33 protein-coding genes and 5 pseudogenes are annotated in these 41,320 nt (G+C 51.1%); 12 read left to right on the forward strand and 26 right to left on the reverse strand.

The window, feature by feature from the left end; genetic code table 11:
- Positions 1–127 precede the first annotated feature (127 nt).
- The 7 genes and pseudogenes from O71_RS13580 (at position 128) to O71_RS13610 (ending at position 4,249) form a co-directional block, all read left to right on the forward strand.
- Positions 128–786: pseudogene (locus O71_RS13580) on the forward strand (NADPH-dependent FMN reductase).
- Positions 787–880: 94 nt separating this feature from the next.
- Positions 881–1,459 carry a Crp/Fnr family transcriptional regulator gene (locus tag O71_RS13585; RefSeq protein ID WP_007657719.1) on the forward strand — a complete coding sequence of 193 codons (579 nt, stop codon included), beginning with the start codon at positions 881–883 and terminating at the stop codon, positions 1,457–1,459.
- Between the two features lie 113 nt (positions 1,460–1,572).
- Entirely contained in the window at positions 1,573–2,235 is a 663-nt protein-coding gene (locus tag O71_RS13590) for an NADPH-dependent F420 reductase (RefSeq protein ID WP_040574289.1), read from the forward strand.
- A 44-nt stretch (positions 2,236–2,279) separates the two neighbouring features.
- Positions 2,280–2,852, forward strand: a complete 573-nt coding sequence (locus O71_RS13595; RefSeq protein ID WP_007657721.1) for a YceI family protein — start codon at positions 2,280–2,282, stop codon at positions 2,850–2,852.
- Between the two features lie 20 nt (positions 2,853–2,872).
- Positions 2,873–3,325, forward strand: a complete 453-nt coding sequence (locus tag O71_RS13600) for a DoxX family protein (RefSeq protein WP_007657722.1) — start codon at positions 2,873–2,875, stop codon at positions 3,323–3,325.
- Between the two features lie 284 nt (positions 3,326–3,609).
- The gene (locus O71_RS23935) at positions 3,610–3,837 is read left to right on the forward strand and encodes a hypothetical protein (protein WP_155800896.1); all 228 of its coding nucleotides are present in this window, start codon (positions 3,610–3,612) and stop codon (positions 3,835–3,837) included.
- Between the two features lie 40 nt (positions 3,838–3,877).
- Positions 3,878–4,249, forward strand: coding sequence for a hypothetical protein (locus O71_RS13610; RefSeq protein ID WP_007657725.1), 372 nt, complete (start codon positions 3,878–3,880; stop codon positions 4,247–4,249).
- A 30-nt stretch (positions 4,250–4,279) separates the two neighbouring features.
- Here the strand turns inward: O71_RS13610 and O71_RS13615 are convergent.
- The 5 genes and pseudogenes from O71_RS13615 to O71_RS21830 form a co-directional block, all read right to left on the reverse strand.
- Positions 4,280–5,580 (reverse strand): annotated as a pseudogene (locus O71_RS13615) (DUF5690 family protein).
- 159 nt (positions 5,581–5,739) lie between these two features.
- The gene (locus O71_RS13620; RefSeq protein ID WP_007657726.1) at positions 5,740–6,150 is read right to left on the reverse strand and encodes a response regulator; all 411 of its coding nucleotides are present in this window, start codon (positions 6,148–6,150) and stop codon (positions 5,740–5,742) included.
- A gap of 69 nt (positions 6,151–6,219) precedes the next feature.
- Positions 6,220–6,675: a hypothetical protein gene (locus O71_RS13625; protein WP_007657727.1), complete on the reverse strand. Its 456-nt coding sequence runs from the start codon at positions 6,673–6,675 to the stop codon at positions 6,220–6,222.
- 352 nt (positions 6,676–7,027) lie between these two features.
- Positions 7,028–7,660, reverse strand: a complete 633-nt coding sequence (locus O71_RS13630; RefSeq protein WP_007657733.1) for a response regulator transcription factor — start codon at positions 7,658–7,660, stop codon at positions 7,028–7,030.
- Positions 7,661–7,699: 39 nt separating this feature from the next.
- On the reverse strand, positions 7,700–10,369 hold the full coding sequence (locus tag O71_RS21830; RefSeq protein ID WP_007657735.1) for a PAS domain-containing protein: 2,670 nt from the start codon (positions 10,367–10,369) through the stop codon (positions 7,700–7,702).
- Positions 10,370–11,108: 739 nt separating this feature from the next.
- Between O71_RS21830 and O71_RS13645 the strand changes: the two genes are divergently transcribed.
- Complete coding sequence (locus O71_RS13645) at positions 11,109–11,603, forward strand: hypothetical protein (protein ID WP_237717842.1); 495 nt, start codon at positions 11,109–11,111, stop codon at positions 11,601–11,603.
- A gap of 202 nt (positions 11,604–11,805) precedes the next feature.
- Here O71_RS13645 and O71_RS13650 read toward each other — a convergent pair whose 3' ends face one another.
- From O71_RS13650 to O71_RS13665, 4 genes are all read right to left on the reverse strand, one after another.
- A complete protein-coding gene (locus O71_RS13650) occupies positions 11,806–15,000 on the reverse strand; it encodes an efflux RND transporter permease subunit (protein ID WP_040574287.1) in 3,195 nt (1,064 codons plus the stop codon).
- Between the two features lie 35 nt (positions 15,001–15,035).
- The gene (locus O71_RS13655; protein WP_007657742.1) at positions 15,036–16,181 is read right to left on the reverse strand and encodes an efflux RND transporter periplasmic adaptor subunit; all 1,146 of its coding nucleotides are present in this window, start codon (positions 16,179–16,181) and stop codon (positions 15,036–15,038) included.
- Positions 16,182–16,199: 18 nt separating this feature from the next.
- Positions 16,200–17,534, reverse strand: a complete 1,335-nt coding sequence (locus O71_RS13660; RefSeq protein WP_007657749.1) for a TolC family protein — start codon at positions 17,532–17,534, stop codon at positions 16,200–16,202.
- Positions 17,535–17,698: 164 nt separating this feature from the next.
- Positions 17,699–18,274: a TetR/AcrR family transcriptional regulator gene (locus O71_RS13665; RefSeq protein WP_007657760.1), complete on the reverse strand. Its 576-nt coding sequence runs from the start codon at positions 18,272–18,274 to the stop codon at positions 17,699–17,701.
- Positions 18,275–18,470: 196 nt separating this feature from the next.
- Between O71_RS13665 and O71_RS13670 the strand changes: the two genes are divergently transcribed.
- Positions 18,471–18,938 (forward strand): DoxX family protein, encoded by a 468-nt coding sequence (locus tag O71_RS13670; RefSeq protein ID WP_007657768.1) that lies wholly within the window; start codon positions 18,471–18,473, stop codon positions 18,936–18,938.
- Positions 18,939–18,949: 11 nt separating this feature from the next.
- Here O71_RS13670 and O71_RS13675 read toward each other — a convergent pair whose 3' ends face one another.
- The 3 genes from O71_RS13675 to O71_RS26545 form a co-directional block, all read right to left on the reverse strand.
- Positions 18,950–19,369, reverse strand: a complete 420-nt coding sequence (locus tag O71_RS13675; RefSeq protein ID WP_007657770.1) for a hypothetical protein — start codon at positions 19,367–19,369, stop codon at positions 18,950–18,952.
- Between the two features lie 222 nt (positions 19,370–19,591).
- Positions 19,592–19,822 (reverse strand): uracil-DNA glycosylase family protein, encoded by a 231-nt coding sequence (locus O71_RS26540; RefSeq protein WP_007657771.1) that lies wholly within the window; start codon positions 19,820–19,822, stop codon positions 19,592–19,594.
- 20 nt (positions 19,823–19,842) lie between these two features.
- Positions 19,843–20,154, reverse strand: a complete 312-nt coding sequence (locus O71_RS26545; protein WP_007657773.1) for a mismatch-specific DNA-glycosylase — start codon at positions 20,152–20,154, stop codon at positions 19,843–19,845.
- Between the two features lie 209 nt (positions 20,155–20,363).
- Here O71_RS26545 and O71_RS13685 point away from each other — a divergent pair, with 209 nt between their 5' ends.
- The 3 genes and pseudogenes from O71_RS13685 (at position 20,364) to purL (ending at position 25,517) form a co-directional block, all read left to right on the forward strand.
- The gene (locus O71_RS13685) at positions 20,364–20,711 is read left to right on the forward strand and encodes a PadR family transcriptional regulator (protein WP_007657775.1); all 348 of its coding nucleotides are present in this window, start codon (positions 20,364–20,366) and stop codon (positions 20,709–20,711) included.
- Positions 20,708–21,373, forward strand: a complete 666-nt coding sequence (locus O71_RS21835) for a hypothetical protein (RefSeq protein ID WP_007657780.1) — start codon at positions 20,708–20,710, stop codon at positions 21,371–21,373. The genes O71_RS13685 and O71_RS21835 overlap by 4 nt, the downstream gene beginning before the upstream one ends.
- Before the next feature lie 462 nt (positions 21,374–21,835).
- Positions 21,836–25,517: pseudogene (gene purL / locus O71_RS13695) on the forward strand (phosphoribosylformylglycinamidine synthase).
- A gap of 94 nt (positions 25,518–25,611) precedes the next feature.
- Here the strand turns inward: purL and O71_RS13700 are convergent.
- The 14 genes and pseudogenes from O71_RS13700 to O71_RS13760 all read right to left on the reverse strand — a co-directional run bounded on the left by O71_RS13700 (position 25,612) and on the right by O71_RS13760 (position 41,116).
- Positions 25,612–26,289, reverse strand: a complete 678-nt coding sequence (locus O71_RS13700) for a LytTR family DNA-binding domain-containing protein (RefSeq protein WP_040574288.1) — start codon at positions 26,287–26,289, stop codon at positions 25,612–25,614.
- Positions 26,290–26,326: 37 nt separating this feature from the next.
- Positions 26,327–27,844: a sensor histidine kinase gene (locus tag O71_RS13705; protein ID WP_007657782.1), complete on the reverse strand. Its 1,518-nt coding sequence runs from the start codon at positions 27,842–27,844 to the stop codon at positions 26,327–26,329.
- A 75-nt stretch (positions 27,845–27,919) separates the two neighbouring features.
- Positions 27,920–31,045, reverse strand: coding sequence for a M1 family aminopeptidase (locus O71_RS13710; protein ID WP_051017768.1), 3,126 nt, complete (start codon positions 31,043–31,045; stop codon positions 27,920–27,922).
- Positions 31,046–31,056: 11 nt separating this feature from the next.
- Positions 31,057–31,566: an ABC transporter permease gene (locus O71_RS21840; protein ID WP_051017769.1), complete on the reverse strand. Its 510-nt coding sequence runs from the start codon at positions 31,564–31,566 to the stop codon at positions 31,057–31,059.
- Positions 31,563–32,473 (reverse strand): annotated as a pseudogene (locus O71_RS13715) (ABC transporter ATP-binding protein). The gene O71_RS21840 and the pseudogene O71_RS13715 overlap by 4 nt, the downstream one beginning before the upstream one ends.
- Before the next feature lie 334 nt (positions 32,474–32,807).
- Complete coding sequence (locus tag O71_RS13720) at positions 32,808–33,425, reverse strand: HAD family phosphatase (protein ID WP_007657783.1); 618 nt, start codon at positions 33,423–33,425, stop codon at positions 32,808–32,810.
- 37 nt (positions 33,426–33,462) lie between these two features.
- Positions 33,463–34,413, reverse strand: coding sequence for a phosphatase PAP2 family protein (locus tag O71_RS13725; RefSeq protein WP_007657784.1), 951 nt, complete (start codon positions 34,411–34,413; stop codon positions 33,463–33,465).
- A 1-nt stretch (position 34,414) separates the two neighbouring features.
- Entirely contained in the window at positions 34,415–35,035 is a 621-nt protein-coding gene (locus O71_RS13730; RefSeq protein ID WP_007657785.1) for a sterol desaturase family protein, read from the reverse strand.
- Between the two features lie 7 nt (positions 35,036–35,042).
- Positions 35,043–35,603: a DUF4833 domain-containing protein gene (locus tag O71_RS13735; protein WP_007657786.1), complete on the reverse strand. Its 561-nt coding sequence runs from the start codon at positions 35,601–35,603 to the stop codon at positions 35,043–35,045.
- A 16-nt stretch (positions 35,604–35,619) separates the two neighbouring features.
- Positions 35,620–36,339 (reverse strand): CDP-alcohol phosphatidyltransferase family protein, encoded by a 720-nt coding sequence (locus tag O71_RS13740; protein ID WP_007657787.1) that lies wholly within the window; start codon positions 36,337–36,339, stop codon positions 35,620–35,622.
- On the reverse strand, positions 36,336–38,804 hold the full coding sequence (locus O71_RS13745; RefSeq protein WP_202800233.1) for a DUF5686 family protein: 2,469 nt from the start codon (positions 38,802–38,804) through the stop codon (positions 36,336–36,338). The genes O71_RS13740 and O71_RS13745 overlap by 4 nt, the downstream gene beginning before the upstream one ends.
- Before the next feature lie 141 nt (positions 38,805–38,945).
- The gene (locus O71_RS13750) at positions 38,946–39,317 is read right to left on the reverse strand and encodes a GtrA family protein (RefSeq protein ID WP_007657789.1); all 372 of its coding nucleotides are present in this window, start codon (positions 39,315–39,317) and stop codon (positions 38,946–38,948) included.
- On the reverse strand, positions 39,318–39,779 hold the full coding sequence (locus O71_RS13755; protein ID WP_007657790.1) for a phosphatidylglycerophosphatase A: 462 nt from the start codon (positions 39,777–39,779) through the stop codon (positions 39,318–39,320).
- A 9-nt stretch (positions 39,780–39,788) separates the two neighbouring features.
- Positions 39,789–41,116, reverse strand: a pseudogene (locus O71_RS13760) (inositol-3-phosphate synthase).
- Positions 41,117–41,320: the final 204 nt, after the last annotated feature.

The following is a 41,320-nucleotide window of genomic DNA, read 5'->3' on the forward strand; positions in this document are numbered from 1 at the left end:
CCAATAACTTTTTGCTGAATTACCGTTAAACAGATGGAGGTTGCGGAAGCAACTGATGTGCTAAACGATCTCGCTTACGCACAGCAATAAGGTATACAGTGTTTTAAAGACTAAACAAAGACAACCAATGGAAGAGCAACAAACCAGCCATCGTGGGCATACCCGTTTCCTCGTTTTCTCTGCCTCACTCCGAAAAGGGTCGCTCAACACCAAACTGGCCAAGCTGGCTGCGAAGGTGATCGAACAGCACGGTGGCACCGTAGATTTTGCCGACATGGAAGCCTTTGACTGCCCTTCGTTTAACCAGGACCTGGAGGTGGACAACTACCATCCGGAAGGGGCCGCGGAATTCAGGAAACGTATCCTGGACAACGATGCTTCATCATCGCCTGCCCTGAATACAATGGGTCTATGCCGGGCGTGATCAAGAATGTGATCGACTGGACCTCGCGTTTCCGACCGCAGCCTTTTCACCAGCACCACGCCCTGCTGCTGTCTGCCTCCCCTTCCATGGCGGGCGGCAACCGGGGGCTTTGGGCGCTGCGTGTACCGCTGGAGCACCTCGGCACCCGTGTGTACCCCGACATGTTCTCGCTCGCCACCGCACACGAGGCCTTTGACGAGAACGGAGGCCTGAAAGACAAAACGCTGGCCAAACGGTTTGAGGACAACCTGGTGTCGTTCATGAACCTGGTGGAAGCCTCCAAGCACTATCCTTGCATCAAAAAGGCCTGGGTGGAGTTCCTGGGCGAGAAACCAACAAAAGAAACAGAGCGGGTGGAATAAAAAAGCTAAATTGGGTACATGTTTCAGATCCGGCTCAGCAGCGATAGCTGGACCGCTTTTTCACTGATCGAACGCACTCCATAACGCCTAGGTGATGTACACGTTATACTTTCAGCACTTTAACAGCAAAGTCCGGCTTACAGAGGAGGAACAAGAGCTCATCAAAAGTTACCTGACTCTGAAGAAGCTCCGCAAAAAGCAATACCTGTTGCAGGAAGGCGATGTGTGCAAAGTGATCGCTTTTGTGGAAAAGGGTGCCTTGCGTGCTTATTCCGTGGACGAGAACAGCAACGAGCACATCATCCAGTTTGGTCTGGAGGGCTGGACGATCTCGGACCTGTACAGCTTCCTGACAGGCGAACCGGCCACCTACAACATCGACGCCCTGGAAGACTCGGAACTGGTGCTCATCAGCAAATCGGCACACGAGGAGCTGCTGCAAACCATGCCCAAGTACGAAACTTTTACCCGGCTCAACATCACGGGAGCCTACCTGGCCATGCAACGCCGGCTCACCTCCATTATCAGTGCCTCTGTGGAGGAGCGCTACCAGGATTTCATCAACCTCTACCCGCATATTGTGCAGCGGKTCTCCCAGCACATGATCGCCTCATACATGGGCCTCACCCCCGAGACCCTGAGCCGCATCAGAAAGCGCATCTCTTCTAAATAAGCCTATAGCTGCTTTTACAAAAGCATTGATTTGAATCAATGTGCTTTCTTGACTGGGCTCAATGCGACGAGGCAGCGCATGGTCGTACCTTTGTATTGTTAATAATGAAAGGTATGAAGACAATGCAAACCATCGCCATTATAGGAGCTTCCGGAAACATGGGATCAGCCATTTCCAGAGGCCTGGCCAAAGGCAACTACCGGCTGCTGCTTTGTGCCAACGACCTGGACAAAGTACAGACCGTAGCCGACGAGATCAAGAGCAGCCACCCAGGCGCCGAAGTAGCGGTGTCGGACTGCTCCCGGGATGCCTCCTGGGAGGCGGACATCATCATCGCGGCGGTACCTTACACTGCTGAGCGAGAGGTAGCCGAAAAGGTAAAAGACGTGGCCAATCAGAAGATCGTGATCAGCATCGCCAATCCGCTGAACGACGCATACGACGGGCTTGTGTCCGCCCCGGATACCAGTGCTGCGGAGGAACTGCAAAAGCTGCTGCCGAACGCCAAAGTGGTCAAGGCTTTTAACACAACCTTTGCCGCAGACTTCGCCACGCCTGTCATTGACGGGAAACAGGCCGACGCCTTCGTTGCCGGAGATGACCAGGAGGCCCTGCAGACCGTGGTTGAACTGGTAGAAACAGTTGGTTTCAACCCGATTGTAGCAGGTGGCCTGGCCGTGAGCGGCACGCTGGAGCGTATGCAGTTGCTGCTGATCCAGCTCAACATGAAGAATGGCTATAACTGGCTGGCTGGAAGATCCTGCATCACTAATTAAATCACCAACAATTATATTCAAACACTATTTAAATCACACATTTTATGAAAAGAGTATTCTTAATCCTGTTAGCTTTTGTATCCCTGACGGCATTTACAACCCTGAGCTCCGTTTGGACAAACGATGACGCCCACTCACAGCTCGGTTTTACAGTGAAACACCTGGGCATTGCCGATGTATCGGGTACTTTCAATGACTTCGATGTGAAGATCACTTCCACCAAACCTGATTTCAGTGACGCCGTGGTAGAATTGACCGCCAAAACTGCCTCAATCGACACCCGTGTTGATGACAGAGACAACCACCTGAAGAGCCCGGATTTCTTTAATGTAGAGAAATACCCGACGATGGATTTTAAGAGCACCTCCATTAAGAAAGCCGGCAAAGACAGCTACAAGCTGACTGGTAACCTGACTCTGAACAGTGTAACCAAACCCGTGACCATGGACATGAAATACAACGGCACAGTAGAGAACGCCATGAACAAAAAGCAGACGGCTGGTTTCCAGGTAACTGGCACGATCAAGCGCTCTGACTTTAACCTGGGCAGCGGTTTCCCGGCCCCAATGATCAGCGACGAAGTGCGCATCAAAGCGGACGGTGAGTTTATCCAGTAAGTTTTAAACAGGAATCAGCCATGAAAAAGCTATTTAACATACACCAGAGCGCCAACAGCATCGATGTGGCGCTGCTGATCACCCGGGTAGGCGTGTCCGCTCTCATGCTCACGCACGGGTGGCCCAAACTGGGGATGCTCTTCTCAGCTGATCCGGTTCAGTTCCCGGCCGTCTTCGGCCTGAGTGCAACAGCTTCACTGGCCCTGGCCGTTTTTGCAGAGGTGCTTTGCTCGCTGCTGATCCTGGTTGGTTTGGGCACGAGGCTCGCCACCATCCCCTTGATCATTACCATGCTGGTGGCCGTGTTCCTGGTACATGGGGCGGATCCGTTCGCGAAGCAGGAACTGGGACTACTATACCTGATGCCCTATATCGCGCTGCTTTTAGCGGGTAGCGGCAGGTACTCCCTGGATCATCTGCTGATGCAAAAGGTGCTTCGCCCGGCTTATGTAAGGCCACTGTCTATCCAGTAAAAATGAGCTTTTAATAGGTGCTTCCGGGATACACCCTTCCTGGAAGCACCTTTACTAATATAAGCTGTTATGAAACGAAAACAGTTTATTAAAGCCCTCTTAACAGGAGTAGCAGGCATGACCACCCTATCCGCTTTCAATCGATTTACTGATAACCTCAGCAAGCAGGAGCAATTGAAGCCAGTGAAAAGCCTTACCTTTGTAGGGGCCCGGTTGAGCGGGTCGGAACCTAAAGTACGGTTGCCCATTTTGACCGATGTGGCATGCCACATACCTGAATATCTATGAGCGCTAGCAAGAAATGTCCTAACTGCGGTAAATGGTCCCGCTGGAACCAAAACCCCACTGACCGATGCGAGCACTGTCACAGTGTGCTTGACCCGGTTGCCGTTGCCCGTCAGGAAGCACGCGAGCAACGCCGGCAGGAGGAAGATGAGCGTTTTTCTATAAAAATGATCGAGATAGACCCTAATGACCCTGGTATATGCGGTTTTTCAAGAGAATCGGGCTAGGCCTGCAAATCGCCTTCGTCTCCATTATCTCCTTTATCCTATGGCTGATCGCATTGCTGGCCGGATAAACTGGAGCACCCTCAGCCCGCTGTTCTGGCTATTGGCAGCCGTATACCTGGTACATGTGGTATGGCGCTGGCTGCAACTGCCGAGAACCTGGTGGGTGCAGCACTACCTGGACGATCTGCTTTGCCTGCCGCTGGTGCTCACCGTCACGCTGTTTATACTGCGCTTCTTTTATGGCCCTTGGTTGCGCCTCTCCTGGTACCAGGTAGCTTTTACAGTAGTTTACTTTTCACTGGCCTTTGAGGTGTTCTTCCCGAAGTTTATGCCCCGCTATACCTCCGATTGGGTGGACGCGGCACTTTACGCGGTAGGTGGTGTGATCTTCTACCGGTTTTTGAACAAGTAACAGCGCTGGTGCATCTTTATAACCAGCAAATCATACTTGTACCGCCTTGGCCTCGCTCACTTCCCTTATCCTCATTTTCTCATACTTCCTTCCAAAATACACCATGGAGAAAGCGGTGAGCAGGATACCGATCGCGGAAAGAGCGATCACACTGTTAGAGAAGAACGTCACCCAGTTCAGCTGTACCTGCAGGATCTCTTTGCTAAACAACACCCCGACACTGCCCACATAGCCAAAGGAATCGGCCAGGTAGATCAAAAAACCTACGTTACCGGTATACCTGAAAGCGGAGATCAGACGGTCGAAAAAGACGGCATTGAACGGGATGTACACCATGTATAAGCCCAGCCCGACCAGCATCATCCACCAAACCGGGTCAAGTGATTGTGCAGCAAAAAGCGCTGTGGAAATACCGGCGATTGCAAACCCCAGCAAGATAAAAACATGCGCTGTCTGCAGTGCTTTGTAATTGTTTTTGATCAACACCATACTGCCGATCAATACCAGAATGATCAGGGTAATCGGCGTCTCTGTTTTTGAGAAAATGGCAGGCTGATCAATATACCCCAGCTCTATCCACATTTCTGCGCCAAAGTTATCGCGTATATCCCGGAAGATCGTCGCAAAGCAGTAGATGATGACGCAAACAACTATACCGGCCAAAAATTCTTTGATAAAGCGTTTCCGGTCATTCTCTGTCATAGGAGCCCGCTCGGTTCTCAGCCTCACATCCTCTTCGCTGGGTGGCGGAATCCTTTCCATCAGGAAAACAAATAGCAAGAGTGGGAGGGCAAACACTAAACCGGTGTAGAACGGCACCCAGAACTCCGATACGCCAAACTGCACCATCAGCCAGGCACCGACCGACTTCACAAAACCGGAGGCGAAGATGAAGCTCACCGCCAGTGTTGCTCCGATAAAGTCGGTGCTTCTCCTCCCCTCGACATAAGAGAAGACGACGCCCCAGAGCATGCCTAACGGGAAACCATTGATAAACAGAAAAGCAATGTTATAGGGTGCCGGCACCAGGCAAATAGCAGCCAGCTGAGCCAGGCGATACCTGTCAGCAGCAGAATCACGGTGCCTCTTCCTGTTCGTCTGAGTTCCGCGATGTACTTAATGCCGTAGAATTTGGCCAGCAAATAACCCAGCATTTGGCTGATGACCAGAATCGTTTTGTAGCTATAGCCGGCAATTTCAATCCCGTCGAAAGTAGCAACCGTAAACGACTTCCTGAAGCCAAAGATCATGGTGTAAGCAAAAAATACCACCACTGCAGCGTAAAGCCCTACTTTAATCTGGCTACTGTTCTTATTTATGAATGCTGCCATGCCTTTTCCATCATTTCCAGAATAGTGATTTTATCTTCTTATTGGGAATGTAGTCAATAGCGATGAAATTATTGCGTAAGTGGTAAGATTTGTTTTGGTTTTCTGATGATCAGACTTATCTCAATTTTTCAGTCACTTGGTCGAGCACTTGATTTCTGCTTACTGTAAATTAGCCAGCTCTTCGAGTTCCTCCCGTTGCAGTGGTTTATTAATAAAGCCCTGCACACCGTACTCATACATTTTCTCCAGATCGTGTGGGTGACTGGAGGTTGTTAGCACGAATACAGTTACTTTATCTTTTATTCTGTCCTCCAAAGAATCAAAAAACTCCATGAATTCCAATCCATCCATGATGGGCATGTTGATGTCAAGCAGCACAATCAGAGGAATATCTGACTTGCATTCGGGGTTACCTGTGCTGAAACGGTTCTGGATAATAGCATGGGCTTGCTGCCCGTTGAGAGCAACCATTATCTCCTCAACAATTCCACTCTTTTTTATGATCAGCGTATTGACATAGTTCGTGGTTTCATCATCGTCCACGAGCAGTATGCAGGGAATCTTATTCATGTTAATTAGTAAGTAATGCTAGTTTCTACTGTTAGTCTGATCAGGCGCTGTATACAACGATATCTGCAGTCAATCAACTGAAATGTTATCTTCCTTATCATGCAGTTTCAACCAGGCGGAAATTTCCTGTTTGGTGCTAAAAAAAAGAAACTCCATCTCGGGGTGCTTCCTCAGCCACAAGTATCGCCCGATTCTTTCTCCGAAGCTGTTGGGCTTGGCTATATGGATGAAGCTACTCACTCCCAGGCGCCTCATTCTCAGAAGCCATACCTGTGAGAACCAGTCAATTGAATCATCCCATACAGAGATGAGAGAACTGCAGTCATTCAGCAGGTTTTCAAAAGGGATTTGCTGTATGAGCGACTCTACCCATATTGCCACTACTTCTATCTGGTGTTTTGTGGTATAGCCATACCACTCCATCACAAGCGCACGCTGTGCTGCGTGTAGGGTAACTTTACTGTAAGTTTTCCCAAATTCATTTACAAAAGTCTTCTCCAGATTGATGGGCAGACCAGTAGGCATTTGATTTAGATTTTCGATAATGTTTTGTTCCGAAAAGCACTAGTTGAAGACAATTGTAGTATATAGCTTAACAATGAAACAGGGGGAACAGCCCGCAAAAGGACTAACAAGGGGTATTGGTTGCGAGCTACACTTACGCGGCAAACAGGCTACCTGTCACTGGCGTTTATAAAGTGAAAAGCTATACTATATACAAAGGTAGTCTAACCTATACCCGGATTGTTGGGCTGAATAGCTAAAGACATGTCACGAAAATGGGGATTGCTTTGTCGCATTTTTCACGACAAAGCTTAAGTGGCGGCAAGGTGCTGCAAATACCTATGAACGGCGCCCTAAAGTTTTTTCAAGCAGACTAAATAAGTTTGTTCTGAATGCAGTAGCGGATAAGGTCCGTATTGGACGAGAACTTCATTTTTTCGTTTATCCGATTTCGGTACGTATTTACCGTACTCAGTGTCAGACTCAGGTTCTCTGAAATAGATTTCAATGATTCTCCTTCCGCTATCTTGCACATGATTTGAAACTCTCTGTCTGAAAGTGTTTCATGAGAAACCAGCAGTTTATTGTCACCTACCAGCGTATCTGCCAATAGTTCAGCAAGGGAGGCTGTGATATACTTACCGCCGTTCCATACCTTCTTTATTGCCATGACCAGTTCTTCTGCAGCGCTCTCTTTGCATAAGTATCCGGAGGCACCAGCTTTCAGAGACCGCAGGGCATAGGTTTTTTCGGGGTACATACTCAGAATGAGCACTGGCAATTGAGGAAACATGCGCTTTAAGTCAAACAACACATCCAAGCCGCTTTTCACGGGCATGTTGATGTCGAGCACGACAAAATTTGCATCACTTTTTTTCAGCTTTTTCAGTACTTCTGCCCCGTTGGTGGCCTCCGCCACCACGGTGATATCGGGCTCGTTTCTAAGAACTTTTTTGAGTCCCTCCCGAATCAGCACATAATCGTCCGCGATTAATAAATTAATCATCCTGTCAGGTAAGTTTAAAATGATGGTTTACAATTCTATTCAGTCAAAGGGCACTTCAAGAGTCAAGCGTGTTCCTTTGTTCTGCTTTGATTCTATGGACAAACTCGCGCCAATTCTTTCGGCTCTCTCCTGCATTCCCAGAAGTCCGAAAGTTCGTGTTCCGGATAGTTTGTCATCTTGCAGCCCTTTGCCATTATCTTCAATCGTAAAACAGAAGTGGCTGTTCGTCTTCGCTATCTGAATGCTAGCCTTGGAGGCTCCGGAGTGCCGCACGATGTTCGTCATAGATTCCTGCATGATCCGGAATACCTCGATGGATTTCTCGTTTTCCAGTTCGACATAGTCCACATAAGAGAGTACATCCATTTGGATGGAGCTACGCTTCTGGAAGTCCTGTGCCTGCGACTCTAGCTCGGATAGCAAGCCAAAGTTATCCAGCACTGCAGGCCGAAGAGTCGCTACAATCTTTCGTACCGATGCAATCGAGCTATTGATGGTTTTCATCATGGACTGCAACTCCTCCTGCAACACCTCCTGCTTCACATGTCCTTTCGCAAGGGTTTTAAGCAGCAATGTTACATCAATTTTGAGAGCTGTAAAAGCCTGCCCAAGTTCATCGTGCAATTCACGTGCAATATACTTGCGCTCCTCTTCCCGCATTACCTGCAAGTGACGGGTAAGTGCCTGTAGTTGCTCATGCGATTTGGAAAGGGACTCACTCGTCTTTTTCCGTTCTTTTATATGCTCTTTCAGCAGCTCATTCGTGTTTTGCAAAGCAGCTGTTCGACTCAGCACACGATTCTCCAAGTCACGGTTGTTGTCTTCAAGTTCTGAGTTGGCCAGGTTCAGTTCATGGTTCGTTACAGCTAGTTTTTCAGCCATCGTCTTAGCCTTCTGCTCACTTTCTTCCAGTGCTTTGCGGGCATTCACCTGCTCTGTTACGTCCGTTACCAAGGTATAGAAACCATGTACCATGCCTCCCCTGCAATCAGGTATATAGCTCACTTGAATGTGCTTCACAAAGTCTTCCCTGTAGGGCATAGTTGCTTCAAAGTCCAACATTTCTCCGGCCAGGGCCCTCTGTATGTTGGCTTTCACATTATGGTAAGATGGCTCCCCTACTACCTCCCGGACTGTTTTCCCCAGTAGCTCCTGCGAGTCCACCAGAAACCATTTTTCATAGGCTTTATTTGCGAAGCGATACCGCTCTTCCCGGTCCAGGTAACCAATCAGAACCGGAAGCGAATCAGTGATCAGTTTCAGTTGCTGCTCACTTGCCTCCACCGCTATCCTGGACTTCACTTGTTCTGTTACTTCAAGCGCGAAAACGACCACACCGTCTACCTGTTTCTGATCGTTAAACTTGGCCTGCAGTATAAACCGAAAGTATCTGTCTTCAATTACGCCATCCGCAGGCCGCACGAAAGGTATAAGCAGTTCAGACTCCTCGTGGGTATTGCCTTGTTCATACACTTCTCTGAAACTCTTATAGACAAGATTATGCTCTATCTCAGGCAGTGCTTCCAGTATAGGCCTACCCAGCAGTTTCCGTTCCGGGAAGAGCCCTTCGTAAACCGGGTTTACTAAGGTATACACCAGTTCTGGTCCTTCGACAATACAAATGGCTGCAGGCGCCTTCATGAATAAGTTTTCAAGCCGCTTACGCTGTCTTTCAGCCTCTGCTTCAGCCCGCTGCAGTTCGCGGGTTCGCGTCTTTACACGTCCTTCCAACTCCCAGTTCAACTCCAGCAGCGATTCGGATTTCTGCTCTAACTCCTGCTTTGTCTGAATAAACTCGGTAACATCCAGCGCAAAAATCAGTATGCCATCTACTTCACCTTTCGTATTGTAAATAGCCTGATAAATAAAATTCCAATAGATATTTTCAACCGGTTGATCTTCATAGCGCGCTACCGGAATCAGTACCTCTTTCCCTTCAAAAGTGACACCTGTCTGGTAAACATTCCGTATGATTTCCGCGATTGGTTGGTTCTCCAGCTCTGGAAGCGCCTCGAATAGTGGCAGCCCTACCAGTTTACGCCCTGGAAACAGCTTTTGGTAACTGTCATTTATCTCTTTGTATACAAAATCAGGGCCTTCCAGTATAGCTAAGGCAGCAGGTGCCTGCTCAAACAAACGCTCCAAACGAAACCGCTGTTGGTCACCCAGCGCAGTGGCCCGTTTCTCCCTCACAAGGCTCTCCGCTAACTTACGTTCCGTAACGATCTGATCTGATACGTTGGTGGTTTCATGAAGTATGTAAGCTACTTTACCTCCTTCATCGAAAATAGGAATGTTGGTTACGTTCCAATAACGCTCCAAAAACTGGCCAGGCTGCTGAGGGTCACTAATATCATATTGCTGCAAATCCATCCGGTGCGGTTTGCCCGTCGCCAGTACCTGATCTAAAGAAGCTCTCAGGTTAATGGTGGCGAAAGCATGAGGGGAGCCGGGATTGTCAGGAAAAGCATCAAACAGATACTTGCCTACAATGTCCTCCCGTGTCATGAAAATCTCTTTTAAGAGCGCGTCAGTAGCGGCCTCTACCACAAACTGCGGAGAGAGCAGTAAGCTGGAGCCACTCTGGGATTGAAAAATATGGAGGAAGGGTATAGCGTGCACACTTGCGCTTTCTGTAGAGGGAGAAAGTACAGCATCGGACTCCGGGCTTGTACTGCCCGGCAGGTTTTCAAATGGCATATTATTCATAAGTTTCAAGCTTGTGCTTTACCTCAGCCCTCGGTTAGGAGAAGTGGGTAAAGCAGTAGGGCATTCGTACTGGTTGCTAAATAGGTAATGACTGAAGCTCAGCTGAACTGAAAGTAAATCAGCTAATAAATTCCCTTTGAGAGTGGAGGTTGTTCAGACCCATGCAGGGGTCGGTAAGCTGCTGTATATGGATGGGCAAAGGCTTGATGCATAGATATTCGCTTGGTAAGTTTTCTAAGGCAAAACCTTAAAAAAACACATTAAAAATTTAAGCACTTCGGCTGGTTTCAAGGCTGAAGAAACTCAGCAGCAAAACCTATCAACAAGTCAGTTTTAGAAAAAGTGCCTTTAAACTATTTAAACCCTCTTTTTACTATGTGTTAACCGGTGTATATCAGACCTGCCAAGTAGTTCAATATTTTATAGGGCTTTAGCTTAATCATTAAAAATAAAAACTTCTCAAAACCTCCCATAACTACTCATACAGAGCTAGATGCCCTATTAGGAGTAAGAAAAAGGAATGGTCTAGTACTATGTAGTAACCAGCATCTGCTTTTCTGGCATGTTGCCTGAAATCCGGTAATTAAGATGTAATTTTTTTTTCAAAAGTGGATCCGGAGTACCATCCGATGTAAAAGAATTCCTGAGTCCGAAGATGGTGGTAAAAGCATAGAATACCACCACTGTCTGAGGGGTGAACGGCTGTAATTTTGCTAACTTGCAGGCTATAACGCACAGCTTGAATAAGCAACAAATCAATTTGAATAAGCAAATCAGAAACCAGATAAAAGCCATTGCGCTTTACCAGATCTTCGGCGGTATTTTAGGTATAGCACTCACTGTTTGGGTGCTATTCAACGGCGAGATGGTGGTAGACCAGATGGCCATGCGTATCGGCCTTTTTGCCGGCGGACTTTACATCTTTTCCATCCTTTGCGGCCGTATGCTATTCCGCAATCACAAGCGCGGATTGGTGCTCTCCATTATTAACCAGGTGCTGCAGGTGGTGTACTTCTCCTTCGGCAGCTACGCCTTCCAGTATGTAGCGGGCTTACGTATCGGGGTTGGGGTGGACATGGTAGAAGGATGGATCTTTAAATTCAGGCTGGCACTCTCCTCTTTCCACTTCAGCATCGGCACCGACCTCGGCCAGAAATTCATCGGCGTAAACCTCGTTGCCCTATTCCTGATCTTCTGGTTAGAAAGGTTGCTGGAGAAGGTAAAGGAAAATTAGACAAGGACCCCTACCCCATAGGTCAAGCTGGCACAACTCGCTACCAGGATACTTTCAGGATGACATTGAGAAGAAAAACAGCCTTCGCTAAGCTGTTCCAGGTATAGGTACAACCTCAGGCAAAAACGAAAAGCCCCGACCAAATGGCCGGGGCTTTTCATTGATACCAGGATCAAAATGCCCTGTATCTTACTACTCAAACTTAAGGATTCACATAAGCCGGATCACCGCCATCGTTATCCGGCAGATCACCGCCTTTAGCACGAAGTTCGGCCAGGCCTTTTTTTCCGTAGGCGATACGGGTGATCACCACATACAGCACCGGCACCACGAATATGGCCAGGAAGGTCGCGGCCAGCATACCGCCGATCACCACCCAACCAATGGTCTGCCGTGACACGGCTCCTGCACCAGCTGCCAGCGCCAGCGGAACCACACCCAAAATGAAGGCCAGCGAAGTCATGATGATCGGACGCAGACGCAGCTTCACCGCTTCGATGGTCGCTTCGATCAGGTCCATACCCCGGTCTACACGCTCCTTGGCAAATTCCACAATCAGAATGGCGTTTTTGGCCGCCAAACCGATCAGCGTGATCATACCGATCTGGGCGTACACGTTGTTGTCCAGCTTAGGCAGTAAGGTGAGTGCCAATATAGCCCCGAACATACCCAGCGGAATCGCGAACAGGATGGAGAACGGCACCGACCAGCTTTCATAAAGCGCAGCCAGCAACAGAAGTACCAGCAGGATCGAGAGCGAGAAGATGTAAATCGTGCTCGCACCCGCTGCACGCTCTTCGCGGCTCAGACCGGTGAACTCGTAGCCATAACCGGCGGGGAGTACCTCGGCAGCTACTTCCTCCAGCGCATCCAGCGCCTGACCACTACTGTAGCCCGGAGCCGCGTTTCCGTTGATATCGACAGAGCGGAACAGGTTGTAGTGTGAGATCACCGCAGCGTTTTCTACTACCCGCGAGGTCACCAGCGCACTGAGCGGCACAGACTGTCCTTGCCTGTTCATCACATAGTACTGCTTCAGGCTTTCGATATCCATGCGGTAGGAAGTGTCGGCCTGGGCCACTACCCTAAAGTTACGGCCGTAGCGTGTGAAGTCGTTCACGTAACGGCTACCCATGTAAGTGGACATAGTCGAATAAATATCAGCGATGTTCACACCCAGTCGCTTCGCTTTTTCACGGTCTACATCTATGTGGTAACCCGGTGTTTTGGCTGTGAAGAAGCTGTAGGCCATCCCAATCTCTGGGCGGGCATTGGCAGCAGCCAGGAACTGCCCCATCACCTGCTCCAGTTCACGCACATCCCCTGCCCGACGCTGCTGCAGCACGAAGGTGAAACCACCCGACTGCCCCAGACCAGGTATAGCCGGAGGCGCTACCAGTCGCACGTTAGCTTCTTTTATACCCGCAATCTTCTGCTGCACTTCAGCCATCACCCCGTTCAGGTGTGAAGCCTCGTCCTTACGCTGGTCCCAGGGCTCCAGCTGCACAAAGAAGGTACCGCTGTTCGACTTAAACGAAAAGTTAATCGCATTCAGACCAGCAATGGAGGTATAGTTTCGAATCGCTTCCACAGAACCCAACTGGTTACCAATCTCCTCAAGTATCTCCGAAGTCCGACTCATCGAAGCGCCTTCCGGCAGCTCCACCGACACGAACATTCGCCCTTCATCTTCTGTAGGTATAAAGCCGGTTGGCTTGGTGGCGAATAGCCCGAATGTGCCCACATAGATACAGATCAGGATGATCAGCACTAGTGGTGTCGCTTTGATACTCTTGCGCACCCCTACCGAATAACGCTCGGTGGTGCGGGCAAACCAGTTGTTGAAGTTGTAGAAAAACTTGTTGATGCCGCGTGAGTCTTTGTTCACGTTCATCGGCTTCAGCATCAGGGAGCAAAGTGCCGGCGTGAGCGTAAGGGCCACGAAGGCAGAGATCAATACAGAGATCGCAATCGTGATCGCGAACTGCTGGTATAGTCTACCCACGATACCAGGTATAAAGCCCACAGGTATAAACACCGCCGCCAGGATCAGACCAATGGCAATAACCGGCGCCGTGATATCTTTCATGGCCTTGCGGGTAGCTTCTCTGGCTGAGAGCTTTTCATGGTCGATGTAGTGCTGTACGGCCTCCACCACCACGATGGCGTCGTCCACCACAATACCGATCGAGAGCACGAACCCGAAGAGTGTGAGCGTGTTGATGGTGAAGCCCAGCGGGATGAAGAACACGAAGGTACCGATGATGGACACAGGTATAGCCAGGATCGGAACCAGCGTTGCGCGCCAGCTCTGCAGGAACAGGAACACCACCAGGATCACCAGAATCAGGGCCTCCACCAGCGTCTTCACCACCTCGTTGATCGACACCTGCACTACTGACACTGTTTCGAAGGATACGATGTAGTCCACATCGGCCGGAAAAGAAGCCTTCAACTCGTCAAGGGCAGCGTAGATGCCTTCGGCGGTCTCCAGGGCGTTACTGCCCGGTGCCTGGTATAGGAGCATCATCGTAGCCGGGTTACCGTTGATCTTGGACTGACGGCCATAGTCGAAGCGGCCGAACTCGATGCGGGCCACATCGCGCAGGTATACTACCGAACCGTCCGTCTGGTTGGTGCGCACGATGATGTCGCCGAACTCCTCCTGCGTCTGCAGTCGGCCGGTTACCGTCACCGGATACTGGAAGGCCTGTGTATCGTACTGCGGCGCACCGCCTACCGTACCAGCTGCTACCTGTAGGTTCTGCTCCTGTATGGCTGCTGTGATTTCGTTTGCCCCAATGTTATACTGCGCCAGCTTGTCTGGCTGCAGCCACAGGCGCATACTGAAATCCTGCCCGATGGAGGTGATATCTCCCACCCCGCTTACACGCATCAGGGCATCCTTGATATAGATGTTGGTGTAGTTGTCGAGGAACTGGATATCATGGGTACGGTTTGGCGAGTAGATACCAATTACCATCATGATACTCGGGTTACGCTTACGCACCGTCACGCCCAGTCGCCTTACCTCTTCCGGCAGGGTCGGCTGCGCGATGCTGGCACGGTTCTGCACGTCAAGTGTCGCAATGTCGATGTCGGTGCCCACCTCAAAGGTAACCGACATGTTCATCTGGCCGGTACTCGTGTTGGTAGAGGTGATGTAAGCCATACCTGGCGTACCGTTGATCTGCGTCTCCACCGGTGTGGCCACCGACTGCTCTACCGTCAGGGCATCAGAGCCGGTATAGTTGGCCGACACCGATACGGTAGGCGGCGAGATATCCGGGTATTGCGTGACAGGCAAATTCATCATGGCCAGCAATCCCACCAGCACGATCACAATCGAGATCACCATGGCGGTGACGGGCCTTCTTATAAATACTTCTGAAATCATCTTGCTTGTTAATCTTCTGAAAGACCTATCTCCAATTATCTTGCAGCACCTGCCTGTGGCTGTCCCTGCTCAGGTCCGCCTAACTGTACCTTGGCTCCCTGGCGCAGACGCTGTATACCTTCGGTCACGATCTGCTGCCCCTGCTGCAGGCCTTCGCGCACCACAATGTTGCCGTTCACGCGGGTGCCCAGCTGCACATTCTGCTGTACCACAGAGTCGCCCTGCACCACATACACGTAGTACTCACCCAACTGCTCTGTCACCGCCTTGAACGGAATCACAATCTGGTCGCCCAGGTCCTGGTTCAGCACGTCCAGGCTCACGGTCATACCTGGTATCAGCCTTTCATCCGGATTCGGGAACTGCACACGTACGGTGGTAGTACCTGACTGTCGGCCAATGGCTCTGTCGATGGCGACCAGCTTGCCATTGTGCTCGTACTGCTCGCCATTGTTAAAACGAATCGTGAAAAGCGAATCCGGCTGGTTGCCTTGACGCAGGTTGCTGAAGCGACCAAGCTCGGCTTCGTTGATCACGAAATCAACCGCGATCGGATCAGAAGACGACACCGTGTTCAGTAATGGCTGACCCGGTGATACCTGCGCTCCTACCCTAACCTGCGAAATACCAATCACGCCGCTGAACGGAGCCGTGATGGTCGAATAACTCAGATCGGTGCCTGCACTGCTCACCTGCGCCTGCGCCGCTGAAACCTGTGCGCGGGCTGTCTGCACCTCAGTGCGGGCGTAGTCTACCTGTTGCCTGGCGATGGCATCGCGTTCGGCCAGGCGTTCGTAGCGCTCCAGGTCCTTCTCTGCGCGGGCCAGGTTGGCTTTGGCGCTCTGAAGACTGGCCTGCGCCTGCTGTATACCTGCCTGGTATTTATTCTGGTCTATTTCGTAGAGTTTCTGCCCCTTTTTGACACGCTGCCCGTCCTGCACAAAAATGTTGGTGATGTAACCTGATACCTGCGGACGCAGCTCTACTTCCTGCAGCGGCACCACCCTGGCCGGGTAAGTATCGCGGCCGGTTACGCTTTGCTGCTTTACCTGAATCGTGTTCACCGGAACGGCCATGGCTGCAGGATTCATTTGCTGCTGTCCGGCATCGTCACCGCCGCAAGACACAAGCATAGTCGGGCTGATGATGGCTGCGAACAGCCAGGTGTATTTATTTTTCATTATCCTGTTTCTCTGATTTTATCGGTTGATGTCTATGTTTCCAAGGGCACGCTGCAGGTCCAGTTTGCTGGAGAGCACGCTGTAAAGAGCATTGTAGTAATTCAGCTGGGTAGTGCGCAGCTCAGTCTCGGCCACGATCAGGTCCACATAGGCTTTCACGCCCTCGTCGTACTGCAGCTTGATGATCTCGTACACTTCTTCGGCCATCTCCAGGTTCGACTGCACTGTCCGCCATTCCGTGTAATCACCTTTGTAATTCGCCAGCGCCGTCTGGTACTCCGTGTTAATGGCCCGTCGAGCGTCTTCGATCTGCACATCCAGGCGGTCTTCCTGCAACTGTGCGATCTTGAGGTTCTGCAGTCTTCTGGTACCCTGGAAAATCGGCAGCGCTACCTGCAGGCCAACCGATGAGTTAGGGAAGTGCTGGTCGTAGAGGTTGGCGAACTCGTTGTTGAAGTACAGGAGGTTGTAGTTGGCAAAAGCCGAAACGGTTGGCAGGAAGCTCCAGCGATTAAAAGCTGTGTTCAGCTTCAGGAGTTCGCGCTGTGTCTGCAACTGCTGCAGTTCCACCCGTTTGTCGAAGGCGATGATCTCAGTCGTGTCTACCTGTACTTCCTGCTCCATGCGGGCATACTGGTAGGTGAGGTTCAGCTGCTGTTCCACCGGGTAGCCCATCAGCTGTTTCAGGTAGGCTACGCTGGCCTTGATGTTCTCCTGCACCCGCTTGCGGTCTGACCGGATGTTGGCCAGTGTAATGGCGGCGCGCTGGTAGTCCGTCTTATCCACCAGTCCCACTTCGTAACGGCTGCGGGCGTCGTTGAACTGCTTTTCCTGGCGGGAGATGTTCTGGTCCAGGATGCGCAGCTGCTCCTGCGTGAGCAGCACATTGTAAAATGCCTTGCTCACCTCTACCACCGTGTTAATGCGGGTATCCGTTACCTGCTGATCCAGCAACAGCTTTCTGGAACGAGACGCCCTGGAGGCGAGGAGCAGGTTATTGTCAAAAATGTTCTGGGTAGCCTGCAGCGCCAGGTTGGAGTTATACTTCTGTCCGAAGGTGATGATCTCCCCTCCGATTGGCTGCTGGGGCCTTTTGATGTTGTAGGTGCTCCCGAAGTTGGCATTGATCTGCGGAAACCAGCCCGAAAGACTGGCTCTGATCTCCCGCTCACCGATCTGCTCGTCGATCAGTGCCTGCTCCATCGCCGCCCGGTTTTCCAGCGCATACCCCACGCATTGCTCCAGGGTCAGGCTATCCGTCGCGGCTGTACCAGTGTTGTCCTGCGCCATCAGGGAGCCCGGAACCAGCAGGCAGGCAATCAGCAGTTGTTTAAAATAAGTAGTTAATTTCATGTATAATTTTGGTGTTCAGCATTTTGATTGAGTATTAAACGTGCAGGTGCAGGAACTGATGGTGATGCAACTGCTTTAGTTTTTTCTTTCTTATTTCATTTCGGGGCTTATTGTTATTGTTTAAACATCAGTGTAACGATAATTTTATTTGCTAAAGTTGGCAGCTAACGGTCAAAGGCTATACCGTCCCAAATAAGCTGCAGTATCTGTTCGAGTTCTTTTCTATCCAGATGGAGTCGGCCGCTGCCTGTCAGTTTGGCCATGGAAAGCACACTGCTGTGGGTGAGCGTAGCCAATATCTTAGGACTTACCTCTTTCAGCAATCCTTCCTGTATGCCACGCTCAAAAAAGGCAAAAAGCAAGGTATAAAACTTGTCTTCTTCAAGCGGTGGCCTTGCTGTGCTGTAAGGAGAGTTGACAAACTGCTCGAAGAACCGGAGCAGGTTCTGATTGTTCTGGTAAAAGGTATAGAGTCCACCCCAGAGGTTGAAAAAGCAATCTTTGAAAGGTATAGCGGCACAGGTTTCCTGCTCCACAACTTCAATAACCTGCTGCTGTGCGTAGTCGAACAGTTCGGTGATGAGCTGCTCTTTACTCTCGAAGTAATGGTAAATGGTACCCGCTGCCACACCGGCGTGCTTGGCGACCATACTCATCGGCGTCCCATGAAAGCCTTTATCGCGGACCAGCTCCATCGTGCTGATGAATATGGCTTTCTTCTTGTCTGCAATCGGCTCCATTCAAATCCCCTTTTAATCCCAATTGAATGTTCATTCGGTCTGCAAAGCTACGTTTGTAGCTACAATTGTGAAAGCTGTTCCGCCAAAAAACTGAATTTTCTGGTCAAACGACTTCAAAAGCATGGCAAATAAACGGGATTGTGGCTGTGAACGTAAATATAGATATAGCGCTTTTTTCACGTAAAAACCTACTGCCATGGCACTTGCACATGAACTTCACCGCACCCCTCGCATCAACAGCGCCAACAACCCTGTCTGGATGGACGCCCTGAGAATTCTCCTCGGACTATTCCTGTTTATCAAAGGCCTGCTCTTCCTGGAGCATACCACCGACGTATTCTACATCTTCAGCTCCAGCCAGGATGTTCTCTCTGCTGGCAAGGCCCATTTCCTCACCAGCATGGTACACATAGTAGGCGGTTTGATGATCGCATTTGGCATGCTTACGCGACTGGCTCTGCTCTGCCAGATTCCGATCCTGATAGGTGCTTTGCTTATCGTGAATCCCCAGCAAGGAGGCATTAGTCTGGGTAACGCCGAACTGGTTTTGTCTCTGACTGTCACAGCGTTGCTCCTCTTCTTCATGGTGAAAGGCCCGGGCCGCTACTCCATCGACAATAAGGTACTGCGGCAGAGGCAGCCAGGGGAAGAACAAGCAGACTAGCCTGAGTTCTGCTACTCAGTACTGAATAGCCACTCCAGGGCGTCGTCTTTGAACATGAAGTCACGGGACTCGCAGGGAAGCGGGGTTTGGGAGGCGATCTGGTAGATGGTTTCAATGGACAGCTGCTGAAAAATATCGGTGCCCATCACATTGGCGACCCGCTTTAACTTACTGTGCTGCAGTATCTCCGCCGAATGTATAGCGATCCAATTCTGGTCCTGCAGGGAAGGTGGCTGCATTTTGGTATAGTCGGCCAGGATCAGCTCTATTTCGTTGGCGACGATAAACTCACAGGCAAAGATCATGGCTTCGCGCAGCGGATCTGAAGGTATACTCCCCCGCCACTGGTTCCAAAGCATTTTATTTTCGGGGCTGTGCCGTATGGTCACGAAATCCTGCTCCAGCGCCTTTTCAAAGTTTTGTAGATTCATGTTCCATGCCAGCTGAGTTTGATTTTGCCTTTGACTTAATGGTATATGTTTTAACGAAAATAGTTTCAAGTAATAATACAAATATTTATACAGCTTGGTTACATAAGGGCATGGGAAAGTAAAGACCAGGTGGCAAGCTGTCTTTACTTAAATAGCTGGTTATACCTTGGGTCCACTGATAAATCCTGCCTTTGCAAGGTATAGCCGAAAGAGCAGGCTTGTCTATTCCAGCATATCGACAAAAATCCGAAGCTCCTGGTATACCCTGGCCAGCTTCTGTGGCGGGAAATGCGCATTCAGACCGCTGGGATTAGGCAACAGCCACAGCCTGGTGTTTCCGATGGTCTGCTCCTGTATACCTATACCTGCATTTGCCTTTCCGAACGCTACGCGGTAGGCGGAGATCCCCAGTAAGGCCAGCACCTGTGGCTGGTACGCCAGCACTTTCTCCACCAGCCTGCCCCCTCCTTCTTTCAGTTCTGCGGCCGAGAGCTCAGCGGCGCTGGCAGTGGCCTGTCTACGATGTTGGTGATCCCAAAACCAAGGTCCAGCAGTCCCCTTTCTTCCTCGGGCAGGTATAGCCGGGGCGTGAAACCCGCCGCATGCAGGGTCGGCCAGAAGCGGTTGCCCGGCCGGGCGAAGTTATGCCCGACCACAGCCGTGTAAAGCCCCGGGTTAATGCCGCAGAAAAGGACTTTGAGGTTGGGCGCGATGATATCAGGCAGCGTTCTGCCGTTAGCCGCCGCCAGCTCTTCTTTGGTGGGTCTTCGTTTTTGAGGTTGCATACCAGTTCTTTACTAATACCAGTTGCTTACAGTTATAATTTGGTTGGCAGTGTAATCAATAAAAGGTGAAGAAGCATCAGCTTAACGATCTAGGTTTTTTGATTTAGTAAAAAGGAATTCTGGCCTTATAGCAATTACCAGATCCAGAATTTTTTGCAAAAAAATAATACATAACTTTCTTATGCAAAACATTCTTATATATTTGCAGTATGAAAAACAGTTCACTCTATAAAGGCAGTCTCTCGACCATCATCCTAAAGCTGTTGGAGGAGAACGACAGGATGTATGGGTACGAAATCACCCAGAAGGTGAAAGAGCTGACAGCCGGAGAACTCAATATTACAGAAGGCGCCCTATACCCTTCGCTTCACAAACTTGAGGCCGAAGGGCTGCTGCAGGCAGAGATGGTACATATTGGTAACCGGATGCGGAAGTACTATAAGTTGACTGAGGCAGGCAAAAAAGAAACAGCGGACAAGCTGGCCGAACTGAAAGGCTTTATAGAGCAAATGCAGTTGATCATGAATACGAACTTAGCTAATCCCTCAAAAGCATGAAAAAGGAACTGACAGCCACAGACATCGAAAAACTGTATGCCTTTCTGCAGAAGAAGTTTGTAGACACCTATGACATTCAGACAGAACTGGTAGACCACCTGGCTTCTGACATTGAGAAGCAATGGGAGGAAAACCCCGACCTGACGCTCGACGAGGCAATTCAAAAGGTATATAAAAGCTTCGGTATTTTCGGTTTTATGGATGTGTATGAAAAGCGAATAGCGGCTATCCAGAAAGAGAACATGTTGCTGTGGCTACGGACATTCTTAGCTTATTTTAAATTGCCTCACCTGCTGCTTTCCCTAGCACTGTTCGTTGGTTTTCAGCTGGCACTCACCTCACTCGATCCAGGTATGGTGAAACTGGTGAGCCTGGGAGGACTCACGGCTGCCATTCTGTATTTTGCAGTAAAGGAGTTTGTTTTCCTGAAAAAGAAATTACACAAAAAGCTGTCAATCATGCAGTATACCTATGGGTTTACGCCGCTGCTGTACTTCCCGATGTACCTCAACTACATGGTACTGGAAAAGCTGATCCCCGAAGCCATCTGGCCATATGCCTTACACATCACCATCTCTTTCATCCTGACCATTGCCTACATCGACACGATAGATAAAATCAAGCAGAGAGCCCAGAAGTTATACCCTGCTGCCTTTGCATAAGCTATACCTCATTCAACAAGCAGGCTTGTAAGCCAGGCGTTATGATTAAAACCTACCAACGCGACGAAGTGAAATGCTTCGCCGCGTTTTCTTTTATGCCTCCTATAACTGAGACTAATCCTAAATAATGCTATTACCCATCTTCCGTGCTGTTGCAACCTTACTTAAACTTCAGCCAGCGCAGGCACGACCTTTTTTAACCACAAAACTTTATACCCCACTCTCCCCTACTCTTCTCAAAAAATTATCCTTAATTTGGCCGAAAATTGGCTTACAGGGCAATTCACATCTAAATGAGCGGTATTCAGAGGGATCTTCTCTCCACATCATTTTCTCGGTTAGTGCATACCTCCTACCAGCACTGGCCATACAATTGCAATAGAATTGCCGCTAATCTTGGCCCTTTCCTGCCCAATTATCTAAATTTGAACCGTATCTTTGCGTATAGAAAAATAACTAAGCATGCTTCACTTCTTTTTTAGTCAGCCCGATACAGTTTACGCCGTGCAATCCGAGCGGGAACTAAGCGCTACAGACATTCAAAAACTGGAATGGTTATTCGGCAACGCCACTCTAAAGCAGGAAACTGTGCTGAGTGGCTTTTTTGTTGGCCCCCGTGCAGCCATGATCACGCCCTGGAGTACCAATGCAGTAGAGATCACCCAGAACATGGGCATCGAGGGAATTATCCGGATCGAAGAGTTTAAAACAGTAGCGGAAGATTTCTCGGATTTCGACCCGATGCTTTCCCAAAGGTATAAGGGCCTGGATCAGGAGATCTACACGATTGACATACAGCCGGAGCTGTGCAGCCTATAGAGGATATCGCTGCCTATAACAAGCAGGAAGGACTGTCGCTGAGCGAAGAGGAAGTGGATTACTTAAACAAGCTTTCCGAAAGGCTGGGCAGACCACTGACTGATTCCGAAGTGTTTGGCTTCTCGCAGGTGAACTCCGAGCACTGCCGTCACAAGATCTTCAATGGCAAGTTTGTGATCGATGGCGAAGAGAAAGAAAGCTCCCTGTTCAAGCTGATCCGCAAAACATCCGAAAAGAACCCGAACGATATTGTTTCGGCTTACAAAGATAACGTAGCCTTTATTAAAGGGCCGGTGGTGCAGCAGTTCGCCCCGAAACGTGCCGACGTGCCGGATTTCTACCAGGTAAGCGATTTTGAATCGGTTATCTCGATCAAAGCAGAAACACACAACTTCCCGACTACAGTAGAGCCATTCAACGGTGCCGCTACCGGTTCAGGTGGCGAGATACGCGACCGTCTGGCTGGTGGTCAGGGCGCCTTGCCGCTGGCAGGTACAGCCGTTTACATGACAGCCTTGTCGCGCCTTGAAAAAGACCGTCCGTGGGAGCAAGCCACGCAGGAACGCCAGTGGCTATACCAGACACCAATGGATATCCTGATCAAGGCCTCTAACGGTGCGACGGACTTTGGTAACAAATTCGGTCAGCCGTTGATTACGGGTTCTGTTCTGACCTTCGAGCACGACGAGATAGCAGATGCAATCGAAGCTCCTCGTAAACTGGGTTACGATAAAGTGATCATGCTGGCAGGTGGCGTTGGCTACGGCAAAGCAAGCCAGGCGCAGAAAGGTCACCCGAAAGCAGGCGACAAGATTGTGATCCTGGGCGGTGAAAACTACCGCATCGGCATGGGCGGCGCTGCCGTTTCCTCTGCCGACACCGGTGAGCACGGCACAGGCATAGAACTGAACGCCATCCAGCGCTCTAACCCGGAAATGCAGAAACGTGCTGCCAATGCCATCCGTGGTATGGTGGAAAGCGAGCACAACCCGATCGTTTCGATCCACGACCACGGTGCCGGCGGCCACCTGAACTGCCTCTCTGAACTGGTGGAAGAAACTGGTGGTAAAATAGATTTAGATAAACTGCCGGTTGGAGACCCTACCCTTTCAGCTAAAGAGATCATCGGCAACGAGTCGCAGGAGCGTATGGGCCTCGTGATTGGTGAGCAGGATATTGAGACGCTTCAGAAAATAGCAGAGCGTGAACGTGCTCCGATGTATACCGTAGGCGACGTGACAGGTGATCACCGCTTTACTTTTGAGTCAGCTTCTACCGGCCAGAAACCAATGGACCTGGAGCTGAGCGACATGTTCGGCAGTTCGCCGAAAGTGGTAATGAACGACCAGACCGTTGCCCGTGAATACCAGCCCGTAACCTACGACAAAGACCAGCTCTATACCTACCTGGAGCAGGTGTTGCAGTTAGAGGCAGTAGCCTGCAAAGACTGGCTTACCAATAAAGTTGACCGCTGCGTAGGCGGACGTGTCGCGAAGCAGCAGTGCACTGGTCCGCTACAGTTGCCACTGAACAACTGCGGCGTGATGGCGCTGGATTTCCAGGGCAAAGAAGGCATAGCCACCTCCATCGGTCACTCCCCTATCTCGGCTCTGATCGATCCGGCAGCTGGTAGCCGCAATGCCATTGCCGAGTCGCTGTCTAACATCGTGTGGGCGCCGCTGAAGGACGGTCTGCAGAGCGTTTCGCTTTCTGCCAACTGGATGTGGGCTTCGAAAAACGAAGGAGAAGACGCCCGTCTGTACAAAGCCGTGGAAGCCTGCTCTGAATTCGCGATTGCCTCGGCATCAACATTCCGACCGGTAAGGACTCGCTTTCAATGAAGCAGAAGTACAAGGACGAGGACGTAATTGCGCCAGGTACGGTGATCATCTCCGCCGCAGGAAATTGCAGCAACGTGCGCCAGGTGGTAGAGCCGGTGTTGCAGCGTGACGGCGGCAACATCTACTACATCAACCTGTCCAATGATGCCTTCAAGCTCGGCGGTTCTTCTTTCGCGCAGATCGTCAACAAGATTGGCAACGAAGCACCAGACATTACGGATGCGGAGCTGTTCGGCAAAGCCTTCAACACGCTGCAGCAGCTGATCAAAGATGGCAAGATTGCCGCAGGTCATGACATCGGCAGCGGCGGTCTGATCACCACCCTGCTGGAGATGTGCTTTGCAGATAATAACCTGGGTGCTTCCATTGATCTGACCTCGCTTGGCGAAGCCGATAGCATCAAAGTGCTGTTTGCTGAGAATATCGGCCTGGTATTCCAGGCTTCGGCAGACGTTGAGGAAACTCTGAATGCCAGTAATGTACCGTTCCATAAAATAGGAACAAGCACTTCAAGCGCAACATTGGAACTGAAGAACGGTGCAGATGCCTATACCTTCGACATCGCCCAGCTGCGTGATACGTGGTTCAAGACCTCATACCTGCTTGATATCAAGCAAAGTGGCCCGCATAGCGCCAGAGAACGTTTCGAGAACTACAAAAAGCACGAACTGACTTATACCTTCCCGGCAGGATTTGACGGCAAAAAACCGGTTATCGATAGCTCGAAGCCAAGAATCAAGGCAGCCATCATCCGTGAGAAGGGAAGTAACTCGGAGCGTGAAATGGCCAATGCCATGTACCTGGCCGGCTTCGACGTGAAGGACGTGCACATGACCGACCTGATCTCCGGTAGAGAAACCCTGGAGGATATCCGTTTCATCGGGGCTGTGGGCGGTTTCTCTAACTCCGACGTGCTGGGATCGGCCAAAGGATGGGCCGGTGCTTTCATGTACAACGAGAAAGCGAAGAATGCCATCGAGAACTTCTTTAAGCGCGAAGACACCTTATCTGTAGGTATATGTAACGGCTGTCAGCTGTTTGTAGAGCTTGGCTTCATCACGATGGGGCACGATCAGAAGGCCAGAATGCTGCATAACGTGAGTCAGAAGCACGAGAGTATCTTCACTTCCCTCACCATCCAGGAAAACAAATCGGTGATGCTTTCGAGCCTGGCTGGTAGCACGCTGGGGGTTTGGGTATCGCATGGCGAAGGGCGCTTCAGCTTACCGCATACCGAGGACAAGTACCAGATCGTGTCGAAGTATGCGTACGAAACCTACCCGGCCTGTCCGAACGGCTCCGACTACAACACCGCCATGATCTGCGATGAAACAGGTCGCCACCTGGTGATGATGCCTCACATCGAACGTTCGCTCCTGCAGTGGCAGTGGGCGCACTACCCGAAAGGTCGTCACGATGAAGTGTCGCCTTGGATGGAAGCCTTCGTGAATGCCAGAAAGTGGCTCGAAGCGAACGGCAACTAGTCAATAGCTATAACCTGATAAAAGGAAAGGCGCTCTGGAATTAACCGGAGCGCCTTTTTCATGTTCCTGCGATTAGATCACGCAAATTGAGCCATCAGATGCTGTGCAACTGCTGCATATAGGAAGCCCCAACCGGCACTTCATTTCCTTTGATGCATACCTGGTGGCGCTCGATTTTATCGATCTGCTTTTTGGAAACGATATAAGAGCGGTGCACCCGCACAAAACTATCGGCAGGCAGCTGCTCACTCAACTCCTGTATGGTCATGCGCGAAAGCAGCTTCTTTCCGTCCGCCAGCACAAAAGTCACGTAATTGCCGGCCGCCTCCAGGTATAGGATCTCGTCGTAGTGTACTTTTACCTGCTCGTAACCGGTTTTGAGAAACAGGTAATCTTTCACAGGGGCCGTCGTGCTGCGCAGTTGCAGGAGTTCCTGTGCCTTGTTGCAGGCCTTGATAAAACGGGGCAGCGAGAAAGGCTTCAGCAGGTAGTCCACCGCATCCAGTTCAAAACTGGTGACGGCGTGCTCAGAGTAAGCCGTCGTAAAGATCACCATCGGCTTTTTCTGGAGGCTCGTCACAAACTCCAGTCCGGAGATATCCGGCATTTTGATGTCCAGGAACAGCAAGTCGATCGGTTCGTTTTGCAGAAACTCGAGCGCCTGAAAGGCATCTGTAAAACAACCAACCAGTTCCAGATAAGGCACTTTGGCAGCGTGTGCCCGTACCACTTCCAGCGCCATTGGTTCATCGTCTATTGCTATTGCTTTCATGCTTGTTGCTCTATACCTGTTCTGAAATCAACTATACTTACAATTGGAGGGTAAGGTGCACAAAAAACTCTTCCGGCGTGTCGCGGATAATCAGTTCATGTCTCTCCGAATACAAAAGCTCGAGGCGCTGCTTCACATTCTTCAGCCCAATACCTGATTTGTCTTTTTCCGGATCCTGCTCCGACTTCTTTTGCTTGCTGTTGTATACGTCAAAGTAAAGCTTATCCTTATCCGTATGCAAGGTGATTCTGATCCAGGATTTGTGTTTCAGGCTGATACCGTGCTTAAAGGCATTTTCGATAAAAGGAATCAACAACATCGGTGCGATGTACTTTTCGCCCAGCACCTCCTCTATCTTCGTCTCGATGGAGATGTTGGGTGAACTGGAGGTACGCAGCAGCTGCAGGTCAATGTAGTTGCGCATGTACTCGATCTCGCGGGAGAGCAGGATTTTTTGCTGATGATTCTCGTGCAGCATAAAACGCATCATGTCGCCCAGCATCTGTATACCTTGCGCGGTACGCTCGCTGTTCTCCTGCAAGGCGGTGCCGTACAGCGTGTTCAGGGCATTGAATAAGAAGTGCGGGTTGATCTGCGACCTAAGGAAGTCCAGGTTAGCACTCGTCGTCCCCAGTTCTTTCTTCAGCACAAACACCTCCTCTTTCCCCTTCATCTGGCGTTTGAACAAAAACCAGACAAAAGGCGCCGTTACGAACAGTTGGAACAAAGAGTTGAAAAAGCTCAGTCCGAAAGCATGGTCTTCGTCATGCATGAACATTAGGATCAGAAAGGCAACAGGCAAATAGGCCAGTACAACTACTAATAGCGACACGAAAAGGTATTTCCTGAAAGGGCGTGTCGACTTGAGCGCATTCGGGATGATATAATAGTAAGCCCCACAATAAAGCAGCAAGGCACACAGTGAAACGACTGCCAGCGTCAGGGTGACTTCAAACTCTATATTAAACACCATCAGTAAAAACACACTGATCATCCAAAAGATAAAGGCTGTCAGCGTATCGCGGTTGATGATCCGGTACCTGGCTGAGATCGCCGTAGCATTGGCAATCAGGTAAAGCCCGGCGTACTTGATGAAGGTATAGATGCCGACCAACAGCAATAGGAACAAAGCATGGCGGAAGCTGTCCTGAAAAATAAGGCCGTAGTACTGCTCACTACCATCATCCCAGGTCAACAGGTAGCTCTTGGTATAGGTGTCAAGCACGCCCGCCGCGAAGGAGTAGGCCAGGTATAGCCCGAGCAGCAGCAGGGAGTAAAGCGGCACATGCTCCTTTTGCATCAGCTTGGGTATGATCCTGAAGTTGAGGAACAGAAATCCCAGGTACAGCAAGGTATAGCGGATCAGCTGTGGCCAGAAATAATGCTTGTAGAAGTGATACTCGATCCCTGCCCTTTCAAAAAACCACTGGTTAGGTTCGTATGAAGTAGAGAGCGAAAAGATCGAAAAAACAAAAATTGCAGTAGCAACCCAGAACTCTATTTTAGCCGTCTGGAGTGGCTTTGCGATGTGGTTGTCCAGTGTCATATCATTCATAGAACAATGATAAATTAAAGCGTTGAGTATAAACAAAAAATGTGATGAATGCGGCTGATTTTGTGACGGATGTTGCTAAAACATGGTATCCAGCATGAAATTGATCAGTTGCGTCGACTGCCGTACATAGAGGGCATGTTTGGGAGCAGCGGGTTTCTGAATCGTCACCTTTCGGACATTGTCCATCATATCCAGGTCGATCAGCAGGTTGCGCGGATCTATACCTGCCTGGGCGGGTTTGGCGGGCACGGTAAGCTGGATCTGCTGTTCCGCTGTATGCAACCGGTGCTTCTCCAGGTATAGCAACTCTCCCAGCTGACCTTCCTGCCCTGCTGCATACACCCCTACCTCTACCAGATCATGTACAGGTATAGCCGTTTCCCTGCCTAAGGTATCCACCACCGACTTCTGCGCCCGTACATCGAGTGTCACTTGCCATTGTCCGTCTGCTGTCGGAACAGCTACGGCCTGCTTTGCTTCCATATTCCAGTAAGTGTTTTGCTCGAACAGGTCGACCAACAGGTACTGCAAGGAATCCGGGGTGACTGCCTGCAGTTCGCGGTACAGATGCAGGGAAGTAGGCAAGGGGGGCTCTCCTGAACCGAACTTTTGCAGCAACTTGCGCAAGGCCCGGTTCACCTGCTCTTCTCCCAGGTACTCTTTTAAGGTATACATGGCAAAAGGTCCTTTTCTGTAACTCAGGAAAGGATCATTGGCCTGCAGCAGCGGCACATCGGCCTTGGAGCGGGGTGTGAGGTAGGACTGGCGCATCACCCACAGGAGTCTCTCCAGATGCCCGGCACCATAAGAGGCTTCGACCACCCCCAGGGCGCTATACCAGGCGAGACTCTCAGTAAGCAGTGCCGCTCCTTCCATGTCAGCCGGTACCAACTGATGCGCCCACCATTGGTGCGCTATTTCATGTGCCCCTACCGCAAAAACAAGGTCGATATCTCGCCAATCTTCGGCAGGGTTCAACATCGAAAATTTTTCTGTCAGGGCAATAGTGCCCGGGTAGGCAGATGCGCCGCTTCCCGCCCCGGGATACTCCACCAGCCGGAGTTGACGGTGCGGGTAGGGTCCAAAGTGCCGGGTATAGTATTCCAGCGACGCTTCCGCACTTTTGAGCAGCCGATCTACCTGATGGGCATGCGCCGGATGGTAAAGCACCTGGATCAGCACGTCCTGCCACTGGGTTTCGCGCAGGTCATACGCAGCAGAGTAAAACGTATAGAGGTTGCGTATGGGCGCGTCAGCCACATAGTAAAAGTAGCGTCTCCCCTTCTCAGTCCAGGTATACTGCAGGCTGCCGCTTGTGACAGCTGTCTGATCTACAGAAGTGCCGACCACCGCCTCAAAACGGATGCGTGCCTGATCTGCGTTCTGACGCTGTCCTTCTCCTTCCTGTAGTGGCTGAATAGCCGGCTTTGAAGGAAGCTGATGCGCCTGCCGGTCACGTGCAAGGCTCAATTCCCGGTTTGCCTGATAGCCAATGGCAGGCAGCCAGGCATGGTTCAGAAAATAGCTACCATTCGCTGTCACGGCATGGTCTGTCCCTTTCCCGGCAAAGCCTTTGGGCTTGTACTGCAGATCAAAGCTCAGCTCCAGCGAGTCGCCGGGTTGCATAGCCTCTTCGAGGATGAAAATGGAATGATGATGCGGCCGATCTTCGAGCACAGTTTTGGCTGCCCGACTCAACTCTAAATACCTGGTATCTACCCCAAAGGCTGTGGCTATGTGGATGCTGTCAATGGCTACCTGGCCTCTGTTATGAAGCGTATAAACCCCGCTCACCCACGCTTCCCCCAGATCCGGGTATAACTCTACGTGCAGGCTGGTGGCTGTAAGCGATGGCTGAGGTATGTCCTTATACTTTCCGTAGAGTTGCTCGTAAGTGGCACGCCGCTTAATCAGTTCATTTTTTGAAAGTTGCTCACTCAGCACATCTGTCTGGTAAAACACAAATGCACCAAGCGAAAAAACCGCCAGCAAGCCGCATGCGGCTACCAGTATCATTTGTTTTGACGGGTGCAGCACCGCAAGGCGCATTCGCTGCCCTATACCTGTTTCCCGGCCTCTCACCCAAAACCTGAAAGTAAGCAACGCAAGCAGCCCAGCCCAGGCGGCCCAGTATAGCTTAAACCAAAACCAGGGTGCCAACTGCGACCCGAAACCACGCATCTCGGAGTAAGACCAGCCTAGGTCTGCACCGTAAACCCACAGCCTGTTGTCCACACCCATTTCTGAGGCGAATACTCCGAAGAGAAAGACGACAAACGTGATGATGTGCGCCAGGTATTTATGATTCACCAGCACATGCACGGCCATTGCCAGCACCGCCAACAACAGATAGTCAACCAATTGCAAACCGAATAGTATTCGCAGGTATAGGCCGATCTCCAGCGCCTCATACCCCTGCGACAGTTGCGTGGCTATACCTGCCAGCAGAAATACAATTGGCAGCGTAAGCAGCATCAGTACCAGACTACTCAGCTTGCTCAGCAGCAAAACCCAGATGGGCACAGGGGCAGCATCTGCTATATCACTGATGCGGGCATCCCGCTCACGCCAGACGAGCTGACCGGCGTATACGACCATGACTGCCACTATGATCAAGCGTAACATGAACAGGTTATAAATGGCTGTAATGCGGGCAGTCATAGGAAGGGTCGGCACTCCGAGCGACCCCTCCAGCCACTCCGGCAATAGCACTAAAAGTAATCCTGCTATACCTGACAAAGCAATCCAGCCCCAGCTTGTCATGTTCTCGCGGTAGGTCTGTAAAGCGATGGCAGCCATCTGATGCAGTCTGGAGCTCAGTCCGAACTCTTTCTGAACTTTTGGAACGGCAATGGGAACTGCAGCTACAATAGGCGCCTCTACGGATTTGCGCTTCATGATCCGGCGCCACCAACCTGAGCTGGCGTGGTGTGCAAATCGAAAGCGACCGAAGGCGATGGCCATGAAGCCGAATGCAATCAGCAGCCAGAGTACCCGGTTCCAGAGCAGCCAGCTGTCCAGCGGCACCAGTTGTGTATTGATGTGGAGGGGTGTCTGTGTTTTCCGGAACTCGCTCACGATCGTAAAGCCGGAAAAGTCCAGCTGCCTGGCCAACTGCCAGAGCCCCAGGTGGTCTGCCAGCATCTCCTTGCTCACCAGCGACACCATAAACAGCAGTCCCCCTCCCAGAAAGCTCAGCATGGCATGGCGACTCAGCAGGCCAGCGAAAACAAAATGACCGTAGACACAAAGGCAGCGGGAAGTGCTATCACCAGAAAGGAGCTCAGGTAGGGTGAAAACTGGAAAGGACCGAAAAGTGCCCTGTCTATACCTGGCACCACCAACGCCAGCATCAGGCCCAGCGGCAGCGCCAGCAAAACGAGAGCGATCACAGCAAAAGCACCCATCAGTTTACCACCCAGGTAGGCAAACTTACTGACAGGCGTAGTATACAGCAATGGATCTATTCTGGACCGCAAGTCGTGTGTCGCAGCTTCGCCGGCCACGGCTGCTATCACCAGCAGTGCCAGCAAACTGGCAATGGCTGAAATAGCCGCGATCACAACCGGGGCATTCAGGAAATAATCTCCGCTGTACACATTGTCGGTAAAACTCAGCACCATCGCAAAGGTCAGCAGCAGGTAAATGCCGAAGTAAATCCAGGTGGAAATGCGGCGCAGCAGGTAGCGCAGCTCAAACCGGAACATCGCCCAGAACATCATAGCACCACCTCCTTTCCGGCTTGCAGTAGTCGTTTGCCGCTAAGCCCGGCCATGGTACTGAAATAAACATCCTCCAGCGTTGCTTCTACAGGCTCAAACCCTATGCCTGGTAAACTACTGCTGCAGACACGCACCACAAACTTCCCAGCCTGCAACCTGGTGGAGATCACAACATGCGCACGTTCTATTTCCGGGAACTCCTCTTTCCGGATCACCTTGCGCCATACCTGCCCCTGCATGGCGTTTGTTGCCTGCAACGGCTCTGCTTCCATGAGTATTTCCCCCTTGTTGATGATGGCCATGTGCGTGCACAGTTCAGATACATCATCACAATGTGCGTTGAAAGAATCACGATGCTGTTCTCGCCCAGCTCGCAGAGGAGGTTCAGAAACCTTACCCGCTCCGAAGGGTCCAGGCCGGCGGTAGGTTCATCCACTATCAGCAGTTTCGGATTGCCGAGCAAGGCGACTGCCACACCAAAGCGCTGCCGCATACCACCTGAGTAGCCACCCAGCTTCTGTTTGCGCACTTCCCAGAGGTTGGTTTGCCGCAGCAGTTGCTGCACCAGATCGCTGCGGTCGGCACGACTCGTGATTCCTTTCAGGATGGCAAAATGAGAGAGCAGTTGCTCGGCCGTCACGTTGCGGTACACGCCAAACTCCTGCGGCAGGTAACCCAGCGTTTCGCGCACTTTGGCTTTCTGACGCACCACATCAATGTCTCCGAGCAAGATCTGTCCCTCGTCCGGCTCCTGCAGGGTGGCCAGTATGCGCATCAATGTGGATTTTCCGGCGCCATTCGGTCCCAGCAATCCGTACATACCTGCGGGAATTGTCAGACTGGCGTTGTGCAGGGCCTGCACCCCATTCGGATAAGTTTTGGAGATGTTTCGGATCGTTAATTCCATCGTTTCTTTTGTCTAGTCTTGTTCCTGTTGCACCCGCCCAGCTGATTACCAGGCCTTTAACAGGAGTAAGATTAGAAAACAGCAAACAGGACTTCAACTAAAAGTGATGAAACTCCGAAAAGATGTGATAAACTGAAGGTTGTTATGATTTTGCCCTCCAGAGGAGGAGCTATTATGGCCTGCCCTTACATTTCAATAACTTTCTTTACCCTTTCCGGAGGCATAAAAAAACCGCTCAGGCCATGCGGGAGCGGTTTTACTTTCATCTTAAAAAATTACTCTATACTTGATTTTACTCAAGGCCTAAGTATAAGGCCTGTTCCCTATACCTGATCTACCCTGATCCACTGCATACCAGCAGCCTCAGCAGCCTGCACGCCGGGCACCCGTCCTCAAACACCAGACAATGTTCGGGTGCTACGCTCAGCCTTTCTGCCGCCAGCAAAAACGGATCTGGAAAAGGCTTTCCCTTCCCTGTGTCACCGGCACATACCAGCACTTCCACCAAATGTTCGATCTGCAGCACCTCCAGCGTCTTCTGAATCATCTTCCTGGAGCCACCTGATACCACGCCGATCCTCACCTTACCGGCATGGGCTACCAGGTGGTCTACCACAAACTGCACGGGCTTTGTCTCGGAGATGAACTCGTGGTAGAACAGCTCTGATTTTGATCTTTCAAATGCCTCCGGATCGAAGCTGCTCCCGTATCGCTTGTTGATCTCAACGACCACAGCAGGTATAGGCAGTCCGGCAAACTCGTCTACAATGGCCGGATCGATTGTGATGCCCTGACCGGCAGCCACCTTTACGTAAGTATCTTTGTGTGCCTGCATGTTATCCGCCAGCGTGCCGTCGCAGTCGTACAGAAAGGCCTGGTAGTCGCCAGCTGTCAGCTTGAGCAGCTGCTCATAGAGCCGCTTGTTTTGTATGGCGAAGTTATCTTCTGTCATGTTGTGTAGATTGATTTTTGCCTGGTTGCAGGCTTTGTTAGCGGATGGCGGCTACAAACTGCCCGATGGCTCTGCTCACAGCACCTTCTCTGGCCACCAGCCAGTTGAACAAGAGGATGCCAAAGGAAGCGCATACTATACCTGCCAGTACATCCAGCACGTAGTGGTGCGAGGTATAGACCGCCGCAAACCAGATACCCACCGTGATAATGGTAAAGAAAACTTTGGCCACCACTCCCAGCCTGTTCTTCAAGGCATAATAGAGCACGATAAGCGGATAAGCGGAATGAAGCGAAGGCATGGCTGCAAACACATTGGAGCCCTTGGCATAGAGCGAATGGAAAACGGTGATACCAAAAAACTCATCGAAGCGCACCAGGCCTGCCGTGTTGCCGGGTGTTTTGGCGATGAACTCAAAACCATGCAGCTGCACGTACCAGGGCGGCGCAGCCGGGTATAGGTAGTAGACCACAAATCCCAGCAGGTTGACGAGCAGAAACGTGAGCGAAAAGTACACAAACTGCTGCCGGTTCCAGAAAAACAGAAAGCCGGCAAAAGCCAGCGGCACCGGTATCCAGCTGAGGTAGAAGATACCGCTCATCACATCCAGAAAGGCGTTGCTGTGCTGCTGCCAGAATTCATTGGGGCTCAGTATACCTTCGCCATTCCGGATGCCGAACACTGCTTTCTCGGTATTGTACAGGTCCTCGATGTGCACGGCGTTGAACCAGTAGTTCGGGAAGGCTTTCATGTAATCGTAGAGCACCCAGAACACGATAAAGATAGAGAAGCCGGTGATGAACTTACGGGTGATGGGCGTTGCAAAGTAGAGGGCGTTTGCCAGCCCCACCAGCACCAGCTGATCAGACTTGAACCCCACCAGCAGGTACGAGAGCAGCAGATAACCGATCGAAAGGGCGGCTACAACAAGGGCATTCTTCCGTGTTACTTTCGCCTTCCCCTCTGTTGCCGTAGTTGTTAAACTCATTTTATTTTTTGTCAAAATCAGAACCGAAAATCTTGTCCCAGAGAGAAGAGCTCACGCCGTAGCCTTTTGTAGCATCGGAGTAGTGATGCAGCATGTGGTGCTTTTTCAGCTTCTTCCAGAACTCACCTTTAAAGTTGAAGTGGTGCAGGGCATAATGGGAAATATCATAAAAGAGATAGCCCAACAGAAAGGCTGCAAAAAAAGCATACAGCTCCCCTCCCGACAGCAGCAATGCAAATAGAAAATACAGCGCCGTAGCCATGGGGATGCTGGCTGATGGTGGCATCACCAGCCGCCTGGCATCGTTCGGGTAGTCGTGGTGCACACCGTGGAAAATAAAGTGCAGGCGCAGGGCCCACTTTGCCTTCGGCACATAATGAAACACGAAGCGGTGCAGCACATACTCGGTTAGCGTCCAGACAAACAGGCCAAGTGCGGCATGGCCTATGAAGAAAAGCACCGACAGTTGCTCCACATGTAGCGCCAGCCAGCTCAGGAAGAGGATGACCGGCACGTATATGTAAAGCGGCACCGTCCAGTGCACTTTGGACAGCGCTTCCATCCAGTCATACCTGAACATCCTGACAGACTCCTGCGAGTTAGACACGAAATTCTTTTTCATCTGTAAACTAAGGTTTAAAACGTCCTGTTACTGCCTTCCCGGTAGCGGCATCGCGGCCGCTCAGCTCCACATACAGCACATTGGGCACCCAAAATGTACCGCCTTCGATCCGCACAAACACGCGGTCCAGTATAGCCTCTTTCCTGTTTATCGTGGTATAGACACGGTACTTGCCATCGGCCGTCTTGCGTAGGTATAGCGCCAGTTTGCCATAACTCACGAACTTGATCTCATAGTGGTCTTTGCCCAGTTTTTTGGTGTTCAGACCGTAGGCAAATTTGCGCTGAATGTAATTCAGCTCCTTCTGCTCTCCCCCATCCGCATACCGGATCCAGAACGGGTGAATCGGCTCCGCTTCGTTCAGCGCTCCCTGCGTCGTCCGGTTCAGTTCGTACACCACCGTGTTGGCATTCGGATCGCGCTGCACATAAAACAGCAGCTCTTTGATGCCCTTCGGCACCGGCAGTGTGTCGGCTTTTGCTTCGGCTATACCTGCCGGACTGTTGCCGCTGGCACTGCCTGTACCTGTGTAAAGCAGCAGGAGTGCCAGGTAAAAGATTTTTCTCACGTTGTTAAGCTTCTCCTTAGCGGGTTGCCATCTCTTTCTGCTCCATGGCTTTTTTGGAGTCCATCAGCCTGTTATAAGCTGTAATGTTCGTCATCACCGCCATCACGGTGATAGGCAGTGTGAACACCGACATCGTCTCAAAAATATGGAATGGAATGCCCGGCACATATACCTTGTAATCTGCACCCACAAAATAGTAGGTAATACCACAGGCGATAGCCGATACCCCGATCAGCACGACCCGCTCCGGGCGCTGCATCAGGCCACCCTTGCACTCCACGCCCAGCCCCTCGGCGCGGGCCCGGGTATAGCTCACCATCATCGAGCCAATCAGGGCGATGAAGGCAAAGAGTGAACTGAGTAGATAGTGGTGCGAAATCAGGTAATAGCAGATACCCATGAACATGATCATTTCGCTGTAGCGGTCGAGCACCGAGTCGTACATGGCCCCGAAAGTGGACTTCATATTGCCCAGCCTGGCCACCTGCCCGTCGAGCATGTCGAACACGCCGGCAAACAGCACCAGCGCTCCGGCCCAGCCCACGTATCCGAGCTCACCCCGGTTGCTAATTTCCCCGCCCCAGATAAAGATGGCTGCTACCCCTATGTTCAGGATAAGCCCGGTGGTGGTAACAGCGTTGGGTGTGAAGCCCAGCCTGATCAGGAGTCGCACAAAAGGGTTGATCACCGTGTAGATTCCCTGCTGCAACGCGTCGCGCACTGATTTCATGTTCATACTTCTATATTGTAAGTATTAAAAATCAAACTTAAACCTGCCCTTATACCTATATCGGACACATTTGGATGATCCAGGTAGGTCAGACGCTTCACTACGTCAATTCTGAAGAAGTTAAAAATGTTACCTATACCTACGCTCGCCTCCATATAAGGCTTGCTTTCTAGCGTATACGTGAGTGGCAAACCATTGGCATCTGTCGGGAAGCGCAGCAGATCCGGGTTTTCGTGCGGCATGTTCTCTTCGCGCACTTTGCCATACAGCGCCTTGAAAGTGACAAACTCCCGCAGCTTTGTTTTCTTGATCAACGGGAGCTTGTTAAAGATAAAGCCGTTGAAGCCGTGGTCGATGTGCACGCTGGCATACTGGTCGCTCACAAACTCCAGGAAGTTCATCAGGTTGTATGACTGCAGTTGGTATGAGTAACTCTGGTTGGCACGGTGAATCGACAGCAGCGGGAACGGCACCTGCCCGAAAATGTAGCCGCCTTCCGTTACCACATCCGAATAGCCCAGCTGTGACAGGTAGAAGCGCTTGCTCACATTCAGGGCTACCTTCTGATATTCAAACTGTCCCCCGAAGGTACCTTTTATACCAGCAGCTGCGCGCAACGTGAACACCGGATGGCGGTTAGCCACCGGTGTGCGGTAGATCTTACCCTGCAAAAACTGCTCGTTCGGAGCCCAGCGCAGTTCAATCGAAGCCTCAGTGGTGGTGAGTTGCTGAAGTGGCAGCGACTCGTCCTCACCGGTGGCATCCCCCACCGGGATGTATTGCAGCGAACCGGCCGGGGCCTGTCTCCAGTTCCGGAAGCCGATGCGGTAGGACATGTGATTTTCGAACTCCCGCAGGTAATCGATGTTGTAGGTTTCGTTGTATAGCCACTTGTCGTTTTCGCCACGCTTAAAAGAAAGCAGGAAATTGTCTTCCTGCACAAACTGCAGTTCCTGACCCGGTATGTTGGTGTCCTTCTGATAACTTACCCGGATAGCCCGCACCGGAAACTCCCAGATGGAGCGGTCTGTGAGCGAGTAGGTGCCGCCAAGGTAGTACTTCCACTGCTCGTCTTTGAAACCGTAAGCAGTGTAAGTCTCCAGCATCACTTTCTTGCTGAAGTTGTTTGTCGTGCGTCCACCAAAGCGCAGCCGGAAGCCCTCCACCGGATTGAAGCTATAGAATGTATTGATCGGGCCTATTTCGATTTTGGACCCGGCCCGCTTATACCCTGCGATCAGGGCGGTGCCCCAGTCCATCGTACGTCTGAAAGACTTCATGTTCACCAGGCTGTCGATGTTGGTATAGGTATTCACCTCCACGGCCGAAAGCGAGTCGTGCCGGCTGGCCTGCCAGAAGTCCTCGCCCAGCACGGAGGTCGGTTGCGTCCGCACCACAGCTTCGCCTTCGTAATGCGATGCAGGCTGCGCTTCATTTACCCTGTAGTCCCTGAAGGAAACCACCCGCTCCCCATAAAAGCCCATGTCGCTGTTCTGCGTCAGGCCGAAGTCGGCTTTAAGGCCGCTTTTGCTCAGGTGGTAACGGCCGTCCGGGTTCTTTTCAAAGTCCAGCTTGATCTTCAGGTCGCGCACCCAGTTGATGCTCACGCCCTTGCTCACCTCCATGTCCACGCTCTGCACGGCGTAGGTGCCGTCAAGCGTCACATACATACTCCCGGTAAACATGAAGGCTGCCGGGTTACGCGGCTCAAATTGCAGCCTAGCCAACTGCTGTCCCTCATCGGTTCTTACCGTGTCTTTGAGGTAGAACTTATAGAACGTAGGCGCCATGTCGGCAATCGGACTCAGAAACTGGTTGGTCAGGATGGTAATGTTATTGTCGTAGATGTCTACGTCCTGGTACATGTGCTGCATGTAGGCCATGATGCCCTGGTTGTCGACAAACTCGCCAAAGTCTACTTTCTTCTCGGCCTTTACCACGGTCTTGCGCGTCTGCGGAGACTTGCGGTAATACTGCTCCGTCAGCTCCTCCTGTATGAAGAAAGGAAGCACTGCCCTTCCCGCGAGCACGGCAGTGTCGATGTTGTTTGTAATGAAGTCGTATTTGCGCAGCAGGAGATTGCGTTTCAGTTTTTCCGGCGTGTTCACCAGCGACATCTGTGTTTTCTCGTACTGCTCATACTGCACGTAGTCATAGCTTTCCGGCCTGTTCCTGGCTTTGTTGTCCACGATCAGCCTGATCAGGTCAACCGCCGGGTTATTCTTGTTGCTGTATTTGACCTTGCGCTTTTTGCCTACCACCACTACTTCGTTCAGCACTTTGGCATCGGTTTGCAGCTTCACGTGCAGCGTCTGCTCCTGCCCCGGCGTCACGGCCATCGAGGCGGTCTGGTATCCCAGGTATGAGAATTGTATTTTATTGACGATCTGGTTTGTCCGGATCTGGAAGTTCCCTTCGTAGTCGGTGCTGGTACCCGTGCTGGTGCCAGGTATAAAAACAGAAACGCCGATGAGCGCCTCGTTGGTGGCAGCGTCTTTACGGTGCCTTTAATCGTTGTGAGGCCTTGGGCCATCACTGGTGTGGCCTGTACTCCTGCCGCCATAAGCAACATGAAGCAAATCAGCCGGTATAGGTATACGCTATACATATTCCTATCTGAATACATATCGTTTTTGAAAAATGTAATTGTAGAAAAAGCCGACAAGCAGCGAAGTGATTATTTTGGAGTAGAGGTAAGGCAGACCACCATAGTGCGTTATCACGTACACTCCAGATGCGTTCAGCACCAGGCTTCCTTTCCAGATGATCAGATATTTAACTGCCTGCGTTGGCACAGTTTTATGTGCGGCCTGGAACACCCAGTTTCGGCCGAGTGCAAAATGTGTAATGCCCCCTGAAATAGTGCCAATTACGGTGCCTGCCACATACCAAATGCCGAGCAGTTCCACCACCAGCACCGTGACCAGAAAGTCGACAGCGGAAGCTACCAGAGAAGCAGCCTGCGCCTTCAGAAAGGTAAACATTTAGAATAGCTTCAGGTAAAGCAATATTTGTAAAACAATATTTGCGTAAACACCCGCCACTACGTCGTCCAGCATCACGCCCAGTCCTCCCCTCACTTTCTCCAGCTTTCGGATATAAAGCGGCTTCACAATATCGAAGAAGCGAAACAGCACCAGTCCGGCCAGCAGGGTGCTGAGCGACACAGGTATAAACAGCATGGTGATCAGCATGCCCGCCACTTCGTCTATCACTACTTTCTTATCATCTTTGCCCCAGTGCGGCTCCACTTCGTTGGCCGACCAAACGCCCAGCACCGTGAGCAGCAGGGTGATGACAGGAAGCCAGATAACAAGCTGGCTCCCACCTGCCTGCGGCAGCGCATACAGGCACAGGCAGACCGCCACAGCAGCTACTGTACCGCCCCCCTTGCCTATGTAGCCGATGCCCAGGCTGGTGGAAACCAATTTGTGTAATTTCAGCATATATTCAGCTTACAGCGACTCTTCTACCATGTCTTCGTAGTAGTCCAGCCCCAGGTGCGTGATCAGGTCTTCGCCCATGATGTGGCGCAGGGTATTCTGCAGCTTGATGAGTTGCTTGAAGATGTCATGCTCCGGACGCAGGCCTTCCGCTGTCTGCGGCGACTTGTAGTAGAACGACAGCCACTCCTGTATGCCACTCATACCTGAGCGCTGCGCCAGGTCGGTGAACAGGCCAGGTCCAGCACGATAGGTGCAGCCAGAATCGAGTCGCGGCACAGGAAGTTGATCTTGATCTGCATCTTGTAACCCAGCCAGCCAAAGATGTCGATGTTGTCCCAGCTCTCTTTGTTGTCGCCGTGAGGAGGGTAATAGTTGATGCGTACTTTGTGGTACAGGTCGCCGTACAGCTCCGGGTTGTCCTCCGGGTGCAGAATGTCTTCCAGCACGCCTAGCTTCGATACTTCTTTTGTTTTGAAGTTATCCGGATCGTCCAGCACCAGGCCGTCGCGGTTACCCAGGATGTTAGAAGAGAACCAGCCGTTGATACCCAGCGCTCTGGCTTGCAGACCAGGAGCCACGATGGTTTTCATCAGCGTCTGACCTGTTTTGAAGTCTTTGCCGGAGATGGCCACGCCTTTTTCTTTTGCCAGCTCAACAAGCGCCGGAATGTCTACTGTCAGGTTAGGGGCACCGTTTGCATAAGGCACCCCCATTTTAATCGCCGCATAAGCGTAGATCATGCTTGGCGCAATGCGCGGGTCGTTGTTGCGCAGGCCTTCTTCAAAAGCCGCCACAGTCTGGTGCACATCGCTCACTTCGGTGTATACCTCCGTAGAGCCGCACCATACGATTACCAGGCGGTCGCAGCCGTTCTCTTCTTTGAAAGTGCGCATGTCTTCCATCAGCGCTTCGGCCAGCTCATACTTAGTTGCGGCCTCTTTCACGTGCGTGCCGTCCAGGTTTTTGGCATAGGCCTTGTCAAACACCGCTTTCATTGGCTTGATGGCCTCCAGCTCCGGCTTGATCGAGTGCAGCAGCATCGGCTCCAGCACTTTCGCGTTTGCGGCAGCCTCGAATACGTTGTCTTCATACACGTCCCAGCCACCGAAAACGATGTCGTTCAGGTTTGCCAGTGGCACAAAGTCCTTGATCAGCGGGTTGCGGTTATCTGTACGCTTACCCAGGCGGATGTTGCCCATCTGAGAAAGTGAACCTACAGGCTGCGAGAAACCTTTTCTGATCGCCTCTACTCCTGCAATAAATGTGGTGGCAACTGCTCCCAGTCCCGGAAGCAGGATACCCAAGCGCCCTTCGGCTGGTTTTACTTGATATTCCATCTTATTCACTTAAAGTCTAAAACTGTTTTAAATAGATACTTATAGCCAATTGTTTTCTTTATACCATTTCAGTGTGTGTGCCAGCCCTTTCTCCAGGTCGTACTCCGGCACAAAGCCCAGGTCCTGCCGGATCCGGTCGATGCTGCAGTTCCAGTTCTCGGCGGCCAGCTCGTTGAGCTTCTCTTTGTTCAGGGCCGGCATTTT

Origin of the sequence: Pontibacter sp. BAB1700 (genome assembly GCF_000277005.1) — a bacterium.
GTDB lineage: Bacteria > Bacteroidota > Bacteroidia > Cytophagales > Hymenobacteraceae > Pontibacter > Pontibacter lucknowensis.

Bases quoted from the DNA above. Each gene is read 5' to 3' on its own strand.
- O71_RS13740 (WP_007657787.1), bottom strand. From the start codon at position 36,339: ATGAACATGAAATCAGTGCGCGACGCGTTGCAGCAGGGAATCTACACG.
- O71_RS13625 (WP_007657727.1), bottom strand. From the start codon at position 6,675: ATGCCTACTGGTCTGCCCATCAATCTGGAGAAGACTTTTGTAAATGAA.
- O71_RS21840 (WP_051017769.1), bottom strand. From the start codon at position 31,566: ATGATGTTCTGGGCGATGTTCCGGTTTGAGCTGCGCTACCTGCTGCGC.
- O71_RS13590 (WP_040574289.1), top strand. From the start codon at position 1,573: ATGAAGACAATGCAAACCATCGCCATTATAGGAGCTTCCGGAAACATG.
- O71_RS13700 (WP_040574288.1), bottom strand. From the start codon at position 26,289: ATGAAAGCAATAGCAATAGACGATGAACCAATGGCGCTGGAAGTGGTA.
- O71_RS13620 (WP_007657726.1), bottom strand. From the start codon at position 6,150: ATGAATAAGATTCCCTGCATACTGCTCGTGGACGATGATGAAACCACG.
- O71_RS21835 (WP_007657780.1), top strand. From the start codon at position 20,708: ATGAAAAAGGAACTGACAGCCACAGACATCGAAAAACTGTATGCCTTT.
- O71_RS13600 (WP_007657722.1), top strand. From the start codon at position 2,873: ATGAAAAAGCTATTTAACATACACCAGAGCGCCAACAGCATCGATGTG.
- O71_RS13650 (WP_040574287.1), bottom strand. From the start codon at position 15,000: ATGATTTCAGAAGTATTTATAAGAAGGCCCGTCACCGCCATGGTGATC.
- O71_RS13750 (WP_007657789.1), bottom strand. From the start codon at position 39,317: ATGTTTACCTTTCTGAAGGCGCAGGCTGCTTCTCTGGTAGCTTCCGCT.
- O71_RS13730 (WP_007657785.1), bottom strand. From the start codon at position 35,035: ATGAAAAAGAATTTCGTGTCTAACTCGCAGGAGTCTGTCAGGATGTTC.
- O71_RS13665 (WP_007657760.1), bottom strand. From the start codon at position 18,274: ATGGAGCCGATTGCAGACAAGAAGAAAGCCATATTCATCAGCACGATG.
- O71_RS13710 (WP_051017768.1), bottom strand. From the start codon at position 31,045: ATGCTGAGCTTTCTGGGAGGGGGACTGCTGTTTATGGTGTCGCTGGTG.
- O71_RS13720 (WP_007657783.1), bottom strand. From the start codon at position 33,425: ATGACAGAAGATAACTTCGCCATACAAAACAAGCGGCTCTATGAGCAG.
- O71_RS13685 (WP_007657775.1), top strand. From the start codon at position 20,364: ATGAAAAACAGTTCACTCTATAAAGGCAGTCTCTCGACCATCATCCTA.
- O71_RS13725 (WP_007657784.1), bottom strand. From the start codon at position 34,413: ATGAGTTTAACAACTACGGCAACAGAGGGGAAGGCGAAAGTAACACGG.
- O71_RS21830 (WP_007657735.1), bottom strand. From the start codon at position 10,369: ATGAATAATATGCCATTTGAAAACCTGCCGGGCAGTACAAGCCCGGAG.
- O71_RS13705 (WP_007657782.1), bottom strand. From the start codon at position 27,844: ATGAATGATATGACACTGGACAACCACATCGCAAAGCCACTCCAGACG.
- O71_RS13660 (WP_007657749.1), bottom strand. From the start codon at position 17,534: ATGAAATTAACTACTTATTTTAAACAACTGCTGATTGCCTGCCTGCTG.
- O71_RS13670 (WP_007657768.1), top strand. From the start codon at position 18,471: ATGGCACTTGCACATGAACTTCACCGCACCCCTCGCATCAACAGCGCC.
- O71_RS13755 (WP_007657790.1), bottom strand. From the start codon at position 39,779: ATGCTGAAATTACACAAATTGGTTTCCACCAGCCTGGGCATCGGCTAC.
- O71_RS13675 (WP_007657770.1), bottom strand. From the start codon at position 19,369: ATGAATCTACAAAACTTTGAAAAGGCGCTGGAGCAGGATTTCGTGACC.
- O71_RS13630 (WP_007657733.1), bottom strand. From the start codon at position 7,660: ATGATTAATTTATTAATCGCGGACGATTATGTGCTGATTCGGGAGGGA.
- O71_RS26545 (WP_007657773.1), bottom strand. From the start codon at position 20,154: ATGCAACCTCAAAAACGAAGACCCACCAAAGAAGAGCTGGCGGCGGCT.
- O71_RS23935 (WP_155800896.1), top strand. From the start codon at position 3,610: ATGAGCGCTAGCAAGAAATGTCCTAACTGCGGTAAATGGTCCCGCTGG.
- O71_RS13595 (WP_007657721.1), top strand. From the start codon at position 2,280: ATGAAAAGAGTATTCTTAATCCTGTTAGCTTTTGTATCCCTGACGGCA.
- O71_RS13655 (WP_007657742.1), bottom strand. From the start codon at position 16,181: ATGAAAAATAAATACACCTGGCTGTTCGCAGCCATCATCAGCCCGACT.
- O71_RS13610 (WP_007657725.1), top strand. From the start codon at position 3,878: ATGGCTGATCGCATTGCTGGCCGGATAAACTGGAGCACCCTCAGCCCG.